A 57,671-nucleotide genomic window follows, 5' to 3' on the forward strand; every position below is an offset into this window, starting at 1 on the left:
AGTGCCCCCACAAGCGGAATCAGACCAATGCCGTCTAATGCCGTTTCCCCGAAGTGCTCCCAGGTAGTTTCCCAGGTTATAATATCATGTGTTAAGTCACGAAGATCTTGATACACATCTACTCCAGTAAAGGCTAGTCCTACCTCTCCCACTGTGCCGATGACCGTACCTTTCTCCGTAAACTTCCCAAGAATAATCTGCTCCAGTCCATCTGAAAAATAAGATTTCCATGCAGCCCACTTGGAAGGAAGCTTAAAATAGGCTACTGCCTCTTTCTTCTTCACATACTCTATTTCAGGACTTGTACTTAAAACCTGTGATTCAGAATACACGACCTGACAGCCTGTAATTTTCTCAAATAATCTACAACGGAACAATTCACTTTTATCCTGTACGCAGTATTGTACAATTCCTCTGTCAATAAAATGTATGACTTCCAATTCCTCCAAACTATAGTTCATCCGCTTACAAACTTGCAGCAGGGAATAGGTTCCTTCCAAGGTAGCTTTTTCAAGCCGTACCCATCTTGTCCGATACTCTTTCACAAATTGCTCCAACGTATAATCATCGTCAAATAAAATATTAAATGCCTTATTGGTATTTAACAGGACAATTCCAGATTCACCATAGCTTACTGGGATTACATTGTATTTCTTTGGTTCAGAGTCCTCTCCATCTGGAATGGTGTCCCCATCGGTATCTGCTTTTGCCGGATTGGAACGATAATTATAGACTTCTACCCCATTCCCGTAACCATCATACCACGTTGTATTTATCTCTGCCAACTCTGACTGATCTGGAATACCATCCCCGTCACTGTCTACTGTTGGATCGGTGCTGACTTTTACAATGGAGTAATCGGATAGGCGGACATATTCGTAGTCATCTGAATCATCGTAATCTCCTGTATTAGCGGTTTCTGTTCCAACGGAATCCCCCCAAAAATCATATTCTTCCATAGTATCAATGAACCAGGCAAAATGTCCTGTTTGACACCAAAATTGTTCATGTTCTACGTATTTAATAAACTCATATAATATGTGAGGCGTACTCCAGAAAGTAGAACTATCGATATATTCTTGAAATATCAAATAGATATTATTTTTTGTATATACATTAGTACGGTTATAATAGCGATCGTTAAATCTTTCAACGTAATTTTCATAATCAGACATAACATATAAGATTTTCTTTGTATTGAAGGAAGAAAAATAGGAACAAGCACTTTCCATACGATCAAACATATTTCCAACTAATCTTCCATAATAGTTCATACAAGTGCTATATGGTATCGTATCAGCATCATAATTACTCAATTTAATATTTTCCAATATTTTCTTGAATAACTTGACATCATCATACCATCCATAGTATCTCATTACATATGACTGTTGATAATAAGAATTTACATCACTATAGGTAACCAAACCGTAACGGATATTTATTTTTGTACTTTGATAATAAGAAAACATAAGTCGAGTTGCATCTTCCACCCTACTAATATATTTATCCTTATTATAAGTGGTATCAATAAAGAATAAAATGTCAACGGTTTCGCTTTCCATACAACAAGATGTATTTAGCACATTTGTTTCACTGTTTCTCTCTGCCCGATCCTCTACTGCATAATAACACAGTTCATCTACCTCAGCTGAAACCACATTATTTTCTGTATCTACTGTGGAGAGAATGGGAATAACTACTCCATCTTCTATTCTTACAATGGACAAATTCTCAATATTATGTTTATCTAATATTTCCTCACTGATCTCAAAGGATATCTTTGCACTTTCATACTCCATTTCCTCATCATGGGAAAAATGAAGAACCGAACTGACCAGATAATCCAGTTCACTGTACATACCATTATAGGAATCATCTTCTAACACAATTTGACTGCTGTAATCACCAGAACCAGTCACTGAGATAGAAGGAATCACCTTAATTGCCTCAAAATCCAATGCGGCATATACTTCCTTCGTAAGCTTTTGATTCTCTACCCGTTCCTGCCCATCTGGCATACCATTTCCATCTGAGTCTTTCTTTAACGGATCGGAACCATTTAAAATTTCAGTTCCATCACCTAGCCCATCTTGATCCGTATCATAGGCGGTCGGATCGGTAAAATGCACGTTGACCTCTTCCCCATCCGAAAGACCATCTCCATCCGTATCCTTTACACCTGGCTCTGTCCCCAGTTCATATTCTTCTATATTGGTCAGCCCATCCTGATCGTAATCATCTGTTGCTAAAATATCTCCAAACTCACAGATTTCACTATTCTGCATAAGAAGAATAGGATACAATACGGATAATTCATACTCATCTGGCAGTGCATCCTGATCACTGTCTTCTGGGGTTGCCGTCACAACTGGCGTTACCGTTACTTCTGGGATTGCCGTTACTTCTGGTGTTACCGTTACTTCTGGTGTTACCGTTACTTCTGGTGTCGCTGTTACCTCTGGCGTCTCCGTCACCTCTGGTATTTCCGTCACAACTGGCGTCTTCGTCACTTCTGGTGTTGCCACCTCCACCAACTTCTTATCCTTCAATACAAAATTCTCTGGCTCTGTATTGCCCTCACCTGCTGTTCCACAAAATCCCAGTACAATTGCTTCACCTGGTTGGATATTCCCATTGTATCCTGCATTTTTTATGATATAATGACTCCCCACATGACTGACTATCTCCGCTGTCCAAAATTGTTCTATTGTTCTGCCAAAATCAAATTCCAGTAACCAGTCCTCCAATACCTCCTCCGAATGGTTAAAAAGATTAATTTGCCCGGTAAAGCCTGTCCCCCAGTCGTTCAGTGGCTCATAAGTAATCTCATAGCCACTAGAAACAGAACGCTCTGCTTCCAGAATCCAATAAGCTTCTGGTACCGTTATCTCATTTTCACAGCTTGCACAGAACCCAATGTTGACACTTCCACCTGCTGGAATGTCTTGATTCCATGTCATATTTTTTACTATATATGTATTATCCTCATGGGACCAAATATCTGCATTCCATATAGTCGTGATTTCATGAGGAAGTTCAAATTTCAGTGCCCAGTTATCGATTACCCTGTCACTGGTATTTGTTACCGTAATACTACCATTAAAATTCCCTGCCCACTGGGCTTCCACACAGAATTCTACCTGATAGCCATCTCCCTGAAATACAGGATTCGTTGTAGTTTGCCTTTCCCCAACAGCCTCTTCTTTACTGGTGTCTATGGACACTATGGTGTCTGCCGACACTCTCACATTTGCCCAAGGTGCCAGTAACATACCTAACACTAACCAGACAGCTATCACCCGATACGACATTATTTTCCTATTCTTCATCCGATTTTCTCCCTTATTTATTTAGTCAGCAAATTACACTTTACAAAAAAGCTTGTAAACTGCAATTTCCAATTAAATTATATGTCATATTTTCCCTGCCCGTCAAGCTTTTACTTTAGAAAATGATACAAAAAAGTCTGGCTCATACTCACCGAAATGACTATAAAACCAGACTTTTTCAATACCTGTTAACTATTATTCTCCATTCTGTAAAACAAGGTAGACGCTCCATAAAATTCAGCTAATGTAATCAAACCACAGATTACAATCATTATAAAATAGCCAAACTCCAGATTCCAAAGCAGTGTTCCTAAAAACGCCCCAATGGCACCTATGCCAATTGCAATCCCCTGAAATATCATTTTAAAGAGCTGTTTTCCAAACTGCCCCAAAGTATTCCCGATTAGTGCTTCCGCAAGTACTAAAACATACAGCTTATTTGCCTGTAAACAGACGTAAATAAATAGTCCCAACACGATTTGCAGTGGTGTAAGCCTTAATACAACTCCGATTGGAATGGAAATCAGCAGTCCGTCTACAATAGACCGATAATGCTCCACCAAGGTTGCATACCATAGTTTTTTCACCGTAGAATCGGGAATCAGAAACGTATACGGATTTACAATTTCCTTTCCCCATTTACCACTGTATCCACTAAAAATAAAACAAATGTAGGCGGAAACTCCAGGAAGAACAAACATTCCCATATTCTTCACATCCTCATCCCGGAATAAAAACACTCCTACAATTCCCACAGCTAACGAAATCAAAGTATTCCAGCCGAAAATAAAAGTTCTGTTTTTCTTATACTCTAAGATCTGTTTGTAGTAAATTGCCTTTGCTCCACTTCCCTTATAGGTAATCGAGGCTCTTCCAAACCTTTTCCTCTTCCCAACCAGTGCCATTTCACCTCGCCTGGTCTTTTTCAATGCCTCTTCATAATCATCTGCAAACTTCATAGCATCTTCATAGAACAAGCCAGTACATTTCATTTTTACTGCCATCACTAAAAACACAATGGTTGTTAAAAAATACAACGCTGTGCAGATAACATTTAATGTAGTCGGTCCAAGGAGAAGCAGTCTGTAAAAAGAAATACTCCATCCGATTACTGGAATAGCTTGAAATACGCGATTTTCTACAAGGGTATGTATAAAACGAAGCGCATTTTTATCCTGTAAAAATAAATAAATAATATAAGCCATCATGGCAAATAGAAATGCCATAAGCAGATGTCCAAATACTTTTACTGTTTTTTCACTAAAACGTTCATTTCCGTAAAGGAGCAGCATAATAGAACCTTCCAGAACATTTTCTACCACAGTGGCACCTATAAAATATAAAAGCATTTTCCATATTGGTACATGAAACATAATTACACCAGCTGGCACTAAGAAAGCAGCCAAAACCAGTCCCATAATAATAGTACGGAGATGGGCATATAGAAGCACCAGCTTAGGATGAACTGGCATGGTAAACAAAAACTGAACATCACTCTGTTTAAAAACCAGACCCTTCCTTTTTGCATAAGACATAAAATTAAGTGGAAGAAATAAAATAGCCGTAAACGACAATACTATAATCAGTCCCTCTGGATTTGCCATATTTAGCTTCTCCACCAGCCCTGGTAAAGAAACAAAGAATGAAACCAGATAAATTCCAACCAAAACAAAATAAATGTAAGTAACTGGCTTTTTCAGCGCCTTTTTTAATTTATTTTTAAAGGCTGTTCGATAAAGATATCCTATCAGACTCATTTTTCCTCACCACCCGTTATTCCAAAAAATATTTCTTCGATGTCCTGCTCCAAAGCATCCGTCTTACGAAAAGAACCTACTATTTTTCCCTTATTCATAATAAACATAATATCCCATAGTTCCTTCACCATTTCCAGCATATGAGTACTTACTAGAACCGTTGCACCTTCTGTCTTTAATTCTAAAATCACTTCCTTTAGCTCCTTAATTGCCTTAGGGTCTAATCCAATCATAGGCTCATCAAACAAAATCACTTTTGGGCGTATCATTAAAGCACAGCAAATGCTTACCTTCTGCATCATTCCCTTTGATAATTCATTTCCCAGCTTATCCTTTTTATCCCATAGTTCAAAGCGCTTTAATAAGTTTTCTTCAAATCCTTCTTCTGCCTCCACACCATATGCCCGCTTAATAAATTCAATGTGCTCTTGAACTGTCAGTGCCTCATACATTGATGGCATTTCTGGCACATATGCAAATCTTCTTTTTGCCTCAATGGTACGGGCAGACAATCCGTTCATGAGAACATCTCCCTGGTATTTCAACAGTCCTGCCATACTCTTAATAATAGTAGATTTACCAGCACCATTTGGTCCTAATAAAATGCCGACTTCTCCTGCTGGTATGGTAAAAGAAACATTATCTACAGCCAGCGATTTTCCATACTTTTTCGTTAAGCTCTTAATTTCTAACATACTATCCCACCTTACTCTAATCTACATAACGCAAAAAACGAATTATTGTATTACTACATTAATACAATAATCCATTTTAGTTTGTTTGTCAATCAATTTTTATTCAAATAGTGGTGTAGATAAATATCTTTCTCCCGTATCAGGTAACAGCACTACAATATTTTTCCCTTTATTTTCTGGTCGTTTTGCCAGTACTGTTGCCGCATGCAGTGCAGCTCCAGAAGAAATACCGACCAGAAGGCCTTCTAACTGGGCGATTTTTCTGGATGCCTGGAATGCCTCTTCATTCTCCACCTGAATAATCTCATCCACAATGTCCAGATTCATAATTTTAGGAATAAAGCCAGCTCCTATTCCCTGAAGCTTATGGGAGCCAGGCTTTCCACTAGAAAGAACAGGAGAATCCTTCGGCTCAACCGCAACTATTTTTATATCTGGATTTTTCTCTTTTAATGCCTCTCCATTCCCTGTTACCGTTCCACCTGTTCCTACCCCTGCAACAAAAATGTCTACCTTTCCATCTGTATCCTTCCATATTTCCTCTGCGGTTGTTAGGCGGTGAACTGCGGGATTAGCCGGATTCTCAAATTGCTGTGGAATTACCGCATTCCCATATTCCTTCACTAATTCTTCTGCTTTCCGAATGGCACCTGGCATTCCCTCCTGTCCTGGTGTCAGAACCACCTCTGCTCCCAGTGCTGAGACAATTCTCCGTCTTTCAATGCTCATTGTTTCTGGCATCGTCAGAATAAGCCTTAATCCCTTGGAAGCTGCCACAAATGCCAGCCCAATCCCCGTATTTCCACTAGTTGGTTCGATCAGTACTGTTTCATGATTAATCTTCCCCTGTTGGATTCCCTCTTCTATCATGGCATATGCCACCCGATCCTTTACACTTCCCAGTGGATTAAAATATTCCAGCTTTGCAATAACAGCTGCCTCCAGCCTTTCCTCCTGCTCATAATGACTCAACTCCAGAAGTGGAGTATTTCCAATTAAATCTGTCAACTTTTTTGCGATATTTGCCATTCTATTCATCCTCTCTAATTCATACTATTTCGCTATGTTTTATATGCTTTATTTATACTACTTTTTTTTATTCTTGTCAAGAGTAAACTTAATTGCAAAATAGCTATTTCATTTTAACAGTATAACCGATATAATAAATAGAAAATTCATGTTTGGCAGAAAGGAGGCGTGAAGTGGACTTATCAAGTAAAAAAATTAATCCCTCCCAGACAACAATAAACCAAAGGAGTGCTCCTAAAGGCACTGGACAGTCTGTTGGGAGAATGAGCGATTACGGTGCCCGGGCTCCTATCAGACAGCTGACAGAGGGACAAGTAATCAAAGGTGAAGTAACGGATTTACGAAATAATGAGGTGACTGTGTTACTGGATGACAATACAAAGGTAACAGGACGCCTGGATCATGTCAGCTGGCTTTCCATTGGAGATGTTGCCGCCTTCAAGGTGGCTCAGATCATGCCTGGGAAAATCAGCCTACAGGCGATCCCCTTCAGCACTACCTTAATGGAAAGCAATACAATGTTTAAAGCATTAGAAGAAGCAGGTTTACCAAAAAACGAAAGGAACCAGGAAATTGTGCTTTCTCTTATCCGCAACCAGATGCCGATAAACAAGCAAAGCATTTTGAACATTTTAAAGCAGTCCTATGAGTTAAAAGACATTGGAGTCAGTTCAATTGTACTAATGAACAAATTAAATATTCCTACAACGGCTGAAAATGCAACTCAGTTTGAGAACTATAGAAGCTCCCAGCACTATCTGGCTGATAATCTCCAGTCCTTAATCAGGGAATTTCCAGGTATGCTGAAGGAAATCCTTAGTATGGGTGAACCAGAACAAATTCAATCTTTTGCTGAAAAACTGCTTGCCATTGTGGATTCTAGTTCAGATCAGTCAGCACAACAGAACCTGGTTACCGCCCCCTATATTTTTTCTTCTAATGACGCAAAGGAAGATCTGCTTTCTATTTTGGATACCTTTGGAATGTCAGGAGAAGAGCGTGAAGCAATCGAACAGGGGACAGCAACTCTGACTGATTTACAGCTTAGCATTTCCAAATGCTATCAGAATGCCCTTTTCATTGATGAACGAAATGCTCAAGAAGCACTAGCATCCATAGAAAATGCAGATTCCCTAACTACTACAGAGATTACAAATCTGTTATCAGAAGTTCCGAAAACGGTGGAGGTTTTTGATCAGCCTGAGATTCAATCCATTAACCAGCTTTATCAAGAGTACTTAAAAGAGAATCAGCTAGTTGGCGGATTTTTCGATGTAAATCAGCGGGAAGATTTAATTTCTTTTTTTGAAAAAATACCAAATTCCGATGCATTAATAAAAAGTATTCAAAGCGGCCAGGCTTCTTTAGCAGACGTAGTCTCTGCACTAAAATCAGCGATTCCTGTTTCTGATTCTAAAGAACTGATTCAATTACTAGAATCACCTGCCTTTCCTCTTATAATGAGTGAATCACTGCGAAGAAACTGGTTTTTAAGCCCAAAGGATTTGAAAAAGACAGGCAGTATTCAAGGCTATTATGATAAGCTTTTTCAAAAAACGCAACAATTGGATTTACTATTAAAAACCTCTTCCCTAACAGACGAAGAAAGTGGCTTTGCAGCAGATATACATTCTATGAAAAGCAATCTGCAATTTATGCAGCTTTTAAATGACGTTTTCCCTTATATGCAGCTGCCGTTATTTTCTGAAAACGGTTCTGCTCACGCTGATTTATACGTTTATACAAAGAAGAAGGAGCTGCAAACGGATCCATCCAGTCTCAAAGTTTTATTACGCTTAGATAAGGAACACCTAGGTTCTTTGGATATTTTCCTTACTTTATCGGGAAGAAAACTAGAGAGTAAATATTATGTACAAGATGATTTTAGTCGAAAATTATTGAAGAAAAACATTAATTTAGCAGACGCAAAACTTCGAGAGCTTGGCTATCAGGTATCTTCTGAATTTATTAAAGAAGACCCACAGGTAGATATTGTGAACGACTTTATTGCTCAGAAAGAATCTGCTGCCTCTATCAAACGATATACCTTTGATATCCGGGCATAAAATAAACAGAAACATCCCTTGCTCCAGACACAGGACGCAGGGGATGTTTCTGCATAACTAGAAATTTCTACCTCCTAAATGATGACGGTAAATCCAATTCTTCCTCCTTCTCTTTGCTGTACACTAATCTGTCCATGGTGCTTCTCTACTATTGATTTTCCTATTGAAAGGCCTAACCCATAGCTGGTTTTTCCATTTTCCCGGCTTCTGGACTCATCAGCTCTGTAAAAGCGATCGAAAAAGCAATTCATACTTTTTGAATCCATCTCAACATCACACCTGTTGCTAATATCCAGCACTGCCTTCTTCCCTTTGCTTCGCAGATTCAGCCGAATATCACCTTCATCTACACAGTACTTGATTGCATTATCACATAAAATTGCCACCAGTTGACGAATAGCACCTTCATTTCCATTGATGAAAATATCTGGCTCTACTTCATAGCAAAATGTTTTGCCCTCAAATTCAGCAACTGCTGCAAAGGAAGCTGTCGTATCTGTTACTGCATGACTTAGGTTAAACCGCTGCATATCCAGAACAACCTCCTCTTCCTCCATCCGGGATAAGGAAACCAGATGATTTACTAATTTTCTCATAGTCGTCACTTGCTTTTGTGTATTTTCCACCCACTCATTATTGCCAATATCCATTGCCAATATATCCATGTTTGTTGCAATTACCGTAAGCGGTGTTTTCAATTCATGTCCGGCATCTGTAATAAAACGTTTCTGCTTTTTATCACTTTCGATTAGCGGCTTAACTGCCTTCCCAGACATTAACACAACAAACAGAAACACACATAATAAACCAACAAGGCCAATTGAAACAGAAATCCATCTGAGAGAATAAATATTATAAAAATGGGACTCACAATTAAAAATCGTTACTATTTTTAAATTGTCATTTTCTGAAAATACAGCATATTTGTAATTCCCAATTCTTCCTTTTTCCTTGTTCAATTCCAGAGCTTTATTGGCCAAATCTATTGCTTCTTCCTCTGTGACATTGTTAATATGTTTTAAATCTACAACTTGTTTGTCACCGTCTTCATAAATCCAAACAGAAAAATACTGATTCTCATATTGTGATGCTGCAACCTGAAATTTCTCATTCTTTCTTCCAACATGGTTTTTCCAGTATTCCGGAAGTTCTCCCTGATTTAAGCTTGTCTCTGAAATTACTTTCTCCAGTTCACTATTTAAATAATAATAGTTAACCAGGTTAATTGCTGCTATTATAACTGCTGTACAGACTGCCATTGCAGAAACAGACATCCAAATAAATTTCCACCGTACTTTTCCAATCATAGGCAGTCCTCCAAAGAATATCCTACTCCTCTTGTAGCCCGAATCTCACACCTCGAACCGATTTCCGCCATTTTCTTTCTTAAAAATGAGATGTTAACCCATACCACATTTATTTCTGCCTCCGAATCCCATCCCCAGATATGCTCCATAAACTGATTCATAGAAATAATTTTACGTGGAGACAAAATAAACATTTCCATCATTTGAAATGCCTTACTGCTCAGATGTACTGATTTTTCATTACAGGACAGGCAGTAGGTTCCTCTATCCAGCTGAATGTCCCCAAAGGTAAGGCAGTCGGAAATGTATTCGCCACTTCTGCGCAGAAGTGCTCTCACCCGTGCAATCAGTTCCCGTCCAGCAAATGGTTTAGTCAGATAATCATCAGCACCGGAATCCAGTCCTAGAACCCGGTCATCCATTTCGCCTTTAGCAGTAAGCATCATGACAGGTGTCTTTATACCATCCCTTCTAAGCTGCTCCAGCACCTGAATCCCATTCATCTTTGGCATCATAATATCCAAGATAATTCCGTCATAGTCTCCATGCTTGGCATAGTCCAGTGCATCCAATCCATTAAACACTGGGTCTACTGCGTAGTTACTCCGCTCTAATAAAGTAACAACTGCCCTTGATATATCCCTGTCGTCTTCTGCAAATAATAGCTTCATTATATCCACCTTCCGTTATTTTCTACTGTTCATTTTATCACATATCTTTTTATCTTTACAACAAACTGATAAAAGAAAACACCGTTAGTGCCACATAACATCCTAAACGGAGCCATTCCAAATAGCCAGGAATTTCCTCGGCAATTTTTTTTGATAACACTCCTGAAATGACCACCAAAAGAAGTACTGGAGTGACAATTGTTGCAAAGGCAAACAGGATTCCTGCACAAACAGCAGACACAGGACTCAATGCTGCCGTATAACCAAGTACCATAAGTAGTGGCGCACATGGTGTAATTCCATATAAAAATCCTACTGTAAATACAGGTAATTCTCCCTTTCCTGCTTTCCTCTTTGGTGTTCCACATCCTTTACAGCTTTTGCAGCTCCTTGTTTTCCCCCTGTCATAAAACCATTTTATCACTAACAACATCCCTGTTCCAACCGTAACTAATTGCAGCATAAAACGAAACTGAAAGCTGCCAATATTTCCATTGGTATCAATGAACTGTTGTCCAACAACTGCTGCTATCCCACATAAAAGTACTACTGCTGCTATCTTTCCAAGAAAAAACGTGGCAAATGAAAAAAGTGATTTTTTCATCCCCTTTCCCCTGGACAATATATAGGTGGATAAGAACACACTAATAGCTGGGCTACAACAGGTCCCACATCCCAGCCCCACTGCCCCTGCCTGAAGCATCATTGCAATTCCCATATCTATGCCCTCCCACTGGCGATAAGCGCCGCACCAATAGCACCATTAAACTGTGGATGATTTGCAACATAAACATCCCGCATCATTTCTTCCTCAAATGCCTTGTGTATTCCAATATTCAATGCTCCTCCGCCTGTCATAAGAATATCACCGCCTTTTTCAGACTTTTTCATCATTTTAATAATACGCTTTGCCATGGAAAGATGCATTCCTGCTAAAATATCTTTTCTGTCATATTTTCTTGCAATCAACGAAATCACCTCAGACTGGGCAAAAACTACACAAGTACTGTTAATATCACATGGTGCTGTACTTTCCAGAGATAATGGACCTACCTGATCAATAGTGGTCTCTAAAATTTGTGCAATTACCTCCATAAATTTTCCTGTTCCTGCTGCACATTTATCATTCATCGTAAAATTTTTTACTGTATATTGATGATCCAGATATATAATTTTACTGTCCTGACCTCCGATATCAATAATCATTCCTGGCCGATAGCCTTCTGGGGCAGTCAGCCGCACTCCAAAGGCATGGGCTGTAATCTCAGATATATCATCATCAGCAATGTCAATAATTTTACGACTGTAGCCAGTTGCCATAATGTATTTTATATCAGAATCACGTATTCCTTCCTTTTCACACAATCTTCCAATTAACTGTTTTGCTGACGTGTTGTTGTCGATTCCTGTATTACATACCATAGTATTCACTACCCTTGTTCCACATAGTAATGCGGCTTTGAGATAAGTAGAACCGCCATCTAGTCCTGCATAATAATTATCTGCCATTCTTATTTCCTCCTAACTTGATCATTTCAATAAAAGCTTCAATACGAATACGTAACTGCTCTATATCTTCTTCGTTATAATCGCTTTCTACCCTGATTACAGGAATCCCAATTTTGCCTAGTTCTTCTTCCAACACCTGATACTCATAATCATATACTAAGCAGCCACGTAACACATGATAAATTACCCCCTGTACCTTCTGGTCTTTAATCATCTGTTTAATCCGATAAATCCGCTGTGTATTGTCTACAAAGGTAGGACAGGTACATGGTCTTGTATAGCGGTTGGCAATTGCCCGAATTAATCCATCAAAGCTTTCATCCACCACTGCCACTGGGTCATACAGCATCCTTTCCCCCATACAGGTTTCATCCCCTATCAGACTGCCTCCCATTTCTTCTATTAGCAACGGAAGCTTAATGTTTGGAAAAATAACAGGGGAGCCTGTTATCATAATTCTTGGCTGATTTTCTTTTGCTGCGTAAAGCTTATTTTTCTTGTTTTGTTCCAGCCTTGCATTTAACCTCTTTAACTGACTGCTCCATTTTTCAACGGGCATGTAAGAATAGGCATTCATCATAGCCATTACATGGGTTCCTTTTATTAACGCAGGCGTCTGCCTTCTATACTCAAGAAATCTAGAAAATTCATACTGTGCATATGCAACTTGTTCCATCCCCTCTATCAAGCTTTCATACGTAACCTTCTGTCCAGTAGCCTGTTCAAGTACCTTTATAAGCTGATAAAGTTCCAGAACAAACTGTTCCATATCTTCATCTTCTGATTTGGAAGAGGGAACATGAAGAGAAAATGTAGGAACCATTTCCCCCAGCATTCCCGCAATTTTCTTTTTGCAATCGCAGGTTACAGGTACAACCATCAAAGCGCAGTCTCTGTATATAGGCATAGTTCCCATAGTCTGAAATCCTACTACTGCTTTTACCAATGGGCAGGCATCCCTTGGTACCACATCATCTCCAATGGAAAAAGCGGTATAACTTCCACTGCATAATTTTACAGGTATGGCTCCTGCTGCGTAGATAAGTTCCTGTGGTACCATTACACAGTAGGTTCCAATCGCTTTCTTTCCATTGGTTTCAGGGATATTCATTTGCTCCACATAAATATTACGAAGTACCTCAAAATAAGGTTTTATTTCATCAGGAGCACCCGGCAGTTCTTCCATTCTTCTCAGATACTTTGCTGCAACCTTTGTTGACTTACTAATAAAACGTTCTCTCTGTCGCTGCTCAACCTGTGATAAGTTTTGATTCTGTTTATTTATGCTCATTTTTCTTCTCCATTTCTTTATATCCAAACATAAATGATTTTCTTGATGCCTTGTAAAGATCTTTTCCTGCAAATTTTAAGGAAAGTGCATTGTTTTCTGGACATTTTTTAATACATTCACCACACATAATACAATCTGTTGTTGTTACATCTTCATTTTCTCTTTCTGTATAAATACTTTTTATACCCATTGGACAGGCTTCATAGCAGGCACCACACTCTGTACAAGACTGGCAGTCTTTTTTCAGCCGGAATGGTGTGATTTTATAAACCAGACCCATCAAATACCCCATTGGACAAATGGTGCACCAAAAGCGGCGTTTAAAAAAGCTTCCTACAATTACCATTACCATGATAAAGCCACTCACAAATAAACTTACTTTAAATCCAGCAAATGCTGGTGTCAATGAGACTGCTGGACAGAAGTTACAGAAATTACCTCCCACAAAACACAAACACAAAAATACAATTACTAAAAACCATTTTACTGGTTTTAATCCCTGATATAGCTTTTCATTTAGTGAAATGCCCTCTATCCCAAGTCCCTGCCGGATAGAATGAACAATGTCTTGTAACAATCCCATGGGACAAACAAAACCACAAAATATTCTTCCAAATAACAGTAAAAAACCAAATAAACTTAGAAGGAACATGATAATTTCTTTCCATGGCAATGTAAATAAATCACTGAGATGGGTTAAATAATAACAACCTGATTCTCCCAGCTGTTCTCCATCAATAGCACAGGATAAAACAGGAAGATCAATGGATGAAAACCAGGTTCCAAACATTCTTGCTCCAAAAATCAGTAAAATAGTGCTTGAAATCATGCTTACCCATCGAATTAAGGTGAATTTATCTGCCTGCCGGCCTCCAATTCTTCTGCCAGTTCTTCTTCCAGCCCGCTCTTCGCAAAATTTTCCTGCAACATAATCTTTTTTAATATAATACTTTCTAATATATATACATAAAGTAATTCCCGCTGCTGACAGAATAGAAATAACCAAAAATGGCAGCAAAGCGATGATATAACTAATTGGTCCACCTGTAATATTTTCTAATCCAGATGTATATTCAAAAAATTCAATTTTCCATGCAAAATATGAGGCAAATCCTATAACCAGACAGGTGACAATCATCGTCAATAGATAGGTTTTCTTATTTTTCATCATGCTCTTTTCTCCTTGCTATAGCTTTTGTATCGTCCACTGCTGTATTGATTTTGTACCAGCATTTCCATAAATGCCTCCATTCGGATTCTTATTTGCTCCACATCCTGATATTGATAATCCGTTTCCAGCCGAAATACTGGAATTCCGTATGCAGAAAACAATTCTTCATAATGTGCCAGTTCAAAATCATATTCAATCTGACCCTTTAATACGTGATATACAACCCCTTCCATATTTCCTGTTTTCATCTGATATCTCACACGATCATACAATGTTTTGTTGTTTGCATACGCAGCGGAACAATCTCCCTTATAATGTACCATTGCAATTGCCTGAAAAATATCTTCCTTTTTTCTTCCTGTTTTTTTTACCTCTTCCAAATATATTTTTTCTGTTAAAATATCTGCATTTGCACAAATCCTTAACCCAATGTCCTGAATCAGAAATGGAATTTTATAATTTGGAAAAACCACTGGCGATCCCATAAGCAATACGTTGGGCTTGTTCCGCATAGTGCTGGCATTATAACAACATGGAAGTGCCTTTATCTCCTTGATAAGGCTTTGGAGCTGTCCGCACCATTTTGTAATATTTTCTGTATAATAGTAGCTATTCACTATTACCATGCGCAGTGGATCACTGATAATATGTTCTCTTCCCTTTATGCTCTCTAAAAACTCTCTCATGAGTCTTCTTGCTCTGTCTGTCACTTTTGACGCTTCCAGTAATGACTGCCTTGTAATTGTGTGACCTGTGTAAGCGGAAAGTTCTTCTGTCAGGCGCCTCATCTGCTCCACCCACTTATACAATGCCAGTGGTTCCTGTTTATTTGGCGGAATATCAGCTGTTATTACACGGTAACCTGCTCTTTTTAAAAGAAATACTATTTTTCTTGTACTGTCGCAGGTTACGGGTACAATAATTACGGCTTCTTTCGCTAAATTAAATTTATCATTCATCAAATATCCCAGCATAGACTGGCTAACTGGATCGGTATCTCTTGGAACAAGATCATCAGCCCAGGAAGCTGTGCTTAAACTTCCTCCTAAAATCCAAAAAGGTACTTTACCCGCTGCATAAATATACTCTTCTGGTATACTGTTTCCTAACACAATCACCTTTGGCCGCCGGGTTTTCATCGTATTTAAATGGAAGTAGTGATATGTGGTATCTAAAAAATACTTTGCACCTGCTAATTTTTTATTTGAACGCAGTAACTGGTTTAAGGTATCTATAAATTCACTTTCATAAGTAATTGTTTTTTTATCTGGCATGCGTAATTCCTCCTGACGTCGTTTGTCAATTTATACCCTTATCATAGTACACAAACTTAAAATCAACTTAAAATTTACTAAGTAATAAAAATACTCGCTTTTAAGTTCATTTTAACTTGTGGCTTTATACTATAACTACAAAAGAAATGGAGGATTATTTATGCGACTGAAGATTATAAAATCGTTTTTTGCAGCCACGCTGGCTCTATGTATTATTTACAGCAGCATCCGTTCGGCTTATCATTATGTACTAGCAAGTACCACGACCTATGTTTCGGAAGAGACTGTTGTTTCAGAAGAGATTATTCAGAGTAATACGCTAGAAACGGAAGAAGCTTTAACTGAAAATACGGAAGAAACGGAAGAAGCTTTAACTGAAAGCACTGAAGAAACGGAAGAAACCTTGGATGAAAGTCCGGCAGAAGATAAGCCTACTCTTTCAGAATATCTTTCTACTTTGACCTGCGGTGGCTGTGGACGGAACTGCTCTCTTCTTCACCCTCGCTGTCATAATGGAAATCAAAAAGCGTCCCGTGCTGAATCTGCATACTACGAAACGTATGGTGAATAGAAAAGTGAAGCCGCTGCTCCATAGGTACTTATTACCTATTTTACAGCGGCTTCTTCTTTCATCCTATTATTCATTTTCTTCTTCAAATTGTTTTTCATATTCATCGAATATATAGTGAAAAACAGGGGCTAATCCCACAAATTCACACCCATAAATGGTAGTTTTACCTTCTAACACTTGTGTTCGAACAATTTTTACTACTGAAAAAATAGAAGATTCACTAGACCCTAATTCCAGATTGGCGTTAAAATAATAACCAACTGGCAACCTGCTTTCTGTCTTAAATCCAATTCCCGTTCTTGATACATCAATTACTTCGATTGGAGCATTAATGTTAATTACAATCTCATTATCCTGCTTAAACAGCGAAGAAATTGTTAAACTTAAATGTGCTGGTACTCTTTTTGCGCGCCTTTTTTCATCCATCTCATTTTCCTCTTTTCGTAAACATTTTTACTGTTCTCTGCTGTAACTACTAAATGATGTAATTATTTACTTTGTTAACCTGCCAGTCCACTAAATCTGCCAAAGTAATATGATCTACAACCCCTTTAATCGCATTATCCAAGCGAGTCCATACTTCTAATGTTGCACATTCCTCCTGACGATGACAGACATTTTCTTCATCCTCCAGACATGCAACTGGTGCCAGACTTCCCTCTGTTAACCGCAAAATCATTCCTACTGTATATTGCTCCGGTGCCTTGGCCAAGCGATAACCTCCCTGCGCTCCCCGCACGCTTTTCACAAAGCCTGCACGATTCAAAATAGAAATAATCTGCTCCAAATACTTCTCTGATATTTCCTGACGCTCTGCAATTGTTTTAATCCTTACTAACTCTCCATTATTATGCAACGCTAAATCTAACATAAGTCTTAATGCATAACGTCCTTTTGTAGAAATTTTCATGTCAACCACCACCAATGTTTATTGTAATTCTTTCTATTCATACTAATCATATCAAATCAGTATGCTTCTTGCAAGCGCCAATGACATTGATTTTTCCACTTAATTAGTATATCATATTTTCCATTTTTGTAAAATCTTATATCCATAAAAATATACACAATAATGCTTTTGTAAAATAAAGATATATTTAGTAATTGTTTCTTTACTCTGCTATTGAAAGCTTCTCTCAAACATTTCATTTCCGTGTTTCAAATCTTTTACATCCTCAACGCCAATCTTTTTTAGCATATTTAACAGTACTTCACTATGAACTGGTATCTTCACCGCAGAATCTACCGCCATCTTCTCTACTGCCTCTCTCCCTGTATCTTTGTCCACAATTGCCTTTGGACCACCTACACAACCACCTTTACATCCCATTCCTTCAATAAAGCTTGCCTTAATTTTTCCTTCTCGTAGTTCATCCAATAAAGCCTTACATTCTCGCATTCCATCTACCTGAACTGCCTGAAACAATTCTCTTTTTTCTGGAAATATCTGCTCCACAATATCCCATACCGCAGAAGATACACCGCCTGTGCGGCCATACATTCTGCCTCCCTTAGAAGCGTAGTCCACAGTTGGCACACCTGTCAGTTTCTCTGGATTAATATGAAGTGACTCAAAAATAATTTCCAGTTCCTGAAAAGTTAAAACATAGTCCACATCTCCTGCCAGATCCTTTTCTTTTGCTTCTGCCTTTTTAGCAACACAAGGTCCCACAAAAACAACCTTTGCGTCCTGGTCCAAACTTTTTAATATCCTTGCCATAGCTATCATAGGTGACACTGACGGAGATACCTCTGTAATAAACTCATGATAAACCTTCCTTAATGCCGCTACCCACATAGGACAGCAGCAGGAAGTGATCATAAAGTCCCCTTCCTTTTTTACATGCTCATTAAATTCAATTGCTTCCTTAAGGCTAAGAATATCCGCTGCCAGCGCGACCTCCACCATGTCTGTAAAGCCAAGTTTTAAAAAAGCTTCTCTTAACTGATCCAGTGTTACCTCACTGCCAAACTGTCCGGCAATAGCTGGTGCAACAATGGCAAATACTTTCTGCTTTGAACGAAGTATTTCAGCTAAAGGCAGGAATTGCTGTGTGTCCAGATAATTTCCTTTTTCACATACCTCGACACATCTTCCGCAGTTTAAGCATAAAGAATCATCAATCCATTTTTCATTACTGTTCAAATCCCTAACTATAGCATCAAGCGGACACACACTTTGACACTTACTCTTTCCATCCACTTTTTCACAATCCGTATTGCAGGAGCTTACTTTCTGTACAATTTTTTGTCTGACATTATTTTGTGTTAACCCATGGATAATTTTTTGTGTATAATTAAATTCTGTATCTGCCTGATCTATCTCCACACCACATAGAACTGCCAGTACTTCCTTAATTTTTTCTGGTTCTTCTGCCTCTTCCAATATTTTAGAAAATGTTCCCTCAAAATCACCTTGATAATAGCTTTCTACTAATTGTGCATACAATGCCTTATACTTATGATTCATTCCATCACCCTTATCCTGTTATTTTTTATCTATTATTTCTCACTACGCAAAAAAGTATACCATATTTTTACACAATATGATATACTTCTTAATTGATTTGTTAAAGCTGATCCAGTACTTCTTTCAAAATCTTGTTAATCATTCCCGGATCTGCTTTTCCCTTCATTTCCTTCATGGTTTGTCCCACTAAAAAGCCCATTGCTTTTGTTTTTCCGCTCTTATAATCTTCAATTGATTTTGGATTTTCCTCTACAATTCTTTCTATTGTTGCTCTCAAAGCACCTTCGTCATTTACTGATTTCAATCCATTCTCTTCCACATATTTTTCAGGATCAATATCTTTATCAAATACTTTTTCAAATACTTCCTTGGCAACATTTCCGTTAATTGCTTTTGATTCCACCAAAAGAATTAATTTAGCCAAATTTTCAGGTGAAAACCTGATTTGTTCTGGTTCCAAATCATGTTCCTTTAAAAGACGCATAGTTTCTACCATAATCCAGTTTGAAACTTTTTTTGGATTCTTGCAGATAGCAACTGTTTCTTCAAAAAGATCCGCTAAATGCTTAGAACCTGTAATAATGGAAATATCATACTCTGGAATATCGTACTGTTCTTTGTAACGAACCATTTTCTCATTACGAAGTTCTGGCTGGTTTCCCCTGATACTGGAAATCCATTCATCACTTATCATAACTGGTACCAAATCTGGATCTGGGAAGTAGCGGTAATCCTGTGCATCCTCTTTCGAACGCATCGCATACGATTGTTCTTTTGTATCGTCCCATCTTCTGGTTTCCTGAATGACTTGTCCGCCTTCTTCAATTAATTCGATTTGTCGTGCACGTTCTCCTTCAATTGCTCTGGCAATGGCTTTAAATGAATTTAGATTCTTCATTTCTGTTCTGGTACCATACTCACTGGCGCCCACTTCACGAACAGACAAATTCACATCTGCCCTCATAGATCCTTCTTGTAGTTTACAATCTGAAGCACCCAGATACTGAATAATCAGCCGCAGCTTGTCCAGATAGGCAATCACTTCCTCTGCACTGCGCATATCTGGCTCAGAAACGATTTCAATCAATGGTACCCCAGAACGATTAAAATCCACAAGGGAGCAGTCATCCCATTCATCATGAATCAGCTTTCCAGCATCTTCCTCCATATGAATTTCATGAATACCAACTACTTTTTTACCTGCTGAAGTTTCGATTTCTATTCCTCCATCATGACAAATCGGAAGGTATAGCTGTGAAATTTGGTAGTTTTGCGGATTATCAGGATAGAAATAATTCTTTCTGTCAAATTTACAATATTGATTAATCTGGCAATTTGTTGCTAACCCTACCGCAAGGGCAAGTTCCACTACTTTTTTATTCAAAACAGGCAGAGAACCTGGCATACCTGTACAAACTGGGCAAGTATGGGTGTTCGGTGCACCACCAAACTCTGTACTACAGGAACAAAATATTTTTGTTTTAGTTGCTAATTCCACATGGACTTCAAGACCAATGACTGTTTCATATTGCTTACTCATCTTTACACCTCTTCCTATTTGTTACTGCAAAGCAATGTCTGGACTCTCATATTTTCTTGTCTGCTCAAAACTATAGGCTGCCCGGATAATATTTTTTTCCTTAAAGCAGTCTCCAATAAGCTGTAATCCAATTGGCAAGCCTTTGGAGTCTTTACCACATGGTACACTGATTCCTGGAAGTCCTGCCAGATTAACCGATATTGTATAAATATCGCCTAAATACATTTTAATCGGATCGGATAAGCTATCTCCCAGTTTAGGGGCTGTTGTTGGAGCGGCTGGTCCTAAAATCACGTCATATTTTTCAAAAGCATGATCAAATGCTTTCTTAATCAGTGCCTTTGTTCTTAAGGCTTTCAAATAATACGCATCATAATAACCACTGCTTAATACAAAAGAACCGAGCATAATTCTACGTTTTACCTCTGCCCCAAAGCCTTCTGAACGTGATTTTTTATACATACTGTGAAGTCCTTCAAATTCTTCTGTTCGGTATCCATATTTAATACCATCAAAACGGGAAAGATTTGAACTTGCCTCTGCGGATGCAATTACATAGTACGCTGGTATTGCATACTCCACTAAGCTTAAATCAAATTCTTCTATCACTGCACCCTTTTCTTCTAACTTTTTAGCAGCATTTAAAATAGCTTCCTTTACTTCATGATCCAGTCCTTCCATAAAATAATCTTTTGGAATTCCTATTTTCATTCCCTTTACATCATCTACCAAAGCAGATGTAAAATCATACTCTTCTCTTTTTACTGACGTGCTGTCCTTGGGATCATAAGATGCAATTGCCTCTAAAATTGTGGCACAATCTGTTACATCCTTTGCTACTGGTCCGATTTGATCCAGTGAAGAACCATAGGCAATCAATCCATAACGTGACACTGTGCCATATGTCGGCTTAATCCCTGTAACACCGCAAAAAGAGCTTGGTTGCCGAATGGATCCACCTGTATCGGAACCTAATGCATAGGCACACTCCTCAGCTGCTACAGCTGCACAAGAACCACCAGATGAACCACCTGGAACATGATCCGTATTCCATGGATTCTTTGTTTCACCAAATGCAGAAGTTTCTGTTGTACTACCCATGGCAAACTCATCCATGTTGGTTTTTCCTATAACAACAGCTCCTGCTCTTTCTAAATTCAATACTGCTTCTGCTGAAAAAACTGGCTTATAATTGCCTAATATTTTCGAGCTGCAAGTGGTTAATAAACCTTCGGTACACATATTATCCTTTATGGCAACAGGTACTCCTGCTAATGGACTAGTTAATGTTCCGTCATCGATCAGCTTCTGAACCTCTTCTGCTCTTTTTAAAGCACCTTCTGCGTCCACAGTCACAAAGCTGTTCAGTTTCTTCTCTAATTTTTCAATTTGATCCAGTGCCGCTTTTGTAGCTTCTACAACACTGATTTCCTTTGCCTTTATCTTTTTGCCTAATTCTACAGCCGTTAAACTCATTAAACTCACTGAAACACACCTCCTACGTTTTCTCTTACTCCACTGTCTTAGGAACCTTAAAGCATCCTTCTTTCTCTTCTGGAGCATTTGCCAGAACTATATCCCGCTGATCGCCGTTAACAATTACATCCTCACGAAATACATTATGAACAGGGAATACATGGGACATAGGCTCTACGCCAGTTGTATCCAGCTCATTCAATTTATCAATATAGTCAAGCATACTTCCCATATCTTTTTTTGCCTGCTCCTTTTCTGCGTCAGAAAGCTCCAGCTTTGCCAAAATACCAACATATTCAATTGTTTCATCAGAAATAATATTTGCCATTTTCAAACCCTCCTTTTTCTATCATATAACAAAGTTGGTGTTCCACACACTCTCACGGTTTTAATCAGCTATAAGGAACACACACTTTGCCGCGCCGAGTGGGGGTGGCTGTCCTTTCGCCACAATATTCCTTACCCACAAGTGTGCATCCTCCTGCACCCTGTTTTTTAGGGTGCTTTTTATGTGATAGGAAATGTGGTGCAATTTCCTATCACATAAAAAAGTCCCTAAGAAGAACTACAAAACTAATCCTCCTTAGGGACGGGAATTCAAAACCCGCGGTACCACCCGCATTGAAAAGCCTTTTGCTTTTCCTCTCAAACACTTAACGCGTGTAACGCATGCACCTACTCTTCCTTCAATGCACAAGCTCCAGAGTGTTCCTCCACTTATCTTTTACCCCTTGTATGCTTTCAGTCTGCGACATACAATCCCTGGCTATCTGTAAATGCAATAAATGTCAGTCTCTTTCTTTGCCTTTCTAATATAACAATTAGATTACCATATCTTATATTAAAATGCAAGAGAGGATTTCTAATTCTCTAATTCGCTAATTCTACACAGTCATATGCATAAGAGGCACTTAAATACGTTCCCAGGTCACTATTACCGCTGATTGGTGTGATGGTGATGGTATTTGTGCCATTTACAAAATAAGAAGCTGGAACACTCCATGAAAAAACAGCATTGTTCCCACGGTAAGTACCAACTGTCAAAGTACGCGACTTTGGTTGGCTAGATGCACTTTTCAGACTTAGTGTGTGACCATTAATTGTTACACTTGGGCGTCCATTGTTATAGGCAGTCGTAATTCCAATATTCAATGTATGAGCTGCTGCCGCCTGAGAAGAATTCATACTGAATTTAATTGTTGTCGGACTATTTGCCCCGCGGAATTGTACTGCTGGAAATTGTCCAGTACTGCTGCTTCCTACTGTATATGTAACAGGACCCCAACTTGCATTACGGACATCCGAAGGATGCATAATTGAAATATTACTTCCATTTAAAAACTCAAGTGGTGTACCATCCCACTTACCAATTCTCCAAATCGCCGACGTATTGGCAGGATCATTACTAATGGTACGTGTATGCAGCATCGTGGTCTGATTGGCAGTAATGGTTACCTGCTCAGTATAAACACTAAGTTCACCTTTATATACTGTCATGGTATAAGTACCAGGTTTCATATTCGTGCATTTTGCAAAACCTGATGATGATGCATCTGCCCAGTACTGTGCTGTAGAGTTAGCAAACCCATAGGTATACTTATAATTGGAATCCATTCCAGAAAGTCCCACAATTGCAAAAGCTCCTCTGCTTGAAACCCAGCCTTTTAAATTCAAACCAGACATCCAGCTAAAATCAGGAATTTCTGGTGTTGAACCATCTGTAAAAACATAGGCATACGGACCATATAAGCCCATACGAAACTCCTCTGTTTGCCCTTCTGCATGATTCATTACATTATAGATTTCGGTATCTGTACCAGACTGGAACTGAATGTCACGGAAAAATGGACCTCCTATACATGTTTCACGACTTCCATACGCCATAAACACGCCAACTCCATTTCCTGTACATCCTTTTATGGTCATATCCTTTGCCTGGTCATTTCCATAATATTTTGAAGCTGTTTTTCCATTTGAAAAAGCAAATACATCGGGACCACCCTCCAAACCGGATGCCCCTCTGATATTGGACTCAACTGGAACATTTGTTAAAACACTTCCCTTGCCACGGAAAATATACCGCAGACAGCCAATTGATGGTTCAGCAGATATGTAAGTTGCCATATAAATAATATTCTGGCCTGCGCGAGATACATAGTAATGTGTCAGTGTATCCGTAGAAACTGTAATCAAAACAGTTGCACCAGATGGTGATTTGCCCCAAGTTACAGTGGCAGTCCCCAATCCGGAATTTATATGAGATGGCTTTGTGCCAGTAAGCTCTGTGCCATTCATTTTGCATGAGGTCATATCCCCATTTGCTTTATTAATGGTGTAAATTAATCCAGCGCCTGTATTTACAACGACATAGGAACCATTATCGGTAACACCAATCGCTGCTGCAAAGACCTTCGGTGCTGGAAGAATACCAGCGGTTAACAAAAGTGTAAGCACTAATACAAAGCTTACTTGTTTCATGTGATTCTTTCTTAATTTTAACATACTACTTCTCCTTTTATTTTTTTATTTTAATACAGACTCTGCACGTAAAATATTCACCTTCCTTCCTATTAAATATTTGTACCCCTACATTAATTAGTTTGTGCAGAAAATGTACTAATTTTTCTTCTATTCAGCCTGATATACAATACGTCCCTGACATATGGTATATTCCACCTTACCATATAAGGTTTGTCCTATAAATGGTGAATTATCAGCCTTTGAAACAAATTCCTTTACAACAACGGTCTTATCTTCAGAAAATAGCACTATATCCGCATCTGCTCCTATTTGGATTGTTCCTTTATTTAAATGATACAAACGAGATGGGTTTAAACTCATTTTTTCCATTAACTCATTTATTGTAAGCTTTCCCGTTTTCACAAGATTGGTAATTCCTAATGCCAGTGCTGTCTCCAATCCGATAATCCCACTTGGTGCTTTCGTAAATTCTCGCTCTTTCTCTTCTTTGCTGTGTGGGGCATGATCCGTTGCAATCAGATCAATAGTTCCATCCTGAAGTCCTTTGATAATCTCCTCTTGATCCTCTTTTGTCCTTAACGGAGGGTTCATTTTTGCTAATGTTTGATACTTCAGAACGGCGGTTTCATCTAGTGAGAAATGATGAGGTGTTGCTTCGGCATAAATGTTTGCCCCCATCTCCTTCAGCTGACGGACTAATTTTACCGCATTTTTAGAACTAATATGCTGTATATTAATGGTACACCCTGTATGGAGTGCCAGCAAGCCATCTCTGGCAACCAAAAGATCTTCTGCAATACTAGCTGCACCCGCCAGACCCATTTTCTTTGCCACTGCACCCTGATTCACTCCTGCATTTTTAATGAAAGTCGGATCTTCCTCATGAAAACTTAGAGGAAGCTGTAAACGTTTTGCTTCTTCCATAGCAGCCACTACTAATTTTTCATCTGACAAAGGAAATCCATCATCTGTAAAACCAACTGCTCCTGCCTGCTTCAGCTGCTCCATCTCTACCAGTTCTTCTCCCTTTAACCCCTTTGAAACAGACGCAGCAGGCAGCACATGGATTCCCGTTTTCTTTCCTTCCTCTAAAATATATTGTAATGTTTCCACATGATCCACTGGCGGATTGGTATTTGCCATGGTAATTACCGTGGTATATCCACCCTTTTTAGCTGCCATGGCTCCTGTCTGTATATCTTCCTTATAGGTATAACCTGGATCACGAAAATGTACGTGTACATCTATGAAACCAGGAGCTACCGTCATACCCTTAGCGTCTATAATTGTATCAAACAAACTTTCATCCAGACCTGTTCCCAGCTCTACAATTTTACTATCCTCTATTGCCAAATCACCCACCTGGCAAAATCCGCTGGCGGGATCTACTATTTTTCCATTTTTAATTAATATCATCACGTAGCCTCCTGTTATTTTCTCTCTAGTCTATTATGTCTATAATTTTAAGTAAATTATCACTCTGACAAAGTAATTCCATTTTTCCCTAATGGTATTTTGTGATTTAATCCGACAAACTTACCATTTTTCTGCCAAAGCACTTCCTTCACAAATTCGTATTTTTCTTCATCCCAGGTAGTAAAGTCGTCCAGCACCAGTCCTCCCGTATCTCCTGAATTGGCATTGAAACACCAGAAGGTATGATTCAGCCGGTTCTTTTTAATCAGTTCTCTCAAAAACGTCATCCATTTCAGATTTGGCTCTTTCATAAAGCCTCCCCACTCTCCAACAAGAAGTGGTGCTATGTTCTCCTCCTGTATAAACATCCAGTTATCCTTCCAACAGTCTTCATACAAACTATCAAATGTATAATCTCCTTCAAACCATGGCTGCTGGTAAACAGAAGGCCCGTAATCATGTGGTGAGTAAACCAGCTTATTCTGATATTTCCCCAAATCAACTGGATAATCCTTTACACCTCTTAAGTTTCCACCCCACCAGTTAAAATAATAGTCGTCATTGTTTAATGACTGAAAATTACCGTTGGATTTTAAATCTTTCGGATAACATTCGATTCCTTCTACCATAATTAAAACATTAGGGTTAATATCCAAAACTGCCTTTGCTGTCTTTTCCGCAATGTATTTCCAGTTATCTGCATCTGTGGAACTATTCCATATAGCCTTTGGTGTTTCATTGGGCTTCCCATGAGGTTCGTTTTTCAAATCATACGCCAGAATGGTGTCATCTTTTCTATAGCGCCTTGCCAGCCAGCACAAAGAATCTATAAAATCCTGCTCGGAAATATCGTCTCGATACCACATATTATACATATGTCCCGAAGAATCCGTCTTTGCACTATGAATATCAATCATAATTTTAAGTCCATTTTTTCGGAACTGGCCTATTACGTAGTCAAATATCTCCAAGCTATTCATTCCTTCCAAATAGGAATTAGTGGCATGGTTATAATTAGCAGCCGGATATTCTCCCGCTTTCCACTTTAAAATCAATTCACTTGACATAGGAATCCTGATTAGATTAAAGCCATGGTCTGCAATCGCTTCAATCGATGTATTCAAATCTGAATTCCATATTCCATCGAAAAGATTGGTACCAGTATTATATCCAAACCAGTTTACTCCAGTAAGCCAAACTTCCTTCCCTGATTTATCTACAATTTTATTTCCTTTTACAGAAAGCCAGTCGTCTTGGGTTGCCTTTGGAACACCGTCAAATTGTTTAATCTCAACTGCCTGTTCCTTTGTATCCGATCCCTTCTGGTTCGATGACTTACTCTTTTCACTCTCTGGCACTTGTTCCAGGTCATAGTCCAATATAATTTCTTCTTTTGAAATGATTCCAGCGTTTTTTAAAATAGCGCCGATTGTAATAGAATTTGATGGTTCTACTGTCTGATTATAATCTACGCATGTAATAACGATTGTATTGTTATCTAATCTGAAATTACCAGACCAGCTTTGTTCAATGTATGTACTTTCCCCAACAGGAATTGTGATTTTCCAGTCCTTTACCTTGTCTGTACTAGTATTGACGATGCCTAAGTCCAACTGGACAAATTGATCGGCTTCATTTTCCCATTGATTTGAATTAGTAACCTCCAGATAAATCTCTTCCTTCTTTTGAGAAGTTTCTTTTCCCTTTATCTCTTGTTCTAAACTATCATTCGCGTTTTCTGCGTTTTCTGCCTCTTCTGTTTCCTCTTCCTCCACCTTTTCAACTACTTCCTTTTGCTGAATAGATGTTACCTTGGAATCTGCTTCTTTTTTACACCCTGTAAAGCAACCAATGAAACAGAGCAAAATCAAAATTTTTATCCATTTTCCCTTCACTTTTATGCCTCCTCCATTTACAAACAATTTTGATTTATCGCATAATATTTACATCTTACAGTATACCACCTTCTTACTAAAGTAGAAATAGTAAATTTTATAAAACTTATAAGAAAACATATTGACAAATAATTTTGCTTGTACTAAGATATAATAGTATGTTTGCATTAGAACGTCCGTGTCCGGATTTAATGAAACAAAAAAAGAAAAAGAAAAATTAAAAAAATTTTGGAGGTGCTCGGATTGGCTAATATAAAATCAGCAAAGAAAAGAATTCTTGTAAATCAAACTAAGGCTGCTAGAAATAAAGCAATCAGATCAAAGGTAAAAACTATAATTAAAAAAGTGGATGCTGCTATCGCTGCAAATGATAAGGAAGCTGCATCAGCTGCTTTAAAACAAGCCACAATTGAAATTGATAAAGCTTCTAGCAAAGGTGTTTTCCATAAGAAAACTGCTTCAAGAAAAATTTCCCGTTTATCACTTGCTGTAAATAAGTTGGCTTAATTAATAGATCACTCTTTTCGATTTATTTGGAGGGCAGTCGTACTGCAACTGGATAAATCACTCAAGTAAATAGGAGAATAACTGAATGTCATATGCACTCAGTTATTCTCCTATTTTATTTGTTCACGTTCTTATCGTAACCATCCTTATATTCTTCCAGCAGTTTTTCATACTGATCATTTAGTTTATCATACTGATCGTTTTGCTCTAGAAGCTCTTCTATCGTTTTTGCATTTTTAAAAATAGTAACTTCCTCTTCTACCTGAGTTACATAACGTTCCATGCCACTAGCATCCCAGTCTTTCAAACTCTCTTCTATCTCTTTGAATTCAGAAAAAAAGCGACACATATGTTTTGATAAGATAAGCATCTCTAATTTTACTGCTAACCCAATTAATTGCTGGTCCTGAGTCGTAACACATCGATCCAGATAAGATGCCACGTTATCTTCTCTAATTGTTTTCACGACATCTGTATCATTAAATATAATTACCCCATCCTTTATGAAGTACGTTGTGTAAAAGGATTCTGAATTTTTTTCATCCAATTGTTCTACGACATCATGATACAGTCCCTCGTCTACACAATCAATTGTCGAAGTATGCATAATTCGATAGTAATAGCCCAAAAAACCTGCTGAAAGACATATGAGCAAAAACAAAATTCCAAACATCATCCAAAGCCGTTTTGGCTTTCCATATGTACCCAACTTCAATTGTGTGTCGCTTGCAATTCCTGAACTTGAATATTGAAAGGGTTCTTCAAACTCAAGCGTCTCCTTTTCCTTCACTATAGTTCCGCAGTTAAAACAAACTTCGAAGCCCTCTGGAATTTCACTCCCACACTTATTACAAACCATAGTTATCCTCCCTGTATAATTAATTATTCTTGGCTATTATATCAAATTTTCACAACTAATACAACAAAAGTGCTACTATCCAATAAACTGATAATAGCACCTTCCAACTATTCCATTATTGCTGACTGTACCCCAGATCTTTTTTTACAAAATCCGGAACATTCTCTGTAAACATATAGCAAGTCTCCGTTGTCGTATATTGATCCCTGTCATTAAAATAATATTCTACCTGAAAATACAAGTCCTGATTAAGCGAGGTCGCCCATTCGTCCATATTGGCCATACTTCCTGGCTTCAAATTTGGTAAAAATTCTGAAATATCCTTTTGTTCCGTATATAGCTTTTCAACTGGATGTATTTCATAAACTTTATCTGCGTCCTTACTGTCTGATGTATCCTCATAAATTTTTTCTTCTAATTTATTGTAAATAGCTTTTACGGAAACAACTTTTTTGTCAAGAAACCCTACCGTAAGATCCTCCTGCATATACTGATTCAAAAGCTGTATAGATTGGGAGTATGATGGATAAACCGAATATTCCTCCCACTTGAAAGAGATAGTATTATAATATTTACTTTCATCTTCCTCATGCTGATATAATGCAATATATCCGATTGGAACACTATTCTTTTTATCTGACAGCGACATCGCTTTTTGTTCCTCCCTGAATACAGATAAAAATTCTTTTTTCTGCTGCTCATTTAACTGAACTTCTTTGTCCTCATGTATATTATCTCGAAAGGAAATTGTATTCCACTTTCTATCTAAATACAAAGAAGAACTTCCTTCTCTATATTCTGGAGTATCATATATAGTTTCAACCATATCCTGATTATCCAGAGTAGCAAACAGATACTGTCTATATACTGTTTTTCCATTTTTTAACGTAAACTTCACAACTAACCTATTGTACCGATATTCACTTGAATCCATTTTACTTCTTTTAATAAGCTCAAAAACAGGTTTTACATCGGTAAGCTTCATATGCATTAATTGATATTTTTCTGTTGAAATATGACCTTTTTCTTTATCTACAATAGTTCCTTCATTATCCAAATTACCAAAATACACTGCTGCACTTTCTACTTTACTTTCCTTTGGTAAGTATGAGTCAAATCCGGTTAAATCAAAAATGAAAATGCAGGATGCCAAAAAAATCAAAGTTCCATTTACAGCCCACAGTATCCTATGTGCGAATGCTTTTCTAAAGTCCATATTAACAACCATTTCCATCACCGCATTAGCAAATAAAAATCCTACCAGCCCGCCAAATACAAACCAGCCCAGGCTGTTTGTATATGAAATAATCTGAAAAAGCAAAGCAAAGCCTAAGCCAGTTGGTACTACAACAAATACTTTTATAATAGTTTCAAACCATTTAAATACAAGCGCCTTTCCTGCCTGTTCAGACGCAAACCTTTTATATAGTATCAGATCCAAAACTACAAATCCAGCTGTTACAATAAAAATAATTAGCAGTTGAGTCATGTTTAATACATCCATTGATTGCTTTATATTAAACTGCTGCAAATATTTTGCATATACTACAAGTGGAGAGTTGTTTCCAGCAAATTCAAAGAAATTTGCATTAAAATAATAGGTTTCATAAAAAGTATCTTTTAGCGAAACTAACAGGATCTGTGCAGTCGGTCCGTAGAAGAGAAACACTGCTACTCCCAAGAGATTTATAACAAAATTTCCTGTAAGCAATACAGCAAGAATAATAATACTATAGTTCAATAGGTAAAATACAAAATGTACCAGAAACATTTGCAGCCCTAAGCTAATTACTTTCTGGCTTAACACACCATTTATGGCAGATACCCCAAATGCAAGCAGCATATTAACCACATATGGAACTACATATATAAGTATTCCAGCCACATATTTTATCAAGAACAGCCTTTCCCGCTTAACGGGCATACTATGGTAGAAATCCACCTGCTTTTTTGAATGCATGTAACAAAATCCATTTAATCCACAAATTAATGCCCCAACAATTACAACAATTAAGATAAAGTAGTTTTCTGGTCCCAGATATTGATAAAAAGTAGCTAACTTTCTAATATCTATCTGCTTCTCGTCCATTCTTGCATTTTCCAGAAGGACCATCCATGCTACTGGAAAGGTAAAGAATAAAACAAACATTGCTAATGCAATTGACCATATCCTTCGTTTCATTTCTTCCTTCATTATCTTAAAAAATGAGCTTTTTAATATCATACCCAAGAACCTCCGTTTCACTTATAAATATTTCTTCTAAAGATAACTGGACACTTTCATAAAAAACAGGATTTACTGATTCCATACATTGACTAATTTGATCCAGTTCCCCTCGTACAGTCAAATAGCAGATCGAACCTTTTTTATCATAATGCATTACTTGCAGCTGTGACAGCACCTGCTTTTCACTTTCCTCACTGGCAAATACACACTGTAATTTGTGAATGTTCAATTTCATATCATCCAGATCTCTTGAAAACAAAATTCCACCTTTGTGAAGCAGACCTACATGTTCACAAATATCCTCCAGTTCTCTCAAACTATGAGATGCAATGATTGGAGTCATATTCCTCTCCATAATTTCACCAATTAAAATACTCTTCACTGCCTGCCTCATAACAGGATCCAGTCCATCAAAGGTTTCATCGCATAATAAGTATTTTGTTGTAGCACACAATCCACAGATAATGGAAACCTGCTTTTTCATTCCTTTAGAAAAAGTATTAATTTTACGTTTTGGATTCAATTCAAACTGTTTGATCAGCTTATCAAATCGTTCTCCATCAAAAGTGTCATACATAACCTGATAATATTTTTTCATATCATCTGGGGTTGCATTACTAAAGAAAAATTGATCATCTGAAATATAGAAGATTTGTTTCTTTATAGACTCATTCTCATACACCTCGCTATTATCTACAATAACATTTCCTCTATCTGGCTTATAAATTCCACATACCATTCTTAAAAAAGTGCTTTTTCCAGCTCCATTTGTTCCCACCAGTCCATATACACTGCCTTCCTTGATTGATGCCGTTACGCTATCAATTGCTTTTATATCATCAAAACTTTTACTTACTGCTATTGCTTCAATCATTGCTTCCATCCTCCCTTAAAAATAATTCAATCCGCTGACGTATCTCTTCTTTGGAAATTCCAGCACCCTTTGCATCCTTTATCAATCCCCGCAAAGAATTCCACAACTCCTCATGCTTTGTCTGAATAAAGTTTTCTTTGGCAGCCACAAAATTTCCTTTCCCCTTTACTGTGTAAATATAACCATTTCGTTCTAGTTCGTGATACGCCCTCTGTATGGTATTGGGGTTAATGGACAATTCCATTGCTAATGAGCGAACAGATGGCAGCTTTTCATCTGGCTGCAAAACCCCTTTTACAATGAGGTTTTCAAATTCAGCAATTACTTGTTCATATATTGGACTTCTATTTTTGTAATCTATATATATCATTTTACACCTCCCTTTAGTACAGTATATTAACTGTATCAATACTATTAATACACATAATATACACTTATATATTTCTAATGTCAATATCTAGTTTTAGAATTTTTCTAAAAATAATGCCTCTTGTGGCAAGCAAAGTCTATTTGCATCTACCATAAGAGGCACGCTAATATTATTTATTATAATACTTTCCTTCATATATCTCATTTAATTTTAGCCTATTTATTTGAATAATGTTCTTGTTTTAATTTTTCATTACTTTTTCTATTGTTAGGGAAAAAGTAAACTTTTGTTTCAAAATACACTTCTTTTCCATATTGAATATCTGTTTCATGACACCAATTTACAATCTTATACGTTAGTGATGAATATACATCTGAATTTCCATCTTCTAAAATCTCATGCTTATATGGAAAAAATAAAATTAGCAAGAAAATAACACCTATTACAATACTTAATACTTTTTTCTTTTTTTTACTCATTTTTATCTCCCTTTTTAATTTTTATAATTATTTTAAGTTACTGTCTTCTAATTGCATACTTCCAACTTTCCATCTACCATTTTGTAAATCTTGCTACAAAATTGAGCCACTTCATTATCATGAGTTACAATAATTATAGTCTTTCCACTCTGATTTAATGCTTTAAAAATGCTCATAATTTCCATTGAAGTTATAGTATCCAATGCACCTGTTGGTTCGTCAGCAAGGATTAATTCTGGATCATTTACTATTGCTCTCGCTATAGCAACTCTTTGTCTTTGACCACCAGACAGATTTGCCGCCAATTCTTTCTCCTTATCTTCTATTCCCAATTTCACCAGTATATCTCTAGCTATTTTATTTTGTAATCTCCATTTCATATGTTTTTTTGAATACGAAAAAGGAATTCTTATGTTCTCCATAACAGTCAATTTTTCTATCAATGCAAACTCCTGTAACACAAACCCTATTTTTGAATTTCTCATTTCTGCTTTCTTTTTCTCATTCAATTGTTCAACATCTATACCAAATAACTTATATTTTCCAGCACTTTTTCTATCTAGCAATCCCAAAATATTTAGTAAAGTCGATTTCCCAGATCCTGATACACCTTGAATAGCTATCATACTTCCTTTACAAATTTTCAAATTACTTCCCCTTATTGCATGTATTGGATTCTCTTTTTTACCATAGTATTTTTCAATACCTTCCATTTCAATTAAAAAATCATCCATTACTCATCCCTCCTAGTCAATTGACTTATTTTACACGTATACAGTAACTTAACTGGCAACACAGCAGTTAAAATAATGATTAAAGTACTTATTATTATTGAATATATAAATTTTTCACCAAATCCAAAAAAATACACGCTAAACATCATTGGTATCAGCATTGCCATAAAAATTTGATAAAACAATTGTTTTACTAAGTCACTAATTCTTGCCCCACATATTAAATGTATTGCATAATTTTTTACATTTTTTCTAATGTACAAAGAAAGACTTGCAGACATTCCCGATACCGCAAAAATAAAAATAATACTCGCCACCATAAATTCATACATTATCTGCGGTAATACATGATTTATATAATCACTCATAAACTCCTTATACATTTTATATGAAATATTTAGTAAATCAATATTATTACCAAATTTTTCTATACTTTTTATATTTGATAAATTATCAGTTATTAATACAGTAGAGTCGATTGCCATATGAAAATCAGATAAACTAAAACATTTATTAATAAAACCATCTGACATGGGGAAAAAAAATGAATTATTTAAGTTATTATTTATTCCAATATAATACAAATCTGGATAACAAGAATTATAATCTAAAATTCCTACAACAATTCCTCTGTACTGCATCCCAGTGCCACCATGACTAAATTTATACTCTTGTCCTATTTTATATTGATTTCTTAAATTAAACCCTATAACTACTGGTATCACGTCATTGTTTGAAGTAAAATCTTCGTTACTGAACAATCTACCTTTATAAGCACCAATATGAAATGTATCAAAAAAATTTTTACTTGCTACCTTTTCATTTATAACACCTCCATTGGCTGGTATACTTAAATCATAGCCAAAAACAGTGTACCCATTCATATCATCATAACTATATATTTTATCTAATAGTGTCTTTAAACCAATGACCGAATTATCTTCGTTGCTAAACATTCGACTTATGCGTTCATCTGTTGTTGAATCTGTAGCCACATAAAAATCTACACTTTTTAGTCCTTCCATCTTTTTTATACCACTATATAATATTTTTAAGTCTGTAAACGCTACTGTCATTAAGTAGATAATAACAATTAATTGAATAACAAAGCAAATAAATGTACGTTTACTATTTGCTATAGCTCTACAGGCATACTCAATTTGATTCATCACTAACACCTCACGCTAAATAAACTCTTTCTTGCATCTTTATTGAAAAGCATAATACATATTGTAATTAACCCCAATAAAATGGATAAAAAATATGAAATAAATATTGTTGAAAATGAAAAACTAAATCCCGAAAATATCAGCATGTTCACATGTGATAGTATGTATGCAACTAGTAATCCTATTAAATAAGAAAAAGATATCAAACCAATATAGTTAAAAAGTAACATTTTAATAATTTCAAAAGAAGTTGCACCCACAACCCTACGCACAGCAATTTCCTTTTTTCTTCCATCAACCCAATATATATTTACATTTATAAGATTCAGCAATACCATGAGCAATACTAAAATTAAAGCCGAAAACGATGTGTTTTGGACAGATATTGTTCTGTTCAGAATTGTCAAAAATGGTTCTTTTTCATCGTATTTATTAATTTCTATAATATTCTGTAATTCTTTATTTTTATACAATATTTCCTTCCAATTTTCGCAATCAAAATAATAATTCCCCTCCATTTCTTCAGAAAGTAACATTGCACCACTCTTCAGATTATAATAAGCAACAGAATCCTTATTAATTTTATTCTTACGCTTTTTATAAACACCAATCACTTCAAAGCTTTTATTATCATAAATATAATATTGTTTTCCTTCTGCCTCAATACATTGTCCAACTAATTCATCGGAAATTAATATTACATTCTTTTCTTCTAAAAAATCTTTTTCATTCATATTACGTCCTGAAATTAAATCTAATGATATTTCTTTATTATTTGTATAATATATACCACTAATTTGTTTCTCATTAACTTTCATTAAGTAAAAAGGAGCACTCAACTCATCAATAGTATCTAATAATTCATTAATTTTTATTTTATTATTAGTATCATTTGTCCTAATATTAAAGGAAACATACTTTGTTGATAAGCCATCTGGAGGAATTTGTATCATCTTATAGGTATAAACAAGACTAGCAAAAAATAATACCACTAAAATACTAATAAAAGCATTGATAATAATAATATATATAGACTTCTCTAATAAATATTTAATAATAGCACCACCATTCATATTCAAAATTACTTTTTAAGAACGCTATATCTCAATCCTGAAATAGCGTCCTTAAATTTTATTTCTGTAAAAAATATAAATATGTATTATGCAAATGGTATAAAATTATATGAGAAAACAGTTGAATCAGCAAACAAGCTTATTTGATCCCATACACTTACATCCGTAGAATAAGTCGAACCGTCTACCCACGATGGAGCTTTTGCTGTATATTTTGCTCCTCCTATTACACTTTTACCATCTCTTTTGTAATTAATACATGCTTGCTTGATGAATGCACCATCAAAAGCACTAAAATCATGAGATGGAACAAATTGAATATATCCATCATATCCCAACTGTGTTATCCATTCATCACTAGTGCAATAATTAACGCTATCTCCATATCTATAATGTTGAAACCAAGCACTACATTGTTCCGTTTTTGCAGTAATTAGCAAAACCGCTACTACTAAACATACTGATAAAAATTTTTTCATCTTAACCTACATTTGTTAATAATTTATTATAATTGTACAATTATTTACATAGTTTGCATTATTTTTTGTTTTTTGTCAAGTTTATTATTTTTATAAAATATACTCCGTAATGGTATGACTCACTTCTCACTTGCAATCTAATAAACTCCAGAAAAGTAAAAAACACTCTTTCCTGGAGTTTTTATATGATACATTTAATATTTTAGAAAACAGGCGTCCAGCCTTTTAATACATTATATTTTGTATAATTTGCAGCCTGGCTTGCTGTCAATACTTTTCTTGTACCAGACACCCTGGCTCCTGCTCCTTGACTATTATATTCGTAAAATCTTCCGTGTGAGGCAGAAACTCCAGACATGGAAGTCCAACCGACTGAATTAATGTGTGCTTCCATGGTACAATTCAAATATGCAACCGCTGCTTTATCTACTGAGGTTCCACTTGGACACCATGGCCTTCCTAAATAAACTGAGCTATCAGCCATTCCCGATTCCCTCGTTAATTTGCAGCTTTCAAATACGAATCCATACGTTTCATTAATACTGGTTCTTGCCGCTGTAATATAACCATTGTTACTGCTGCTTCCTCTGTCTAATGAACAAATTTCACAATTCTCGAAATATGCCTGGCTTCTTCCAAATATAAAATCCACGTCTCCTTCAATCAGACATTTATAAAAATACTGTGTTCCGCCATCGCATAAAAGAGTATCTTGATTGCCTGAAATCTTACAATTATGAAAAGCAATCTGACTTCCCGTAGCGCTAAGTGCTACTGCCTGCTCATTACTATTCCCTTGTTCAACAAAAGAATTTGATATTGTAATATTTTCAAGAATTATATTGCTTCCTTTTATAAATACAGAAGCACTGCCGCCTGTACCGTATGTTCCTCCGCTTCCATTACTCTTACCATTATAGTTGTCATATGTAATAATCGTCTTATCACGGTTTTCACCTATTATATGCACATTCTTTTTGCCACTATCAATTGTTACAACTTCTTTATAAGTTCCAGCCTTCACATAAATAGTAGTAGTTGAACTTGAATTGTTTGTGACACTGCTAATTGCTGCCTGCACCGTTTTATAATCCCCACTTCCATCTGTGGCAACAATCTTTGCTCCAGCAGGAATAGCGGAACTTACTGGTGTTGGTGTTACTACTGGAGTCTGTGTTACTGTCGGTGTTGAATTCGCTTCAATTTTCATGTAATAAATTCCTACATTATCTACAGATGGATACAGCACATAAGTACCTGCTGATGGTATCTGATATACCAATTTTGATAATACACTTGGCAGGGTGTCATAGCTTTCTAAATCTGTACCATTATAATTCAATGTTAATGCACGATTTGTACTTCCGCCACTCATTGCATATACCGTAAGTGTTCCTTTTGCTGTAGCAGTAAAAGAGATCGCCCGCTTAGTAGTAGTTCCTTTACCACCTGACTTTGCACGTTTTGTAAAACTCATGTCATCCAATGTACGGCTGCTGGAATCAACTGTCCACGAAGCACCTCCCATAATAAAATGAAACCCATTTACCGTAAAATCAGACGTATAGCTGCCACTTGCTATATCAGTTGATACATTTAATTCATGTCTAAAACCTGTTACTGCTGGTGTTGGCGTTACCACGATTGGTGTTGGTGTCACCACGATCGGTGTTGGTGTCACCACTATTGGCGTTGGCGTTACTACGATCGGTGTCGGCGTCACTGTTAATTGTGCTGCATTGTATTCCACTCCGCCAATTGAATAGTACAGTTCATAAGAATAATTTTCTGGTATAGTTCCTGACCCCAGCATTCCAAATGAAACTGTACTTCCATTAGAAATACATGCATTCCATGATTCTGGCTGAATTATGTAACTGCTGTCTGATTCTGATATTTTAGCACACCATATACTGGTGATGGTAAAATCAGATTTACTTAGCTCTAACCGCCAGCTTTCAATTCCTTGTCCAGTGTTATTGGCTAATGCAATACTCATATTATAACCACCATAATATGATGTTGCAGATGTACTAAACGAAAAACCACTACTTGCCTGAACTGGTCTGGTGCCCATATCACCAGCAACAGCTATTAAACTACAAATAAGTGTCAGCGTCAGTACAAAAGATAGTACCTTGTTTCTCTTTGCTTTCATTTTTGTAAACCTCCTATATTTAATATTTACCCTTTTATTTTATCATAGATAAAGTGTGAAAAACAATTTGCAATACTTTTTACTATCCAAAAACCATCTGTTATTCTTAAGATTTTTTAATAATAACTTAAGCATTTTCCATTATTTACATGGTATAATAAAATTTGTTATTATTATTTTTAAGGAGGGTTACTTATAATGAAAAAACGTTTACTATCGATTCTGTTAGCATTATGTCTAATTGTGCAAGGTACCATTATTTTTTCTCCAGACATTTTGTTTGCAGCAGAATCTACAACCACATCTACTGAGAATCCAAATGTAGGTTCTGTAATCTCTGGCTTTTCAGTGCAACAAATCACATATGATACTACAACAAAATCAACTAATATTTTATTAACCCACGTTAAAACAGGAGCTAAAATGCTTGTCATTCAAAACAGCGATCTGAACCGTGGCTTTGCTGTTGGCTTTAATACACCAGCTGAAAATGATAAGGGTACCAACCATATTATTGAACATTCTCTTCTTGGTGGAAGTGAAAAATATCCAACAAATAATCTAATTTTTAACGTAGCCAACACAACCTATACTTCTTTTATCAATGCATTTACCATGCAGAACATGACGATGTTTCCAGTCTGTTCAGCAAGTGAAAAGCAGCTCATGAAGCTGACGGATATCTATATGGATTCTGTTTACCATCCTTTGGTTGCAAAAGATGAAAAAATCTTTCAGCGAGAGGCATGGCGCTATGAATTGGAAAAGTCATCATCTGCCATTTCCGTAACAGGCATTGTATATAATGAAATGAAGGGGAATTTTGGAGATATTCAGTCAACTGCTGTCTCATATGCAAAAAAGGCTATTTTCCCAGATACCAATCAAGGTAACATCTCTGGTGGAGTTCCTAAGGATATCCTGACGCTTACATACAAGGAATTCTTAAAAACTTACAAAAAATACTATCATCCATCTAATAGTATTATGGTCTTATATGGTGATGTAGATTATAAAGCGTTTTTAGAAATGCTGAATTCAAATTATCTGTCTGACTACAGCAAAAAGACAATTTCCATAAAACGCCAGACACAAACTGCCTTTTCAAAATTAAAGGAAAAGACCTTTTCATTTCCAGCAGCAAAGGGCACAAGTACGAAAAATCAAGCTGTGATTGACCTTGTATTTGCAACCTCAGATTTGAAGAAATTAGGAATTACAAATTACGCTGCACTTAGCTTAATTGCAAGTATATTAAATGCTGATACTGGTGAATTTAAACAGGCTCTGGTTAATAGTAAAATTGCGGAATCCTACTCCATTTCCATTAGCAGTGATACCTATCAGCCCGTTATTCACTTTATCGCAACCAATGCGGATTCTTCTAAAAAGAAAGCATTTTATAACTTGGTTATGAAGGAATTAAAGAACACTGTAAAAAATGGCATTGACAAAGAATTAATCAAGTCTGTTATATCCTCTATGAAATTCCAGAATGTTCTTGGAACAGAAGGAAATGTTGCCGTAAATTCCTTAATGACTGCTTGTCTCTACGAAAATATTTTTGGTGATCCAACAATTGACATAACAAGTTATTTTACATCTATTGAAAAGAAATTAGATACTAAATATTTAGAAAACCTTATTAATAAATATCTTGTTAAAAATAAGCTTGTATGCCTGACAGCCACTGTTCCAAAAGCAGGATTACTAGAAAAAGAGGAAGCTGCTCTAACTAAAAAGTTGAAAAAACTGAAAAGTTCTATGACAAAAAAAGAAGTGGCTGCCCTTGTAAAATCTACTTCCTCATTTAACACTTGGAACAGTCAGGAAACATCCTCTGACGTTTTATCCTCAATGAGAGCAATCTCTGGAAAAGATATTCCTGTAGAAGTAAAGGATTATCAGGTAACTGATACTACTGTAAATGGAGCCCGTTTTATATCTGCTCTTGCAGATATAGCAGAAGTTGGTGAGATTACTATGAACTTTAATGAAAGTCATCTTTCCAAAGAAGAGTTATTGTATCTGAATTTTTATAGTGATATGCTAACTTATGGAATGCCAACGAAAAACAGAACAGAAAGCCAGGTTTTGAATCAGCAGATATCTGAAACATATGGATTTAATGTGGATGTGTCTGTCAATAACGGTAACTTAACTGGAACAGCTGCTTATCCTTCCTTTACATTAAACTATACTGGATTTAGCAACAACTATTCCAATACCTTAGACCTTAGCTCAGATGTTTTATTAAATTCTGATTTAACAAAGACATCTACCTATGCTGCACGTGCCATTAGTTATATTAAAGCAGATTATGCTGCTACCTTCTCTGATCCATTTAGCCTGATGGCAATGCGTGCTGCTGCGAAAACAAGTAAACTATGTCAATACTATAATTACCTCAATGGATTAGATTATTATCAATTTGTTATATCATTGGAAAAAGAACTAAATTCTAATCCTAAAGCATTACAGACAAAATTGGAAGATGTTCGTAAAAAAGCATTCACAAAAACCAGATTAACGGTTGGATTTGCTGGTGATATGGCATCTACAAAGGCATTTCAAACAACCCTTCCAGGTTTTTTAAATACTTTACCACAAATGACCTATGCAAATACTTCCTATACCTTGCCTGTACCAGCAGATCGTGAAGCATTTACTATTAATTCTTCCGTTCAGTACGTGCTGTTTAACTCTTCCCCACTGGGAAATGGAATTACTAAAACAGGAAAGCATGATGTACTTGCAACAATGTTAAACAATTTACTTTTTATCCCTGAAATACGTTTAAAAGGTGGGGCTTATGGTGCAGGCGCACAATTTGATTTTTCCAACTATTTGGTCTACTCATATCGTGACTGTGACTACTTAAATTCATTAAATGTAATTAATAATAGTGATGAATACCTTACCTCTATACTTCCTTACTTAACGGAAGATATTTTAGACAGCTACATTATGTCAACCTATGCTGCTGCGGCTGGGTCAAGCACTGGCGAATTAGGAGGTGCAACATCAGCAATTCACAGCAGACTAAATAATATTACTACTGCTGATAAAATAAAATATCTGAATGAAATTAAAAGCACCAGTGCTACAGATATCCAGGGCTTCGTAAAAGACTTATATACGTTAAATGAACACTCTAATTATATTGTTGTTGGTTCTCCTTCCGTAATTGAAGCGCACAAAGATATCTTTGATACGATTACTGCCTTACAGTAAAATTTCATGATAAAATGGTGGAAGCAACCCAACTGCTTCCACCATTTCACTATCAAAAATATTATTTTGGATTTACATGTACCATGCAATGCTTTACTGTAACAAATTCTTTTTCAATTGCATTGTGTACCTTTTCTGCAATTTGATGTGATTCATTTAATGTCAAATCTCCTTTAGCAGCAATTTCCACATCGACATAAATTTTAGCTCCAAATAGTCTGGTTTTAATCTCATCAACCCCTTCAACACCCTCTTGTGCAAGAACAACCTCCTGCATTTTATCAATTAATTCCTGTTCACAAGATGCATCTACCATCTTATCTACTGCATCCTTAAAAATGTCAAAAGATGCTTTCCCAATAAAGAAACAAATTACGATACTTGCTATGGGATCTAAAACAGGAAATCCCAATCTTGCGCCAAGAATACCCACAAAAGCTCCTACAGAGGAAAATGCATCTGAACGATGGTGCCAAGCATCTGCCATTAATGCTCCTGAATTAATCTTTTTGGCCGCTGACCTGGTAAACCAAAACATCCATTCCTTAACTACAATAGAGATTACTGCTGCTACCAGTGCTAATCTTCCTGGAAGCTCTAGTGTCTTAGATGAAAAAATATTCTGAATTCCGCTTATTCCGATTCCAATGCCTGTAGCAAATAAGATGACTGCCAAAATAATTGATGCAACACATTCCAGTCTTTCATGACCGTACTGATGGTGAGAATCAGATGCCCGATTCGATACCTTTACTCCTATCATAACAATAAATGTACTAAATACGTCTGATGCTGAATGTACAGCGTCTGAAACCATTGCCCCAGACCTTGCCCAAATCCCAGCAAACAGCTTTAGCAGCGAAAGAATCAAGTTCACCATAATGGTTACTCCTGACACCTTCATCGCTATCTTTTCATCATTTTGAAATTCTTTTTCCTTGATTTGTTCCATAAAAATACCTCCAAAAACATTTTATTATTTGGTCTTATGGCACCTGCAATGTTTCTCCGAGGTATAAAAAAACACCTGCGGCAGAAGGAATGTAAACTACTGTCCCACAGATGTTATATTGGTCATAATCTGCTGCCACCTTTGTGGCCCGGCCTCATAAATGAATCAATTCATTCACAGCCTGCTCAGTTTGTACTGTAGATTATATGCAGTGCAAAGAGTATATTAATATGATTATATCTTACATCATTGGTTTTGTCAATCTTTTCTATTTATTCTTCATCAAAAAATAATTTCATGTCCTCTTCTACCGATTGAATTCCTGCAATTCCAAAGTTTTCAACCAGGACACTGGTAACATTTGGAGATAAAAATGCTGGCAACGTTGGTCCTAAATGAATATTTTTAACACCTAGATACAATAGCGACAATAGTACAATTACTGCTTTTTGCTCATACCATGCTATATTATATATAATTGGAAGCTGGTTAACATCTGATAATCCAAATACTTCTTTCAGCTTTAAAGCTATCAGTGCAAGTGAATAGGAATCATTACACTGCCCCGCATCAAGTACTCTCGGTATACCTCCAATGTCCCCTAACTCAAGCTTATTGTACTTATATTTTGCACAACCCGCAGTTAATATAACAGTATCTTTCGGCAATGCCTTAGCAAAATCCGTATAATAATTTCTTGATTTTGCTCTTCCATCACACCCAGCCATAACGATAAACTTTTTAATAGCACCTGATTTTACTGCATCCACTACTTTATCTGCTAACGCAAATACCTGATTGTGTGCAAATCCTCCAATAATTTCACCTGTTTCTATTTCCACAGGAGGGGCACATCTCTTCGCATGTTCAATAATAGCTGAAAAATCTTTTTCTGTTCCTGCCTCTCCTTCTATATGCTTACATCCAGCAAATCCGGCTGCACCAGTAGTATATACACGCTCCTTATAGCTGTCCTTTGGAGGTACAATACAATTCGTTGTCATAAGGATTGGTCCATGAAAGCTCTCAAACTCTTCTTTCTGCTTCCACCATGCATTTCCATAGTTTCCAACAAGATGAGTATATTTTTTTAATTGTGGGTAATAATGAGCTGGCAGCATTTCTGAATGTGTATACACATCAATGCCAGTTCCTTCTGTCTGAATCAATAATTGTTCAATATCACTCAAATCATGTCCAGATACTAGAATACCAGGATTTTTTCCTACACCAATATTCACTTTTGTAATCTCTGGATTTCCGTAAGTAGTTGTATTGGCAGTATCTAATAATGCCATGCCATCCACTCCAGCTTTTCCTGTTTCCAGTGTTAATGCTACTAAATCATCTACTGACAATGAATCATCTAATAACTTAGTTAATGTTGACTGCATAAAAATATCCAGTTCTTCCTTATCGTATCCCAATGCGTTGGCATGCTTCAAATATGCTGACAACCCCTTTAATCCATAGGTAATCAACTCTCTTAATGAACGAATATCCTCATTGGCTGTTGCTAATACCCCAACTTCCTTTGAAGCTGCTTTTTGATCCATCTCTTCCTTTGTGGCTCCATTCCACACCGCTGCGTCTGATAAATCTTCATTGTCTTTTAATAATTTAATTAAATTATTTTTATACTCCAACGTATCACTGACTCTATTATAAAATATATCATTATCGAAATTTGCATTGGTAATAGTTGTAAAAAGATTGAGCGTAATAAAATGATTTATATTTTTTCCAACTTCTTTTCCTTCTGCTCTCAATTTGCTGGTAACCTGGGATAATCCTTTTGTAACATAAATCAACAAATCCTGTAGTCCAGCAAGTTCTGGGCTTTTTCCACATACTCCTATCTTAGTACATCCCGTACACCCTGCTGTTTCTTGACATTGATAGCAAAACATATTTTGATTCATAGTTCATTCTCCTTTTCCTCTTGTTTATGAATCAATCATATAGCAGAACAAAACACTTTTCCGTAACATATGTTACATTTTTCTTTTTATTTTAAAAAATGATTGCAAAAAAGCCCAATGTTACCATTGGACTTTTTCATAGTTGGAGTCATTCTAATTTATTTAAAGAAACCTGTGTTGTCAAGGTCATCTTGTAATTTCTGTTTGCTTGATTCAACTGCCTGTGCAACAGTTTTTTCTTTTGTAACACAAATTGGATTGAATATATCTGATCCTAAATCAAAGCTTCCGCCTAAACTGGTCCATAAATCAAGTTTTGGAGTCTCTCCACACTTTAATGCTAAAGCAATATCTTCATCCGTTAAGAAGCAGCTTTCAAACCAGCTTGGATCATCACGGTACTCTGTATCTCCCTGGTGCCAGTTCATAAATTCTTCAAATACCTGATATACTTTTTCTGGTTCACTTACACCGATTGGAATTATATACCAGTTTCCTGAAACTGGAGAATAAATTTTGCTTGCATCTCCACTTGGTCCAGTTGGATAAGGTACAACACTATATTCAAATGCTAATGGTGCTCCTTCACTAACAGCAGCGTCTGCTTCCTGCTTCAAAGACCATGCCTGTGCAGTCCAGAATAAAGTTTTTCCAGTTGACCATGACAATAAGTTATCATTCCAGTCATCTGTATTCCAAGGTCTTGCAACTTTGTCTTCATTATATAATTTATTAATGAAGTCAAATACTTCTGTTGTTTCTTTAGAACTTAATCCTTCTGTACCAGTTGCTGCAATTTCACCGCCATTGTTCATAACAAGACCATTAACTAAATCAGTAAATACACCGCCATAACCATATGTATCTACATTGCTGTCTCCATCTGTATCCTTTGTTGCAGCTGTTGCTAATTCAGCAAACTTATCCCATGTCCATTCACCATTATTATATAATTCCTGTGGATCTTCCAATCCTAAATCCTGAATCATAGTTTTGTTATAACCTAAATAAATTCCGTTTACTGGAAGCCCCTGCTCTGAGAATAAATAAGTTCCGCCTAACGCTTCCAATGGTTTCATAACTACTTGATCATTGTTAATGTCACAGTGACCAATATCAAGTTTTGATAAGTCCTGTGCTAATCCATTTAATACTGCTGGAATACCGAATTGTAAATCTGTTAAATAGATATCACACTCTGGAGTACCAGCTAAAATAGATGTATTAATACTTTCTTTAATACCATCCCAGCCTAAATTTACAAATTGAATTTTAACATTATATTTTTCTTCAATTCTTCTAACATTATCCAGTTTCATCTGTGCTGTTTCTGTGTTTGTTAAACCTGGATCATCTTCGATTGAAGTGTGGTCTGATGTATAAAAATAATCCCACCAAATACCAACCTTAATGGTTCTTCCAGCCATATCAAATGCTGGATACATGTCTGTTGCTTCCTCTGTTGCTTCTACCTCTGTTTCTGCTGGTTCTGATGCTGAAACCTCTGTAGGAGTCTCTGTCTCCGTTTTGTCACTGTTACTGTCCTTTGAGCTGCCACATGCTGCTAATGAAAATGCTAATACAAAAGTCAGCATCAAAGCTAAAATTTTTCTCAATTTCATTGAATAACCTCCTCTTATTTCTTTGTTTTTTATTTTAAGAGGCATGGAAGAATCGCTTAGCCAACGATTCCACTACGCTCTACCCCTTCTATAAAATATCTTTGAAGCACAACATATACTACCAGAATCGGAATAATAGTCAATACAATTCCGGCATTTAGATATAGCTGAGAAATCATTGGGTCTTTAACTTTATCCACAAATTCTATAGTCGCCTGTACCGTAGATACACTAAGACTCATCAGACTTTTCGCATTCAAAGAAAATAGCTTGCAATAAAACATATCGTTATACTGCCATACCAGCGAAAAAACAGCAACTGTAATCACAGCTGGCTTTGCATTTACCAGCATAATTCTAAGATATGTGTAGAAACTGCCAGCTCCATCAATAAATGCTGCCTCCTCAATTTCCTTTGGAAGTCCCCTGAAAAACTGATTGAAAATATATATATACAATCCTGAACGCAATCCACATCCAAACAAAGTAAGTATATACATTGGTTTCTTAGTTGTCAATAAATTCACTGCACTTCCCGTAAACAATTCTTTTAACCCAAAAACATCAAAGTTACGAAATTCCATATACAATGGCAGCATAATAGTATGGGTTGGAATTACAATTGTAATAATGACACAAGCAAACAATAATTTCTTTAATGGAAAATCGAATCTGGCAAAACCATATCCAACCATTGAACAAATTAAAATCTGCAATCCCATAAGGGTTATAACATAAATCATAGTGGATGACAATGTCTTTACATAGCTTAAACGTTTGAATACCAGTGAATAATTTTCCAACGTTCCTTTTAACGGTATCAAGTATGCACTTGGGTTATATACATCGGTTGATGAAAAAAAGGAATGTGATACAATTGTAATAAGAGGACCTAATATGACAAAGGAAATCCCCAATAATATCAAAAAGCGCACAAGGGAAAACATAATTTTTTTGCTTTTCGTAATGGCTTTCTTTTTTTCATTTTGAAACTGCGAATTTTCATTTAATTTGGAAAACCGGATTTTCATATCCATAACTTTTGCCTGCATATATGCTATCCCTCCTTCTAATTATAATAAAATGTCTTTTTCGAAATAATGGCACCAGTTACTACAAGAATGAAACAAACCAGCACTGTACTTAGAATACTCATTGCGGAACTTAATCCATAATTATACTGAGTAAATGCCGTATTATATGCTGTTTCTACAACATCGCTTGTAACAAAAGAATCTACAATTGTGTATACCACATTGGTTAATATCAGTGGAGATACCATAGGAAATGTAACTTTCCAGAAGGTTTCATATGCCGTAGCACCTTCAATTTTCGATACCTCATATAACGCGCCTGGAACTGATTGTAATGCTGCAATAAATATAATAATCTGCACTCCTGATGCCCTGATAATTTCATAAATTCTTGCTACCAAGTCTGTAATATATCCGATCAGCCCATCTGGAACTCCTAGATCAATAAAAATAGATAAGAAATAGTCCATGTTTACGCCTGCTGCGGAAGCAGCATCTCCTACTGCTACTGTTGCCCCTCCTTGCAGAAGAGTACGTGCTGTTTCGATTGCATCATTAATTGCTCCTGCATTCATAATAATGGGAAGGAAAAAAATCAAACGCACTAATGTTCTTCCTTTAAAGTTTTGATTTAATAAAATTGCAATAAATAAACTGAAGAAAATAATAGCTACCACATCTACCACAACATCAATGAGCGACTGTACTAATATCTGGTTATAAGTTCCATGCTGCAATAAGGCATACTTAAAATTGTCCAGTCCTGTAAAATCTAGATGATAACCTCCTGTTTCTCCAATCGAAACTTCACTAAGAGAAAACTGTACGGTCAAAATCAAACTCTTCAAGTAATATACAATAAATCCAATAAGCCAAGGGGCTATAAACAGCAGGCCTGTAATTGCTCTCTTATTTGATAACGTTAATCTTTTCTTTTTCATTCTGCTCCCCCTTTCATCGCATAACCGTTTGCTGATACTAAAACATTATCTACTCTCGCATCTTCATTGGTAAGATTTACATAAATAACAATGCCATTATCGTACGTAATTTTACGAACACCCTCTATAATTTCATGTTCGATCATAAAGCTGTTGGATACCTTAGCCAACACTTCATTTATTGTACTATAAGTACTTGATAAATCCTCCATCCACTCTTCATATTGAGTGGAGTATAAAGATGCCAGTCCAGAATATTTTATTTTACTGGAGTCCTTATAAGATAATGTGTATCTAGGGGAAGCGCCTGCTTCAATCAGCTTTGCCAATGCTTCTGTTGACTGAAGATTTCCATCTAGATTTAATGCTGTTCCGGTATAATTTATACAGCCATGTACAACCATCTGGTAAAACGGAATTTCTTCATCTACAATATAAAATTCGTTATTGGTTAATGGCATATTAACAATATCATCTACATACGCCAAGGAATAAAAATCCCCGCCATTTACCATAATTTCCTTTCCCGTTTCTTCCAATTGAGCAATGCTGCTTTGCACTATATACTTTGATTCTTCTCGGTTAATAATCTCTGTTCTCTTTCTATCAGCATGCAGATCATCTGCCATATCCCGCAGACTAATACCTGTAATATCAATCTTGTCAATTTTGTCAGAAAATTTATCCACATAGCGAACTAAAAATTTAGGTGATAACGCATCATTCAACGTTTCCATATATCCACCAACGGAACTAACCTGACTCATTGTTACTGGATTTTTCCGACCTCCTGTAACGATGGAACCTGCATAATATCTAGAACTTTCCATTTTGTAATTAAATCGTTTTGAAGAAAAACTGACTCTTTGGAATGCCACATCACCAAACAATGCTCCACCTTGTTCCTCTAGTTTCTGTGATAAACTTTCCAAATCCTTTTTCCCACCTAGCTTACTAATTACTTTAATCTTATCTGGCACATCGTGGTAATACCCTCTGTTAAACCATCCTAAATAATTCATTTTAATATTACTTATATTTTCATCATTTAATGCATCTACTATTTCCCCTGCTTCATCAAACGTAGTCAGTGGGTAAGATGCATAATATGGAATTCCCAAAACATCTGCCTGCTGCTGAACGCCGCCCACAACATCCACATACAATGGTATACTGCTGGATTCCTCCAGTTTGGTTAACGTTCCCTCGATTAGCAATTCATTACGAAAATAATTAGCCATTCCTGAATAACTTGCTTCGTCTGTATCTAAAAATGCGTACTGAATCGTCAAATTTAATTTATAAAAATTCTTTTCCGCAATTGGCATATCGGCTCCAGCACCAGTTGCCCCAAACATAGAAGCAACATCTGACCCCCTTATTACGAAAGTAGGATACACATAATTGTAACTGTTTAATTTTCCAGAAACATCAGCAGTAATAGACGCAACTGACTCACCAGAAGTAATTCGGGCAAATATGGCATTATTCTCTTTCTTGATACCATAAATAGGAAGTCTTATTTTTTCTGTATTTTCTACCGAAACTAAAGACTGCGACACAATATCCATTCCATATACATACGCATTATATTGCTCCGTCTTTTTTCCATTATTAAAATTAATCAAGGAACCTGAACCATTTGGAACAAACATATATCCTTCTTCATCAGAAGCTCCTGCACCAAAATAACTTAAAACCTTCATGGCTGCTATTTGTGCATTCCCAGTTTCCTTCACTTTTTCTGTTGGAATGTTCACTTCCAGCTTATCGTCAATCAAACGATACTCCAGCGGAATGGTAAATGTAACCTTTTCCTTAACTTCCTGTCCAGAAGCTGCTGCTGCATCTTCATCACAGTCTTCCTGAGTATAACCGGCTTCTTCAAAAATAGCCTTTAGTTTCTTCATACCCACCTTAGAAGCTCTTGTTCCTTTTGCCAGTTCTAGAAAACCTTCTTTATCCTTCATATCCTGATAGCTGGCTTTTACGGTTCTTGCCTGTTTTTCTGTAACATGATCCAACACTAAAGTAGTTAATCTTTCCTGAGAAATAACTGGTGGTACAATCCCCAGTTCATTTTCCAAGTCTCCCAGTAAATAAGTAAAACGAATGCCATTTTCAATTCTTTCAATTGTAAACTGGTTTTTTAGAATACTTTTTTCATAATTATTCATAGAAGCCAGCGTTAAACCTGAGTCAAAATAATCTACAACAATCTGTGAACCCAGCAGATTCTTATTTACACCAGTGGCAATCTCATCTGATTCCCGATCAACTGGATTAGAATACGTAATCTGACCATTTCTTTTATCATAAACAGCCACCTCTGTTGTTTCCAAATTAGCATATAGCATCAATGTGTCATTTTCTGCTACTAGATCCATTCCCTGTACATAGTGGGCAGAATCCTGTAAAGCAACAAATTCTGTTCCCTCCTCATACGAATAATTCACTAATAATTTTTTATAATCATCAAACAGATAGAAATGAAATGCTAAGTATGCTACATAGGTCCCAACTAATACAAGGGCTGTCAAAATTACTGGCAATAAATATTTCTTTTTCATAACATAGCCCCCCTAAATTCGAAATAGTATTTCTGTATAAATACTTTCTAAAAACAAGTAAACCTGTTGTACTAACGATAAAAGCAGCGATAACAGAAATATAATAACAAGCATCGAGACACATGTTAAGCATAAAGTAATCATTGTTTTTCCAATAGTAAAATTATGAATTGTCATTACCCCTATCAGCAGTAAAATAACAAACCAGCCAATTGATACAAACAATAACAAATAATAAAATGCTTCTTCGCCACTTGCAATAAACTGTGAAATCAAAGTAGCTGGAAGAAAGGTCAAAACCATAGGTGTCATAGAGTATCCCGTAATAGTCAGGATATCTTTAAACCTTCCTTCTCCTTCCATCAAGCAGGTAATCGACCAGTTTGCTGTCGAAAACAATAATACAAATGCAAAAATTGCAATCACTTCCGTAACTGTATTAACAGTTCTGGGATTAATGTCATTTACAACAAAACCTGCATACTGGCGATTAAGTGAAAAAGAAAGACCAAACAGTAATATCAAAATTAATGCTAGTAGTACACTGCCCTGTTCACGATGTCTCACTTCATAAAAACCATCAAATGGATGGGATACCACATGGAAAAGGTATTTTATCTTTTTCTTATTCATATTTTTTATCCCCCTTCCGATGCTTTCTAACCTTGTTAAAAATAACGGAACCTCCGATTATAACAATACCTGCTGTCAAAATCATATTCAAATGTTCCTTAAGCCATTCATTCCGGTATCTCTTATATGCGATTGAGTAATACTCACGATCCATGCCTAATTTCAAATACTTCATAGCTGTTTTATTGTCTCCAGAAGACAAATATGCCTTACCAATTCCCACATAAGCCAGTTCAAAGTTTGCATTGAGATTTAAAACCTTTTTCCAAACTTCTACCGCCTGCTTTTCATCTCCATCATATCGGAGACTAACCGCATCATTAATCAATTGTCCATACTCTGTACTTTTAAAGCACAATACTTCGCCTCTTTGTGCATCCAGTGCCAGAATTTTGTCATCATAGGATTCAATTGCAACTGGCGTTTTGAATGTACCAGACTGGCTTCCCAATCCGCCAAAAATATACAATAAATTTCCTTCGTGATCATAGGTGAAAATTCTTCCTCTTGTGGAATCAATGCAGCTATAAATACCATGCTCCCGATATACTACATCTACAATATGGGATGCCCCGCCATAATCACCAACTGGTATAAAGAATTTATCACCGCTGATTTTTACGCCATCACCTTTTTTAATAACATCCTCACCCCTTGGATTCAGCCTTCGTACTGACTGGGTTCCTTCGGAATCAATGTTGGTGGCATAAATAAATCCTTTTTGATCAATATCAACACCTGTAAATTCAGTTGGAATGAATAACGTCTGTCTTGCTCTTTGTGCTTTTGTTGAAAACTTTCTCCATATCTTTTCAATCGGGGTAATATGTACATTAATGGTTCCACTATACCCTGTAAATTCTCCATTTGCATCAAAACACATAATTCCTTCAAAAACACCAGCTGCTATTACATATGCTCGGTCGGCATAGTCCACAGTAACCTTTGTCGGTTTAAACTCAAAATCATCTGAAAAACTTTCAGATTGTGGATTTTCAATAATTTGATACAAAGTACCATCCATTTCTAATGCTACAACTCTCTTATTATTTGTATCCGCAATATAAATTCTTTCATTCTGTGAAATACAAATACCACTTGGTCCATTAAAGGTGTCCTTTGAACCATTATGATCAAATCCTGTAATCTCTCTCACAAAGTGAAAGGTTCCAGAGTAAAAATTACAAACAACAATACGATTATTACCCGTATCAACAATATACAATATTCCATCCTCTGTAACACATAAATCCTGAGGTGAACTGAAATTAGTAGTTCCGATAACTGCTCCTGACAGATTGCTATCCGGAAGATAGGCAGCAGGCGTATACACGATATCTTCCCAGTAATCAAAATTATAGGTTACATAAGGTACCTCATCATCTGCTAACACCTGTATACCATTCACGAAAAAGGCAATTGTCAGGAATGGAATCATTATCATCATTAAAATAGAATCTCTTTTTTTCATCCTTCCCCTCCTTATTCTTTCATACCAGATGTAGTCATAGTTTCAATTACATTGCTTTGGCACATCACAAAGAATATAATGGGAATTGCTGCCAGAATAAACTGCACCGCAGCAACGGCTCCTCTTCTTGCATCTCCACCTAATGTAATTTGATTTAACGCATACTGCAACGGCTTTAACTGCTCACTTCTTAAAAATGTACTACCAGTGTTTGACCACAATGTCTGAAACTGAAAAATTGCAAGCGTCAGCCATGCTGGTTTTACATTTGGCATAATAATAGACCAGAAAATTTTAAATTCACTTGCTCCATCCAAACGACAGGATTCCAAAAGTGAGTCTGGAATCTGCTCAATAAACTGTTTCATCAGATACAACCCCAAGCCATAGGAAAATGCAGGTAATACAAGTGCAAGATAAGTATTATTTAAATGCAGCCATGAAACAATCATGTAATTAGGAATTGCCGTAACGTTATAGGAAAACATCAGTGATAATACAACAATTCCAAAGAGCAGATTTCTTCCTGGAAATTTATTCTTTGCCAGTGGATACGCTGCCAGAGAAGCCAGCACCACATGGCCAAATGTTCCTACACCTGTAATTATAAATGTATTCATAATATAACGGCTGAACGGTACCCATGAGTCGTTCATTAAAACAAATAAATCTGTAAAGTTATCCAAATTTGGATTCCGTACAAAAATCTTTGGCGGAAATTGAAATAATTCATCCAATGGCTTCAATGCATTATTGGCAATCATAATAATCGGCAATGCCATAAACGCACCACATATTCCCATTATAACAAAAAGTATTGCATTTCCCGCTGCGGAACGATTCAACTGCTTTTGTCTGCGGAAGAAACGCCTTTTCGGTTTCATATAATCTCTAGCCATTATTCTCCCACCTTTCGCAATACTTTTTGTACAATTTTATTTGTACCAATCATAACAATAAATAAAACGGTTGCGATAGCTGATGAATAACCCATATCAAAACGCACTGTACCATAATCTATTAAGTGGGTTACTACTGTAGCACCAGCATAATTTGTACTCGGATTACCTGCCAGCTGAATTGAAATATCTGCAACAGCAAATGCCTGTGTAATCTGCATAACTGCACCAAACATAAGCTGTGGTCTCATGGATGGCAGTGTAACATACCATAACTCCTGCCACCGGTTCTTCACACCATCTACTGCGGCTGCCTCATAAAGTGATTTATCTACTGTCTGCAAGCCTGCAATAAACGTTAGAAATCCAGTTCCCAGACTTAACCAAAGCTGAACAACAATTAGCAATGGCAATACATATTTCTCTGTTTTCATCCATACCTTAGGTTCAAACATAAAACCATATTTAATAAGAATACCGTTTAAATATCCATATCTGTCACCAGACAAAATTAAACTCCATACCATAAACGCCTGACCTGTTATGGACGGTGCATAGAAAATCAGAGTTAACAGCGCTCTTACTTTCCCTTTAAATTCATTGATAATCCATGCAAAAAGCAGACACATAATATAACTAATTGGTCCTGTCACTACTGCAAAAATAAATGTGTTTTTTACAGCTGTCATAAAAATATCATCTTCTAAAAAGAGTCTGATATAATTTTCCCATCCAATAAACTGTGGCATCTCAAGCATATTAAAATGCGTAAAGCTCAAGAAGATGGATGTCAAAACTGGTAACACTGTAAATAAAAAGAACAGAATAAAATATGGTGCCAGCATTGCATAAGAAACTTTATTTTTTCTCATCAGTGCCAATGTGTCCTGAACTTTTCTTCCAACCTTTTCTTCTTTTTTCTCACCTAAACTGTTCAAAGTTTCCCCTCCCAAACCTATTTATCATCTATTACCGGCAAACCAAATTCTTTGCGCTTATATGCTATTTCATCATTAATGTACCGTACATATTCCATCAGCGCTTCTCTCGGCTGCATTTTATCATCGTCCTCAGAAATAACAACCCGATAGAATGCGTTATCCACATTTCTCCATGAATAATAACCACCTGGAACCTGTGGAATTCCCTTTACTGACTTAAACTGTTCAGCTAAGGCCTCATAGTCCTTTGTTGTCCATGGCATTCTGGAAAACGCTTCAACATTAGCAGTAGGATGCCTTGCCGCTGCTCCCATCAAGCCTTCCATTTCGCTTCCATACTTCACCTGAATATCTGCTGAAGTCCACCATTTTAAGAACTCCCAAGAGGCTTCCTTTTCGTCGGATTCTTCCATAATTACACAGGCCGTTCCGGTACTGGATACAGAGTTATCTATTGTCCCATCTTCCTTCACCGTTCCTGGAACTGGTGCAAATCCCCATAGTCCTTTGATATCTGGTGCAGATACCTGTAACTGGTTATATAGAGTATAATCCGATATAATAATCGGACACTGTCCCGTACGAAATCTTTGATCAAGTGCTGTCACTCTGTCCAGCTTATAATCTGTATAAAATTCACAATACTCTTTAAATGCTGTAATTGCTTCATCACTTTGTAAGTTGGAAGCTGTTGCATCTTCATTGTAATAGGAACCACCATTTTGATACAAAAGCATAGCCCATACTTGTTCTGCTAACGCTGGCGAAGTTGCATGTGCTGGAAGCATACCCAGTTCCATCTGATTTTTCGCAAATACAGACATGGCAACCTTCATCTCATCCCAGGTTTTCGGAATTTCAACATTTAATTCTTTTAAAATATCTTTTCGGTAAAACATCATTAAAAATGTCTGTGTCTCTGGCAACGCGTATGTTGCTCCATTAAACTCAAATGGAACCATGGCACTTTCATTAAAACGTGTCTTAACTTCATCTAAATCTTCAAACTGGCTTAAATCAGCTACTGCATTTCTCAAACCATAATTCATAGGGAGGTCATTACCTACCTGAATTGCAACATCTGGTCCCTGCTTTGCCAATGTAGCTTGAAGCAGCGTACCCATATCTACTAACATAACATTTACGTTAATGTTTGTTTTCTTTGTAAAGTCCTCATCTACCAGTGCTTTTATTACATTTGCCTGATCCCTTGCTGTACCTACCCAGACAGTAATCGTCTTTGATTCTTCCGTATCCTCTGCCACATTTCCAATTACATTGTAATCAATAATAAAGGAATAGAACAACTTTTTCACTTCATGCACAACCTGCGCAAAAGCTGAATTATTCAACTTTTCCAACTTCTGATCTGGCGAATAGATATAAATAGTATCCAACGCAAGGGGCTGTTCAACTGCTGATGCAATCCAAGTTCCCAGTGCACTCATATTTAATTTATATGTTGTAACAACCTTAGTAAATTTTTCAACGTTCTTACTTAACATTTCTACCTGATCCCGCATAGTAAGCAGTACATTTTCCTTACTATTTCCTTTACCTGCGGTTTCACGAAGTCTCGTAATTATATCGTTAAGCTGCTCCGCCATTACTTCCAGTTCTCCCTGAAGCTCAGGCAGGTTCTTTTCCAACTGGTAATCTCGGTATTTATCAGGAGCTACACCCGTAATACGAATTACCTTACGATATATTGAATTTAATTCTATTACACTTTTCTGTACATCGCTGATAATCTCAGCCATATCCCCAAGCACCGCTTCCATTCTCAGTGTGTGGGTTCCTGCCTCTAGATAAAACAGATATTGTTCACCGGATTCACTGTCCAAGTTTTCTACACGCCATTTCTGTTGATACCCAAACCCATACTGTGACATTTCCGTAAAAGGAACCTCTCCATCAATCAAAATTTTCCTGCTGCACTTCATTCCCTTTACAAAGTTTTGTCTAGCATGCATGGAAATATAATAAAGACCACTTTCTGGGATCTCAAAATCCCACTCCATCCACTGCCCCAACAACCGCCAGCTGTTTCCGCCAATTGTATTATTTTTAAGTTCCTTAGCACTATACGGATAAACTGCTGGTGAAGATTGATCCTGCTGTGGATATAACATCTGTGATGACTTTCTGTCAGCATCTTCAGCATTTATTTTCTTCATAACGCCAGAAGATTCGGTATAATTATTCTGTTTATAAATCTCCTGCATTTCCTCATAGCTTTTCGTCTTTTCTTCATTACTTAAAATAAGTTTCCGAATTACCATCGGTTCTTTTAAAGAAACCAGAGTAATTGTATGTACTCCTTTAGTTAGATAAATGGCCATTTGATTACCAATATAGCCCTCGGCATCAAATAAATATCCTGTCATCCACTCTGGCTGTTCCATCTGTTCTGGTTTTAAATCATTCCCTTGATTGTCAACATCCCAAACGTCCTTAACATTGGTCCACACTCTGGAAAACTCAATCTGGTTCAGTTCTTCATATGGTAATTCACCATCTACAAAAAATGCTCTCTGAATTGCAGAACCTTTTCCCTCTACTGGATAATATT

At 36.6% G+C, this 57,671-nt stretch carries 45 protein-coding genes and 1 riboswitch (1 of these 46 running past the window's edge); of the genes, 4 read left to right on the forward strand and 41 right to left on the reverse strand.

All coding sequences use genetic code 11. The annotated features are described in order from the left end of the window. The 4 genes from BM305_RS16340 to cysK form a co-directional block, all read right to left on the reverse strand. Positions 1–3,332 (reverse strand): cellulose binding domain-containing protein (locus tag BM305_RS16340; RefSeq protein WP_177214776.1); only part of this gene is annotated, 3,332 nt, incomplete at its 3' end. Between the two features lie 188 nt (positions 3,333–3,520). Next, positions 3,521–5,089: a putative ABC exporter domain-containing protein gene (locus BM305_RS16345; RefSeq protein ID WP_092563280.1), complete on the reverse strand. Its 1,569-nt coding sequence runs from the start codon at positions 5,087–5,089 to the stop codon at positions 3,521–3,523. Continuing rightward, positions 5,086–5,784, reverse strand: coding sequence for an ABC transporter ATP-binding protein (locus BM305_RS16350; RefSeq protein WP_092563283.1), 699 nt, complete (start codon positions 5,782–5,784; stop codon positions 5,086–5,088). Before BM305_RS16350 ends, BM305_RS16345 begins: the two co-directional genes overlap by 4 nt. 99 nt (positions 5,785–5,883) lie before the next feature. Continuing rightward, positions 5,884–6,813, reverse strand: coding sequence for a cysteine synthase A (gene cysK, locus BM305_RS16355; RefSeq protein ID WP_092563286.1), 930 nt, complete (start codon positions 6,811–6,813; stop codon positions 5,884–5,886). A gap of 173 nt (positions 6,814–6,986) precedes the next feature. Here cysK and BM305_RS16360 point away from each other — a divergent pair, with 173 nt between their 5' ends. Further along, positions 6,987–8,879 carry a flagellar hook-length control protein FliK gene (locus BM305_RS16360; protein ID WP_092563289.1) on the forward strand — a complete coding sequence of 631 codons (1,893 nt, stop codon included), beginning with the start codon at positions 6,987–6,989 and terminating at the stop codon, positions 8,877–8,879. Between the two features lie 74 nt (positions 8,880–8,953). Here BM305_RS16360 and BM305_RS16365 read toward each other — a convergent pair whose 3' ends face one another. Genes BM305_RS16365 through BM305_RS16395 form a run of 7 tightly spaced genes read right to left on the reverse strand, consistent with a single transcriptional unit; the run spans position 8,954 to position 16,102 of the window. Further along, the gene (locus BM305_RS16365; protein ID WP_092563292.1) at positions 8,954–10,186 is read right to left on the reverse strand and encodes a sensor histidine kinase; all 1,233 of its coding nucleotides are present in this window, start codon (positions 10,184–10,186) and stop codon (positions 8,954–8,956) included. Next, the gene (locus BM305_RS16370; protein ID WP_092563295.1) at positions 10,183–10,857 is read right to left on the reverse strand and encodes a response regulator transcription factor; all 675 of its coding nucleotides are present in this window, start codon (positions 10,855–10,857) and stop codon (positions 10,183–10,185) included. The genes BM305_RS16365 and BM305_RS16370 overlap by 4 nt, the downstream gene beginning before the upstream one ends. Before the next feature lie 55 nt (positions 10,858–10,912). Continuing rightward, positions 10,913–11,575, reverse strand: a complete 663-nt coding sequence (locus BM305_RS16375; protein ID WP_092563298.1) for an urease accessory protein UreH domain-containing protein — start codon at positions 11,573–11,575, stop codon at positions 10,913–10,915. Positions 11,576–11,577: 2 nt separating this feature from the next. Beyond that, positions 11,578–12,366, reverse strand: coding sequence for an acyl-CoA dehydratase activase (locus BM305_RS16380; protein WP_092563301.1), 789 nt, complete (start codon positions 12,364–12,366; stop codon positions 11,578–11,580). Then, complete coding sequence (locus BM305_RS16385; RefSeq protein WP_092563304.1) at positions 12,356–13,657, reverse strand: 2-hydroxyacyl-CoA dehydratase subunit D; 1,302 nt, start codon at positions 13,655–13,657, stop codon at positions 12,356–12,358. The genes BM305_RS16380 and BM305_RS16385 overlap by 11 nt, the downstream gene beginning before the upstream one ends. Further along, positions 13,644–14,828 carry a 4Fe-4S binding protein gene (locus BM305_RS16390; RefSeq protein ID WP_092563307.1) on the reverse strand — a complete coding sequence of 395 codons (1,185 nt, stop codon included), beginning with the start codon at positions 14,826–14,828 and terminating at the stop codon, positions 13,644–13,646. The genes BM305_RS16385 and BM305_RS16390 overlap by 14 nt, the downstream gene beginning before the upstream one ends. Further along, complete coding sequence (locus BM305_RS16395; protein WP_092563310.1) at positions 14,825–16,102, reverse strand: 2-hydroxyacyl-CoA dehydratase family protein; 1,278 nt, start codon at positions 16,100–16,102, stop codon at positions 14,825–14,827. Before BM305_RS16395 ends, BM305_RS16390 begins: the two co-directional genes overlap by 4 nt. Before the next feature lie 160 nt (positions 16,103–16,262). Here BM305_RS16395 and BM305_RS16400 point away from each other — a divergent pair, with 160 nt between their 5' ends. Then, positions 16,263–16,673 carry a hypothetical protein gene (locus BM305_RS16400; RefSeq protein ID WP_092563313.1) on the forward strand — a complete coding sequence of 137 codons (411 nt, stop codon included), beginning with the start codon at positions 16,263–16,265 and terminating at the stop codon, positions 16,671–16,673. A gap of 66 nt (positions 16,674–16,739) precedes the next feature. Here the strand turns inward: BM305_RS16400 and BM305_RS16405 are convergent, their stop codons facing one another. The 9 genes from BM305_RS16405 to BM305_RS16445 all read right to left on the reverse strand — a co-directional run bounded on the left by BM305_RS16405 (position 16,740) and on the right by BM305_RS16445 (position 27,951). Next, a complete protein-coding gene (locus tag BM305_RS16405; protein WP_092563316.1) occupies positions 16,740–17,099 on the reverse strand; it encodes a PilZ domain-containing protein in 360 nt (119 codons plus the stop codon). 49 nt (positions 17,100–17,148) lie between these two features. Further along, on the reverse strand, positions 17,149–17,583 hold the full coding sequence (locus tag BM305_RS16410) for an RrF2 family transcriptional regulator (protein WP_092563319.1): 435 nt from the start codon (positions 17,581–17,583) through the stop codon (positions 17,149–17,151). Between the two features lie 210 nt (positions 17,584–17,793). Next, complete coding sequence (locus BM305_RS16415; RefSeq protein ID WP_092563322.1) at positions 17,794–19,143, reverse strand: [Fe-Fe] hydrogenase large subunit C-terminal domain-containing protein; 1,350 nt, start codon at positions 19,141–19,143, stop codon at positions 17,794–17,796. A 100-nt stretch (positions 19,144–19,243) separates the two neighbouring features. Continuing rightward, complete coding sequence (gene gatB, locus BM305_RS16420) at positions 19,244–20,683, reverse strand: Asp-tRNA(Asn)/Glu-tRNA(Gln) amidotransferase subunit GatB (RefSeq protein ID WP_092563324.1); 1,440 nt, start codon at positions 20,681–20,683, stop codon at positions 19,244–19,246. Positions 20,684–20,704: 21 nt separating this feature from the next. After that, on the reverse strand, positions 20,705–22,168 hold the full coding sequence (gene gatA, locus BM305_RS16425; RefSeq protein WP_092563327.1) for an Asp-tRNA(Asn)/Glu-tRNA(Gln) amidotransferase subunit GatA: 1,464 nt from the start codon (positions 22,166–22,168) through the stop codon (positions 20,705–20,707). A 25-nt stretch (positions 22,169–22,193) separates the two neighbouring features. After that, the gene (gene gatC / locus BM305_RS16430; protein ID WP_092563330.1) at positions 22,194–22,487 is read right to left on the reverse strand and encodes an Asp-tRNA(Asn)/Glu-tRNA(Gln) amidotransferase subunit GatC; all 294 of its coding nucleotides are present in this window, start codon (positions 22,485–22,487) and stop codon (positions 22,194–22,196) included. A 542-nt stretch (positions 22,488–23,029) separates the two neighbouring features. Continuing rightward, the gene (locus BM305_RS16435; protein WP_207649507.1) at positions 23,030–24,661 is read right to left on the reverse strand and encodes a rhamnogalacturonan lyase B N-terminal domain-containing protein; all 1,632 of its coding nucleotides are present in this window, start codon (positions 24,659–24,661) and stop codon (positions 23,030–23,032) included. A 126-nt stretch (positions 24,662–24,787) separates the two neighbouring features. After that, a complete protein-coding gene (locus BM305_RS16440) occupies positions 24,788–26,056 on the reverse strand; it encodes a dihydroorotase (protein ID WP_177214777.1) in 1,269 nt (422 codons plus the stop codon). A 59-nt stretch (positions 26,057–26,115) separates the two neighbouring features. Beyond that, positions 26,116–27,951 (reverse strand): cellulase family glycosylhydrolase, encoded by a 1,836-nt coding sequence (locus BM305_RS16445; RefSeq protein WP_177214778.1) that lies wholly within the window; start codon positions 27,949–27,951, stop codon positions 26,116–26,118. 243 nt (positions 27,952–28,194) lie between these two features. Between BM305_RS16445 and rpsT the strand changes: the two genes are divergently transcribed. Further along, complete coding sequence (gene rpsT / locus BM305_RS16450; protein WP_092563336.1) at positions 28,195–28,458, forward strand: 30S ribosomal protein S20; 264 nt, start codon at positions 28,195–28,197, stop codon at positions 28,456–28,458. Positions 28,459–28,573: 115 nt separating this feature from the next. Here the strand turns inward: rpsT and BM305_RS16455 are convergent, their stop codons facing one another. From BM305_RS16455 to BM305_RS16500, 10 genes are all read right to left on the reverse strand, one after another. Then, positions 28,574–29,317 (reverse strand): zinc ribbon domain-containing protein, encoded by a 744-nt coding sequence (locus BM305_RS16455; protein ID WP_092563339.1) that lies wholly within the window; start codon positions 29,315–29,317, stop codon positions 28,574–28,576. Between the two features lie 115 nt (positions 29,318–29,432). Further along, positions 29,433–31,541, reverse strand: a complete 2,109-nt coding sequence (locus tag BM305_RS16460; RefSeq protein WP_092563342.1) for a DUF6449 domain-containing protein — start codon at positions 31,539–31,541, stop codon at positions 29,433–29,435. After that, on the reverse strand, positions 31,516–32,418 hold the full coding sequence (locus BM305_RS16465) for an ABC transporter ATP-binding protein (protein WP_092563345.1): 903 nt from the start codon (positions 32,416–32,418) through the stop codon (positions 31,516–31,518). Before BM305_RS16465 ends, BM305_RS16460 begins: the two co-directional genes overlap by 26 nt. After that, complete coding sequence (locus BM305_RS16470) at positions 32,411–32,788, reverse strand: GntR family transcriptional regulator (protein WP_092563349.1); 378 nt, start codon at positions 32,786–32,788, stop codon at positions 32,411–32,413. The genes BM305_RS16465 and BM305_RS16470 overlap by 8 nt, the downstream gene beginning before the upstream one ends. Before the next feature lie 215 nt (positions 32,789–33,003). After that, the gene (locus tag BM305_RS16475) at positions 33,004–33,267 is read right to left on the reverse strand and encodes a hypothetical protein (protein WP_092563352.1); all 264 of its coding nucleotides are present in this window, start codon (positions 33,265–33,267) and stop codon (positions 33,004–33,006) included. Positions 33,268–33,314: 47 nt separating this feature from the next. Then, positions 33,315–34,001, reverse strand: coding sequence for an ABC transporter ATP-binding protein (locus BM305_RS16480; protein ID WP_092563355.1), 687 nt, complete (start codon positions 33,999–34,001; stop codon positions 33,315–33,317). After that, positions 34,001–35,170 (reverse strand): hypothetical protein, encoded by a 1,170-nt coding sequence (locus BM305_RS16485; RefSeq protein WP_092563358.1) that lies wholly within the window; start codon positions 35,168–35,170, stop codon positions 34,001–34,003. Before BM305_RS16485 ends, BM305_RS16480 begins: the two co-directional genes overlap by 1 nt. A gap of 2 nt (positions 35,171–35,172) precedes the next feature. Further along, positions 35,173–36,243, reverse strand: coding sequence for an ABC transporter permease (locus tag BM305_RS16490; RefSeq protein WP_092563361.1), 1,071 nt, complete (start codon positions 36,241–36,243; stop codon positions 35,173–35,175). Positions 36,244–36,329: 86 nt separating this feature from the next. Beyond that, the gene (locus BM305_RS16495; RefSeq protein ID WP_092563364.1) at positions 36,330–36,722 is read right to left on the reverse strand and encodes a hypothetical protein; all 393 of its coding nucleotides are present in this window, start codon (positions 36,720–36,722) and stop codon (positions 36,330–36,332) included. Between the two features lie 202 nt (positions 36,723–36,924). Further along, positions 36,925–38,880 (reverse strand): pectinesterase family protein, encoded by a 1,956-nt coding sequence (locus BM305_RS16500; protein ID WP_092563367.1) that lies wholly within the window; start codon positions 38,878–38,880, stop codon positions 36,925–36,927. 198 nt (positions 38,881–39,078) lie between these two features. Between BM305_RS16500 and BM305_RS16505 the strand changes: the two genes are divergently transcribed. Then, on the forward strand, positions 39,079–42,114 hold the full coding sequence (locus tag BM305_RS16505; protein ID WP_092563370.1) for an insulinase family protein: 3,036 nt from the start codon (positions 39,079–39,081) through the stop codon (positions 42,112–42,114). A 61-nt stretch (positions 42,115–42,175) separates the two neighbouring features. On the opposite strand, the gene BM305_RS16510 is transcribed toward BM305_RS16505, so the two are convergent. The 11 genes from BM305_RS16510 to BM305_RS16560 all read right to left on the reverse strand — a co-directional run. Then, positions 42,176–43,066, reverse strand: coding sequence for a cation diffusion facilitator family transporter (locus tag BM305_RS16510; protein ID WP_092563373.1), 891 nt, complete (start codon positions 43,064–43,066; stop codon positions 42,176–42,178). Between the two features lie 97 nt (positions 43,067–43,163). Beyond that, a riboswitch (NiCo riboswitch) is annotated at positions 43,164–43,265 on the reverse strand. Positions 43,266–43,338: 73 nt separating this feature from the next. Further along, positions 43,339–44,988, reverse strand: a complete 1,650-nt coding sequence (gene hcp / locus BM305_RS16515; protein WP_092563376.1) for a hydroxylamine reductase — start codon at positions 44,986–44,988, stop codon at positions 43,339–43,341. Between the two features lie 158 nt (positions 44,989–45,146). Beyond that, positions 45,147–46,610 (reverse strand): ABC transporter substrate-binding protein, encoded by a 1,464-nt coding sequence (locus tag BM305_RS16520; protein ID WP_092563379.1) that lies wholly within the window; start codon positions 46,608–46,610, stop codon positions 45,147–45,149. 56 nt (positions 46,611–46,666) lie between these two features. Then, positions 46,667–47,662, reverse strand: coding sequence for a carbohydrate ABC transporter permease (locus tag BM305_RS16525; protein ID WP_242940569.1), 996 nt, complete (start codon positions 47,660–47,662; stop codon positions 46,667–46,669). Positions 47,663–47,679: 17 nt separating this feature from the next. Then, positions 47,680–48,585, reverse strand: a complete 906-nt coding sequence (locus BM305_RS16530) for a carbohydrate ABC transporter permease (protein WP_092563382.1) — start codon at positions 48,583–48,585, stop codon at positions 47,680–47,682. Next, a complete protein-coding gene (locus tag BM305_RS16535) occupies positions 48,582–51,155 on the reverse strand; it encodes a DUF5696 domain-containing protein (protein WP_092563385.1) in 2,574 nt (857 codons plus the stop codon). Before BM305_RS16535 ends, BM305_RS16530 begins: the two co-directional genes overlap by 4 nt. A 12-nt stretch (positions 51,156–51,167) precedes the next feature. Beyond that, entirely contained in the window at positions 51,168–51,788 is a 621-nt protein-coding gene (locus tag BM305_RS16540) for a Yip1 family protein (protein ID WP_092563388.1), read from the reverse strand. Beyond that, entirely contained in the window at positions 51,781–53,259 is a 1,479-nt protein-coding gene (locus tag BM305_RS16545) for an NHL repeat-containing protein (protein ID WP_092563391.1), read from the reverse strand. Before BM305_RS16545 ends, BM305_RS16540 begins: the two co-directional genes overlap by 8 nt. An 11-nt stretch (positions 53,260–53,270) precedes the next feature. After that, positions 53,271–54,158 carry a carbohydrate ABC transporter permease gene (locus BM305_RS16550; protein ID WP_242940570.1) on the reverse strand — a complete coding sequence of 296 codons (888 nt, stop codon included), beginning with the start codon at positions 54,156–54,158 and terminating at the stop codon, positions 53,271–53,273. Next, on the reverse strand, positions 54,158–55,096 hold the full coding sequence (locus BM305_RS16555) for a carbohydrate ABC transporter permease (RefSeq protein WP_330393518.1): 939 nt from the start codon (positions 55,094–55,096) through the stop codon (positions 54,158–54,160). The genes BM305_RS16550 and BM305_RS16555 overlap by 1 nt, the downstream gene beginning before the upstream one ends. A 17-nt stretch (positions 55,097–55,113) precedes the next feature. After that, positions 55,114–57,671, reverse strand: partial view of an extracellular solute-binding protein gene (locus BM305_RS16560; RefSeq protein WP_092563394.1) — the 3' portion only. It continues 367 nt past the right edge of the window; only the last 2,558 of its 2,925 coding nucleotides appear in the window; the start codon falls outside the window, past its right edge; it ends in the stop codon at positions 55,114–55,116.

Origin of the sequence: Anaeromicropila populeti, from assembly GCF_900112775.1 — a bacterium.
Classification (GTDB): domain Bacteria; phylum Bacillota; class Clostridia; order Lachnospirales; family Lachnospiraceae; genus Anaeromicropila_A; species Anaeromicropila_A populeti.

Excerpts from the sequence above, each read along its gene's own strand:
- BM305_RS16350 (WP_092563283.1), bottom strand. The coding sequence starts at position 5,784 with ATGTTAGAAATTAAGAGCTTAACGAAAAAGTATGGAAAATCGCTGGCT.
- BM305_RS16475 (WP_092563352.1), bottom strand. The coding sequence starts at position 33,267 with ATGAGTAAAAAAAAGAAAAAAGTATTAAGTATTGTAATAGGTGTTATT.
- BM305_RS16370 (WP_092563295.1), bottom strand. The coding sequence starts at position 10,857 with ATGAAGCTATTATTTGCAGAAGACGACAGGGATATATCAAGGGCAGTT.
- BM305_RS16415 (WP_092563322.1), bottom strand. The coding sequence starts at position 19,143 with ATGAATCATAAGTATAAGGCATTGTATGCACAATTAGTAGAAAGCTAT.
- BM305_RS16405 (WP_092563316.1), bottom strand. The coding sequence starts at position 17,099 with ATGGATGAAAAAAGGCGCGCAAAAAGAGTACCAGCACATTTAAGTTTA.
- BM305_RS16540 (WP_092563388.1), bottom strand. The coding sequence starts at position 51,788 with ATGAATAAGAAAAAGATAAAATACCTTTTCCATGTGGTATCCCATCCA.
- BM305_RS16435 (WP_207649507.1), bottom strand. The coding sequence starts at position 24,661 with ATGTTAAAATTAAGAAAGAATCACATGAAACAAGTAAGCTTTGTATTA.
- BM305_RS16395 (WP_092563310.1), bottom strand. The coding sequence starts at position 16,102 with ATGCCAGATAAAAAAACAATTACTTATGAAAGTGAATTTATAGATACC.
- BM305_RS16470 (WP_092563349.1), bottom strand. The coding sequence starts at position 32,788 with ATGATATATATAGATTACAAAAATAGAAGTCCAATATATGAACAAGTA.
- BM305_RS16390 (WP_092563307.1), bottom strand. The coding sequence starts at position 14,828 with ATGATGAAAAATAAGAAAACCTATCTATTGACGATGATTGTCACCTGT.
- BM305_RS16500 (WP_092563367.1), bottom strand. The coding sequence starts at position 38,880 with ATGAAAGCAAAGAGAAACAAGGTACTATCTTTTGTACTGACGCTGACA.
- BM305_RS16495 (WP_092563364.1), bottom strand. The coding sequence starts at position 36,722 with ATGAAAAAATTTTTATCAGTATGTTTAGTAGTAGCGGTTTTGCTAATT.
- BM305_RS16460 (WP_092563342.1), bottom strand. The coding sequence starts at position 31,541 with ATGATATTAAAAAGCTCATTTTTTAAGATAATGAAGGAAGAAATGAAA.
- BM305_RS16465 (WP_092563345.1), bottom strand. The coding sequence starts at position 32,418 with ATGATTGAAGCAATAGCAGTAAGTAAAAGTTTTGATGATATAAAAGCA.
- gatB (WP_092563324.1), bottom strand. The coding sequence starts at position 20,683 with ATGAGTAAGCAATATGAAACAGTCATTGGTCTTGAAGTCCATGTGGAA.
- BM305_RS16400 (WP_092563313.1), top strand. The coding sequence starts at position 16,263 with ATGCGACTGAAGATTATAAAATCGTTTTTTGCAGCCACGCTGGCTCTA.
- gatC (WP_092563330.1), bottom strand. The coding sequence starts at position 22,487 with ATGGCAAATATTATTTCTGATGAAACAATTGAATATGTTGGTATTTTG.
- BM305_RS16510 (WP_092563373.1), bottom strand. The coding sequence starts at position 43,066 with ATGGAACAAATCAAGGAAAAAGAATTTCAAAATGATGAAAAGATAGCG.
- cysK (WP_092563286.1), bottom strand. The coding sequence starts at position 6,813 with ATGGCAAATATCGCAAAAAAGTTGACAGATTTAATTGGAAATACTCCA.
- BM305_RS16410 (WP_092563319.1), bottom strand. The coding sequence starts at position 17,583 with ATGAAAATTTCTACAAAAGGACGTTATGCATTAAGACTTATGTTAGAT.
- BM305_RS16485 (WP_092563358.1), bottom strand. The coding sequence starts at position 35,170 with ATGAATCAAATTGAGTATGCCTGTAGAGCTATAGCAAATAGTAAACGT.
- BM305_RS16505 (WP_092563370.1), top strand. The coding sequence starts at position 39,079 with ATGAAAAAACGTTTACTATCGATTCTGTTAGCATTATGTCTAATTGTG.
- BM305_RS16530 (WP_092563382.1), bottom strand. The coding sequence starts at position 48,585 with ATGAAAAAGAAAAGATTAACGTTATCAAATAAGAGAGCAATTACAGGC.
- BM305_RS16550 (WP_242940570.1), bottom strand. The coding sequence starts at position 54,158 with ATGGCTAGAGATTATATGAAACCGAAAAGGCGTTTCTTCCGCAGACAA.
- BM305_RS16480 (WP_092563355.1), bottom strand. The coding sequence starts at position 34,001 with ATGGATGATTTTTTAATTGAAATGGAAGGTATTGAAAAATACTATGGT.
- BM305_RS16375 (WP_092563298.1), bottom strand. The coding sequence starts at position 11,575 with ATGGGAATTGCAATGATGCTTCAGGCAGGGGCAGTGGGGCTGGGATGT.
- BM305_RS16545 (WP_092563391.1), bottom strand. The coding sequence starts at position 53,259 with ATGAAAAAAAGAGATTCTATTTTAATGATGATAATGATTCCATTCCTG.
- BM305_RS16520 (WP_092563379.1), bottom strand. The coding sequence starts at position 46,610 with ATGAAATTGAGAAAAATTTTAGCTTTGATGCTGACTTTTGTATTAGCA.
- BM305_RS16365 (WP_092563292.1), bottom strand. The coding sequence starts at position 10,186 with ATGATTGGAAAAGTACGGTGGAAATTTATTTGGATGTCTGTTTCTGCA.
- BM305_RS16490 (WP_092563361.1), bottom strand. The coding sequence starts at position 36,243 with ATGAATGGTGGTGCTATTATTAAATATTTATTAGAGAAGTCTATATAT.
- BM305_RS16385 (WP_092563304.1), bottom strand. The coding sequence starts at position 13,657 with ATGAGCATAAATAAACAGAATCAAAACTTATCACAGGTTGAGCAGCGA.
- BM305_RS16535 (WP_092563385.1), bottom strand. The coding sequence starts at position 51,155 with ATGAAAAAGAAATATTTATTGCCAGTAATTTTGACAGCCCTTGTATTA.
- hcp (WP_092563376.1), bottom strand. The coding sequence starts at position 44,988 with ATGAATCAAAATATGTTTTGCTATCAATGTCAAGAAACAGCAGGGTGT.
- BM305_RS16345 (WP_092563280.1), bottom strand. The coding sequence starts at position 5,089 with ATGAGTCTGATAGGATATCTTTATCGAACAGCCTTTAAAAATAAATTA.
- BM305_RS16380 (WP_092563301.1), bottom strand. The coding sequence starts at position 12,366 with ATGGCAGATAATTATTATGCAGGACTAGATGGCGGTTCTACTTATCTC.
- BM305_RS16455 (WP_092563339.1), bottom strand. The coding sequence starts at position 29,317 with ATGGTTTGTAATAAGTGTGGGAGTGAAATTCCAGAGGGCTTCGAAGTT.
- BM305_RS16440 (WP_177214777.1), bottom strand. The coding sequence starts at position 26,056 with ATGATATTAATTAAAAATGGAAAAATAGTAGATCCCGCCAGCGGATTT.
- BM305_RS16525 (WP_242940569.1), bottom strand. The coding sequence starts at position 47,662 with ATGCAGGCAAAAGTTATGGATATGAAAATCCGGTTTTCCAAATTAAAT.